54 protein-coding genes (2 of these 54 only partly in view) are annotated in these 57,671 nt (G+C 70.6%); 25 read left to right on the top strand and 29 right to left on the bottom strand.

What is annotated here, in order from left to right:
• From LX88_RS10555 to LX88_RS10545, 3 genes are all read right to left on the bottom strand, one after another.
• Positions 1–574, bottom strand: partial view of a response regulator gene (locus LX88_RS10555; RefSeq protein WP_258947531.1) — the 5' portion only. It extends 98 nt beyond the left edge of the window; 574 of the gene's 672 nt are visible here — the first part of the coding sequence; the start codon lies at positions 572–574; the stop codon falls past the left edge of the window.
• On the bottom strand, positions 571–1,707 hold the full coding sequence (locus tag LX88_RS10550; RefSeq protein ID WP_258947530.1) for a sensor histidine kinase: 1,137 nt from the start codon (positions 1,705–1,707) through the stop codon (positions 571–573). Before LX88_RS10550 ends, LX88_RS10555 begins: the two co-directional genes overlap by 4 nt.
• 132 nt (positions 1,708–1,839) lie before the next feature.
• Positions 1,840–2,202 (bottom strand): cupin domain-containing protein, encoded by a 363-nt coding sequence (locus LX88_RS10545; RefSeq protein ID WP_258947529.1) that lies wholly within the window; start codon positions 2,200–2,202, stop codon positions 1,840–1,842.
• A gap of 123 nt (positions 2,203–2,325) precedes the next feature.
• On the opposite strand from LX88_RS10545, the gene LX88_RS44765 reads away from it, so the two are divergent.
• The gene (locus LX88_RS44765; protein WP_258947528.1) at positions 2,326–3,219 is read left to right on the top strand and encodes an aminoglycoside phosphotransferase family protein; all 894 of its coding nucleotides are present in this window, start codon (positions 2,326–2,328) and stop codon (positions 3,217–3,219) included.
• Positions 3,220–3,231: 12 nt separating this feature from the next.
• Here the strand turns inward: LX88_RS44765 and LX88_RS10535 are convergent, their stop codons facing one another.
• Together LX88_RS10535 and LX88_RS10530 are read right to left on the bottom strand one after the other, a co-directional pair.
• Entirely contained in the window at positions 3,232–3,777 is a 546-nt protein-coding gene (locus LX88_RS10535) for a barstar family protein (protein WP_258947527.1), read from the bottom strand.
• Between the two features lie 33 nt (positions 3,778–3,810).
• Complete coding sequence (locus LX88_RS10530; protein ID WP_258947664.1) at positions 3,811–4,365, bottom strand: TetR/AcrR family transcriptional regulator; 555 nt, start codon at positions 4,363–4,365, stop codon at positions 3,811–3,813.
• A 113-nt stretch (positions 4,366–4,478) separates the two neighbouring features.
• Here LX88_RS10530 and LX88_RS10525 point away from each other — a divergent pair, with 113 nt between their 5' ends.
• Positions 4,479–5,027, top strand: a complete 549-nt coding sequence (locus tag LX88_RS10525; RefSeq protein WP_258947526.1) for a hypothetical protein — start codon at positions 4,479–4,481, stop codon at positions 5,025–5,027.
• Between the two features lie 75 nt (positions 5,028–5,102).
• Here the strand turns inward: LX88_RS10525 and LX88_RS10520 are convergent, their stop codons facing one another.
• The 4 genes from LX88_RS10520 to LX88_RS10505 are packed head-to-tail and all read right to left on the bottom strand — an operon-like array spanning position 5,103 to position 7,896.
• Entirely contained in the window at positions 5,103–5,840 is a 738-nt protein-coding gene (locus LX88_RS10520) for a zinc ribbon domain-containing protein (protein ID WP_258947525.1), read from the bottom strand.
• Positions 5,837–6,661, bottom strand: a complete 825-nt coding sequence (locus LX88_RS10515) for a Nif3-like dinuclear metal center hexameric protein (protein WP_258947524.1) — start codon at positions 6,659–6,661, stop codon at positions 5,837–5,839. The genes LX88_RS10520 and LX88_RS10515 overlap by 4 nt, the downstream gene beginning before the upstream one ends.
• Positions 6,658–7,653, bottom strand: a complete 996-nt coding sequence (cobC, locus tag LX88_RS10510; protein WP_258947523.1) for an Rv2231c family histidinol phosphate aminotransferase CobC — start codon at positions 7,651–7,653, stop codon at positions 6,658–6,660. Before cobC ends, LX88_RS10515 begins: the two co-directional genes overlap by 4 nt.
• Positions 7,654–7,689: 36 nt before the next feature.
• Positions 7,690–7,896, bottom strand: a complete 207-nt coding sequence (locus tag LX88_RS10505) for a hypothetical protein (protein WP_030472678.1) — start codon at positions 7,894–7,896, stop codon at positions 7,690–7,692.
• 247 nt (positions 7,897–8,143) lie between these two features.
• On the opposite strand from LX88_RS10505, the gene LX88_RS10500 reads away from it, so the two are divergent.
• Genes LX88_RS10500 through LX88_RS10470 form a run of 7 tightly spaced genes read left to right on the top strand, consistent with a single transcriptional unit; the run spans position 8,144 to position 11,759 of the window.
• On the top strand, positions 8,144–8,596 hold the full coding sequence (locus LX88_RS10500) for a low molecular weight protein-tyrosine-phosphatase (protein WP_258947522.1): 453 nt from the start codon (positions 8,144–8,146) through the stop codon (positions 8,594–8,596).
• A complete protein-coding gene (locus tag LX88_RS10495; protein ID WP_258947521.1) occupies positions 8,575–9,306 on the top strand; it encodes a fructosamine kinase family protein in 732 nt (243 codons plus the stop codon). Before LX88_RS10500 ends, LX88_RS10495 begins: the two co-directional genes overlap by 22 nt.
• A 4-nt stretch (positions 9,307–9,310) precedes the next feature.
• The gene (locus LX88_RS10490; protein WP_258947520.1) at positions 9,311–9,853 is read left to right on the top strand and encodes a DUF1349 domain-containing protein; all 543 of its coding nucleotides are present in this window, start codon (positions 9,311–9,313) and stop codon (positions 9,851–9,853) included.
• Between the two features lie 54 nt (positions 9,854–9,907).
• Entirely contained in the window at positions 9,908–10,363 is a 456-nt protein-coding gene (locus LX88_RS10485) for a helix-turn-helix domain-containing protein (RefSeq protein ID WP_258947519.1), read from the top strand.
• Positions 10,364–10,519 carry a hypothetical protein gene (locus LX88_RS10480; RefSeq protein ID WP_258947518.1) on the top strand — a complete coding sequence of 52 codons (156 nt, stop codon included), beginning with the start codon at positions 10,364–10,366 and terminating at the stop codon, positions 10,517–10,519.
• 40 nt (positions 10,520–10,559) lie between these two features.
• Positions 10,560–10,919 (top strand): VapC50 family PIN domain-containing toxin, encoded by a 360-nt coding sequence (locus LX88_RS10475; protein WP_258947517.1) that lies wholly within the window; start codon positions 10,560–10,562, stop codon positions 10,917–10,919.
• A gap of 21 nt (positions 10,920–10,940) precedes the next feature.
• A complete protein-coding gene (locus LX88_RS10470) occupies positions 10,941–11,759 on the top strand; it encodes an SURF1 family cytochrome oxidase biogenesis protein (RefSeq protein ID WP_258947516.1) in 819 nt (272 codons plus the stop codon).
• Here LX88_RS10470 and LX88_RS10465 read toward each other — a convergent pair.
• Entirely contained in the window at positions 11,667–12,599 is a 933-nt protein-coding gene (locus LX88_RS10465) for a cobalamin biosynthesis protein (RefSeq protein WP_258947515.1), read from the bottom strand. The two genes, LX88_RS10470 and LX88_RS10465, sit on opposite strands and share 93 nt — an antisense overlap.
• Before the next feature lie 72 nt (positions 12,600–12,671).
• On the opposite strand from LX88_RS10465, the gene LX88_RS10460 reads away from it, so the two are divergent.
• Genes LX88_RS10460 through LX88_RS10450 form a run of 3 tightly spaced genes read left to right on the top strand, consistent with a single transcriptional unit; the run spans position 12,672 to position 19,362 of the window.
• Positions 12,672–14,144 (top strand): DUF2397 domain-containing protein, encoded by a 1,473-nt coding sequence (locus LX88_RS10460; protein WP_258947514.1) that lies wholly within the window; start codon positions 12,672–12,674, stop codon positions 14,142–14,144.
• A complete protein-coding gene (locus tag LX88_RS10455; RefSeq protein ID WP_258947513.1) occupies positions 14,141–15,337 on the top strand; it encodes a TIGR02678 family protein in 1,197 nt (398 codons plus the stop codon). The genes LX88_RS10460 and LX88_RS10455 overlap by 4 nt, the downstream gene beginning before the upstream one ends.
• Positions 15,334–19,362 carry a TIGR02680 family protein gene (locus LX88_RS10450; RefSeq protein WP_258947512.1) on the top strand — a complete coding sequence of 1,343 codons (4,029 nt, stop codon included), beginning with the start codon at positions 15,334–15,336 and terminating at the stop codon, positions 19,360–19,362. The genes LX88_RS10455 and LX88_RS10450 overlap by 4 nt, the downstream gene beginning before the upstream one ends.
• On the opposite strand, the gene LX88_RS10445 is transcribed toward LX88_RS10450, so the two are convergent.
• Positions 19,359–20,099: a maleylpyruvate isomerase family mycothiol-dependent enzyme gene (locus tag LX88_RS10445; RefSeq protein WP_258947511.1), complete on the bottom strand. Its 741-nt coding sequence runs from the start codon at positions 20,097–20,099 to the stop codon at positions 19,359–19,361. The genes LX88_RS10450 and LX88_RS10445 overlap by 4 nt on opposite strands.
• Positions 20,096–20,707 (bottom strand): TetR/AcrR family transcriptional regulator, encoded by a 612-nt coding sequence (locus LX88_RS10440; RefSeq protein ID WP_258947510.1) that lies wholly within the window; start codon positions 20,705–20,707, stop codon positions 20,096–20,098. The genes LX88_RS10445 and LX88_RS10440 overlap by 4 nt, the downstream gene beginning before the upstream one ends.
• 116 nt (positions 20,708–20,823) lie before the next feature.
• Between LX88_RS10440 and LX88_RS10435 the strand changes: the two genes are divergently transcribed.
• Positions 20,824–21,834 carry a DUF2399 domain-containing protein gene (locus LX88_RS10435; RefSeq protein ID WP_258947663.1) on the top strand — a complete coding sequence of 337 codons (1,011 nt, stop codon included), beginning with the start codon at positions 20,824–20,826 and terminating at the stop codon, positions 21,832–21,834.
• Here LX88_RS10435 and LX88_RS10430 read toward each other — a convergent pair.
• On the bottom strand, positions 21,823–22,290 hold the full coding sequence (locus LX88_RS10430; RefSeq protein ID WP_258947509.1) for a MarR family winged helix-turn-helix transcriptional regulator: 468 nt from the start codon (positions 22,288–22,290) through the stop codon (positions 21,823–21,825). The genes LX88_RS10435 and LX88_RS10430 overlap by 12 nt on opposite strands.
• Before the next feature lie 56 nt (positions 22,291–22,346).
• On the opposite strand from LX88_RS10430, the gene LX88_RS10425 reads away from it, so the two are divergent.
• Positions 22,347–23,555 carry an FAD-dependent monooxygenase gene (locus LX88_RS10425; RefSeq protein WP_258947508.1) on the top strand — a complete coding sequence of 403 codons (1,209 nt, stop codon included), beginning with the start codon at positions 22,347–22,349 and terminating at the stop codon, positions 23,553–23,555.
• Between the two features lie 25 nt (positions 23,556–23,580).
• On the opposite strand, the gene nudC is transcribed toward LX88_RS10425, so the two are convergent.
• From nudC to LX88_RS10405, 4 genes are read right to left on the bottom strand one after another with little or no spacing between them, the layout of a single operon-like run.
• A complete protein-coding gene (nudC, locus tag LX88_RS10420) occupies positions 23,581–24,528 on the bottom strand; it encodes an NAD(+) diphosphatase (protein WP_258947507.1) in 948 nt (315 codons plus the stop codon).
• Complete coding sequence (locus LX88_RS10415) at positions 24,525–25,913, bottom strand: M16 family metallopeptidase (RefSeq protein ID WP_258947506.1); 1,389 nt, start codon at positions 25,911–25,913, stop codon at positions 24,525–24,527. The genes nudC and LX88_RS10415 overlap by 4 nt, the downstream gene beginning before the upstream one ends.
• Positions 25,910–27,193 carry a M16 family metallopeptidase gene (locus tag LX88_RS10410; protein ID WP_258947505.1) on the bottom strand — a complete coding sequence of 428 codons (1,284 nt, stop codon included), beginning with the start codon at positions 27,191–27,193 and terminating at the stop codon, positions 25,910–25,912. The genes LX88_RS10415 and LX88_RS10410 overlap by 4 nt, the downstream gene beginning before the upstream one ends.
• Positions 27,194–27,202: 9 nt before the next feature.
• Positions 27,203–28,837, bottom strand: coding sequence for a DUF2207 domain-containing protein (locus LX88_RS10405; RefSeq protein ID WP_258947504.1), 1,635 nt, complete (start codon positions 28,835–28,837; stop codon positions 27,203–27,205).
• Positions 28,838–29,092: 255 nt separating this feature from the next.
• Between LX88_RS10405 and LX88_RS10400 the strand changes: the two genes are divergently transcribed.
• From LX88_RS10400 to LX88_RS10390, 3 genes are all read left to right on the top strand, one after another.
• Complete coding sequence (locus LX88_RS10400; RefSeq protein ID WP_258947503.1) at positions 29,093–30,253, top strand: neutral zinc metallopeptidase; 1,161 nt, start codon at positions 29,093–29,095, stop codon at positions 30,251–30,253.
• A 125-nt stretch (positions 30,254–30,378) separates the two neighbouring features.
• A complete protein-coding gene (locus tag LX88_RS10395; protein ID WP_258947502.1) occupies positions 30,379–31,629 on the top strand; it encodes a neutral zinc metallopeptidase in 1,251 nt (416 codons plus the stop codon).
• Between the two features lie 12 nt (positions 31,630–31,641).
• The gene (locus tag LX88_RS10390; RefSeq protein ID WP_258947501.1) at positions 31,642–32,535 is read left to right on the top strand and encodes a neutral zinc metallopeptidase; all 894 of its coding nucleotides are present in this window, start codon (positions 31,642–31,644) and stop codon (positions 32,533–32,535) included.
• Here LX88_RS10390 and LX88_RS10385 read toward each other — a convergent pair.
• Genes LX88_RS10385 through LX88_RS10375 form a run of 3 tightly spaced genes read right to left on the bottom strand, consistent with a single transcriptional unit; the run spans position 32,532 to position 34,960 of the window.
• Positions 32,532–32,984 carry a hypothetical protein gene (locus LX88_RS10385; RefSeq protein WP_258947500.1) on the bottom strand — a complete coding sequence of 151 codons (453 nt, stop codon included), beginning with the start codon at positions 32,982–32,984 and terminating at the stop codon, positions 32,532–32,534. The two genes, LX88_RS10390 and LX88_RS10385, sit on opposite strands and share 4 nt — an antisense overlap.
• Positions 32,985–33,017: 33 nt before the next feature.
• Complete coding sequence (locus LX88_RS10380) at positions 33,018–34,295, bottom strand: sensor histidine kinase (RefSeq protein WP_258947499.1); 1,278 nt, start codon at positions 34,293–34,295, stop codon at positions 33,018–33,020.
• A complete protein-coding gene (locus tag LX88_RS10375) occupies positions 34,292–34,960 on the bottom strand; it encodes a response regulator transcription factor (protein WP_030480954.1) in 669 nt (222 codons plus the stop codon). Before LX88_RS10375 ends, LX88_RS10380 begins: the two co-directional genes overlap by 4 nt.
• Before the next feature lie 80 nt (positions 34,961–35,040).
• On the opposite strand from LX88_RS10375, the gene LX88_RS10370 reads away from it, so the two are divergent.
• Positions 35,041–35,622, top strand: a complete 582-nt coding sequence (locus tag LX88_RS10370; RefSeq protein WP_258947498.1) for a single stranded DNA-binding domain-containing protein — start codon at positions 35,041–35,043, stop codon at positions 35,620–35,622.
• Positions 35,623–35,665: 43 nt separating this feature from the next.
• Positions 35,666–36,121: a hypothetical protein gene (locus LX88_RS10365; RefSeq protein WP_258947497.1), complete on the top strand. Its 456-nt coding sequence runs from the start codon at positions 35,666–35,668 to the stop codon at positions 36,119–36,121.
• On the opposite strand, the gene LX88_RS10360 is transcribed toward LX88_RS10365, so the two are convergent.
• The 3 genes from LX88_RS10360 to LX88_RS10350 form a co-directional block, all read right to left on the bottom strand.
• Entirely contained in the window at positions 36,090–36,728 is a 639-nt protein-coding gene (locus LX88_RS10360) for a hypothetical protein (RefSeq protein ID WP_258947496.1), read from the bottom strand. The two genes, LX88_RS10365 and LX88_RS10360, sit on opposite strands and share 32 nt — an antisense overlap.
• Positions 36,729–36,810: 82 nt before the next feature.
• On the bottom strand, positions 36,811–37,854 hold the full coding sequence (locus LX88_RS10355; protein WP_090065736.1) for a potassium channel family protein: 1,044 nt from the start codon (positions 37,852–37,854) through the stop codon (positions 36,811–36,813).
• Positions 37,851–39,293, bottom strand: coding sequence for a M20/M25/M40 family metallo-hydrolase (locus tag LX88_RS10350; protein ID WP_258947495.1), 1,443 nt, complete (start codon positions 39,291–39,293; stop codon positions 37,851–37,853). Before LX88_RS10350 ends, LX88_RS10355 begins: the two co-directional genes overlap by 4 nt.
• A gap of 62 nt (positions 39,294–39,355) precedes the next feature.
• Here LX88_RS10350 and LX88_RS10345 point away from each other — a divergent pair, with 62 nt between their 5' ends.
• Both LX88_RS10345 and LX88_RS10340 read left to right on the top strand, forming a co-directional pair.
• A complete protein-coding gene (locus tag LX88_RS10345; protein WP_258947494.1) occupies positions 39,356–39,736 on the top strand; it encodes a DoxX family protein in 381 nt (126 codons plus the stop codon).
• A 76-nt stretch (positions 39,737–39,812) separates the two neighbouring features.
• A complete protein-coding gene (locus LX88_RS10340) occupies positions 39,813–40,346 on the top strand; it encodes a hypothetical protein (RefSeq protein WP_258947493.1) in 534 nt (177 codons plus the stop codon).
• Positions 40,347–40,803: 457 nt separating this feature from the next.
• On the opposite strand, the gene LX88_RS10335 is transcribed toward LX88_RS10340, so the two are convergent.
• Entirely contained in the window at positions 40,804–44,163 is a 3,360-nt protein-coding gene (locus LX88_RS10335; RefSeq protein ID WP_258947492.1) for an ATP-dependent helicase, read from the bottom strand.
• A gap of 97 nt (positions 44,164–44,260) precedes the next feature.
• Positions 44,261–47,398, bottom strand: coding sequence for an ATP-dependent helicase (locus LX88_RS10330; RefSeq protein ID WP_258947491.1), 3,138 nt, complete (start codon positions 47,396–47,398; stop codon positions 44,261–44,263).
• A 196-nt stretch (positions 47,399–47,594) separates the two neighbouring features.
• On the opposite strand from LX88_RS10330, the gene LX88_RS10325 reads away from it, so the two are divergent.
• Complete coding sequence (locus tag LX88_RS10325) at positions 47,595–48,542, top strand: chitinase (RefSeq protein WP_258947490.1); 948 nt, start codon at positions 47,595–47,597, stop codon at positions 48,540–48,542.
• A gap of 42 nt (positions 48,543–48,584) precedes the next feature.
• On the opposite strand, the gene LX88_RS10320 is transcribed toward LX88_RS10325, so the two are convergent.
• A complete protein-coding gene (locus tag LX88_RS10320; protein WP_258947489.1) occupies positions 48,585–50,705 on the bottom strand; it encodes a putative bifunctional diguanylate cyclase/phosphodiesterase in 2,121 nt (706 codons plus the stop codon).
• 105 nt (positions 50,706–50,810) lie between these two features.
• A complete protein-coding gene (locus LX88_RS10315) occupies positions 50,811–51,626 on the bottom strand; it encodes an SAM-dependent methyltransferase (RefSeq protein WP_258947488.1) in 816 nt (271 codons plus the stop codon).
• A 162-nt stretch (positions 51,627–51,788) separates the two neighbouring features.
• Between LX88_RS10315 and LX88_RS10310 the strand changes: the two genes are divergently transcribed.
• The gene (locus LX88_RS10310) at positions 51,789–53,102 is read left to right on the top strand and encodes a cytochrome P450 (RefSeq protein WP_258947487.1); all 1,314 of its coding nucleotides are present in this window, start codon (positions 51,789–51,791) and stop codon (positions 53,100–53,102) included.
• Positions 53,103–53,119: 17 nt separating this feature from the next.
• Positions 53,120–54,118: an alpha/beta hydrolase gene (locus LX88_RS10305; RefSeq protein ID WP_258947486.1), complete on the top strand. Its 999-nt coding sequence runs from the start codon at positions 53,120–53,122 to the stop codon at positions 54,116–54,118.
• On the opposite strand, the gene LX88_RS10300 is transcribed toward LX88_RS10305, so the two are convergent.
• Both LX88_RS10300 and LX88_RS10295 read right to left on the bottom strand, forming a co-directional pair.
• Positions 54,115–56,199, bottom strand: coding sequence for a putative bifunctional diguanylate cyclase/phosphodiesterase (locus LX88_RS10300; protein WP_258947485.1), 2,085 nt, complete (start codon positions 56,197–56,199; stop codon positions 54,115–54,117). The two genes, LX88_RS10305 and LX88_RS10300, sit on opposite strands and share 4 nt — an antisense overlap.
• Positions 56,200–56,301: 102 nt before the next feature.
• On the bottom strand, positions 56,302–57,120 hold the full coding sequence (locus LX88_RS10295) for an SAM-dependent methyltransferase (RefSeq protein WP_258947484.1): 819 nt from the start codon (positions 57,118–57,120) through the stop codon (positions 56,302–56,304).
• 180 nt (positions 57,121–57,300) lie between these two features.
• Between LX88_RS10295 and LX88_RS10290 the strand changes: the two genes are divergently transcribed.
• On the top strand, positions 57,301–57,671 hold the 5' end (the start) of the coding sequence (locus tag LX88_RS10290; protein WP_258947483.1) for a cytochrome P450. 940 nt of this gene lie beyond the right edge of the window; only the first 371 of its 1,311 coding nucleotides appear in the window; its start codon is at positions 57,301–57,303; its stop codon lies beyond the right edge, outside the window.

Below are 57,671 nucleotides of genomic sequence, written 5' to 3'. Positions count from 1 at the left end.
CGACGTGGCTCTTGACGGTGCTGAGCGCGATGTGGAGGTCCTTGGCGACCTCGCTGTTGGTGCGCCCGCCCGCGACTGCGGCGAGGACCTGCTCCTCGCGTTCGGTGAGCGGGTCGATCGGCTGCCCGGCGCGGCCGTCGGGACCGGTGTCCGCGAAAGCCTCGATCAGCCGGGCGGTGACGCTGGGGGCGATCAGGGCGTCGCCGGAGGCCGCGGCGTGGACGGCCTGGGTGAGCAGGGCGGTGCCGGCGTCCTTGAGCAGGAAACCCCTGGCGCCCGCGCGCAGTGCGGCGTAGACGTACTCGTCGAGGTCGAACGTGGTGATCACGACGACGGCGAGCGGGTCGGCGACGCCGGGGCCGGCGAGCAGGCGGGTGGCCTCGATGCCGTCGGTTCCGGGCATGCGGATGTCGAAGAGGCACACGTCCGGCCGCAGCCTTCGGGCCAGTTCCACGGCCTGCGTCCCGTCCGGCGCCTGGCCGACGACCTCGATGTCCGGCTGCGCGTCGAGGATCATCGAGAGTCCTGTGCGGACGATCTCCTGGTCGTCCGCGACGACGACGCGGATGCTCATGCGCGCACCCCGGTGAGCGGCAGCACGGCGGTCACGGTCCAGCCCCGGCCGGCGTTCGGGCCCGCCTCGCAACTGCCGCCGAGCAGGCCGGCGCGTTCCGTCATGCCGATCAGCCCGTGCCCCAGGGCCGCGGTGCCGCGGAGGGTGCCGGTGTCGCCGTCGTCGCTCACCCGGAGGCGGACCGACGAGTCGCCGACGGTGACCCTCACCTCGATGCGGGTGGCGTGCCGGGCGTGCCGCCGCGCGTTGGTGACCGACTCCTGGGTGAGCCGGTAGATCGCGGTCCCCACCGATCTCGGGAGGTCGTCGACGGCCCCGTCGATCCGCACGTCGACCTCGGGTCCGGGCCCGCCTGGGCTCGCGAGGCGTTCGATGTCGGTGACGGTCGGGCTGGGTGCCAGGTCCGCGGGTTCGTTGTGGCGCAGGGCTCGCACCATCGTGCGCATCTCGGCGAGCGCCCGCGACGCCTCCGACTCGATGAGGCTGAGCGCCTCGACCGCCGCCTCCGGCCGCGACGCCACCGTCGCGAGCCCCGCCTGTGCCCGGATCGCCATCGCCGACACGTGGTGCGCCACCGTGTCGTGCAGGTCCCGTGCCAGCCGTTCCCGTTCCAGCAGCTTGACCTGGTCGAGCTCCCGTGCCCGCGCCCGTCCCCGGTAGCGCACCGCGGCACCGAGTGCGCACGCCGCCCCGAGGACGGCGCTGCCGCCCACCGTCTCCCCCAGGCTGACGAAGCCGAGCACCGCCGACAGCCCGACCTTGCCGAGCATGATCGCCAGCCCGACCACCGCCTCACGCCCGGAACCCCACCGGAACAGGGAGAACGGGAAGAGCACCATGAACACCATCACGGTGAGTTCAGGCTCGCCCCCGAACACCAGCGAGGCGACCGCGGCCGCACCGAACGCGACGGCGACCACGAGCAGCGGCCTGCTCCGGCGCAGCAACAACAGCGGCAACAGCCCCGCCGCCAGGACCAGCGAACCGGCCCGCGCGCTCAGGTCCGGCCGCAGCACCACCTCGAGCACCGCAACGGGCAGGAGCACGGCGACGAGCGCCCAGTCCCACCACAGCCGCGCCGCCGCACGCACCGGCCGGGGCTCTTCCCACACCGACCGCAGAAGGGCGAACACGTCCTCATCGTACGAGAGCCGGTACCGGGACAGATCCGTCCGAAGTACTAGAACCCGGCCGCCGGAGCCGGTCGAGCGGGCCGCAACGCCGGAGAGTCCCAGCCCGCTCCCCCGTCACGCCTTCGCCCGGGATCACCGCTTGGCGTAGTCGTCCATGCCCTGCCAGTCGACGATGACGCACGGTTCGTCACCGACCGTCCACGCGTCGTGGCCCGGCGCGGCCATCATGAAGTCACCCGAGCCGATCTCGGCCTCCTCGCCGTCGTCCATGACGATCTTCATCCGGCCGGACACGACGTAGCCCTTGTGGGCCACCTGGCAGCTGTCGGTACCGGCGATGGGCTTCACGTGCTCGGCCCAGTGCCAGCCCGGCTCGAACACCGCGCGGCCGACGGCGCCGGCCTCCGAGTTGATCAGGTCGAGATGACCCGTGCTCTGCTCGAAGGGACGGGTCTCCTCGGGCTTGTCGAAACTCTTGACCAGCAGACCGGACATGACGAACCTCCTGAATAGACCGATCAGCCAGCGGAACACGTCTTCGACGACCGTGCTCGCCGCAGACGACCCGAACCACCGGGCCGAAATACCCGAACTCGGACGGTCAGGTGCCGGGCACGCGTGGTGGTCACCCGCCCGGACGGTCACGAAGTCGTCCGGTTGCAGGTTCCGGACATGATCAAGGCCGCCCCGGACCTGCTGGAGATCGCGTCCGCCCTGCTGCCCGGCACACGCCTGGACGACGCCCTCGTCGCGCCCGACGGCGACATCCACCGCGTGCTGCTGATCCCGGGAGCCGCCGCGGTCAGAGTCAGCAAGCGCCCACTGGCCGCCGCGTCCATGCCCCGCCGCGTGGAGGTGTTGCGACACATGGCTTCCGCGGGTCTGCCGTTCCAGGTGCCGGAACCGCTCACGCCCGTGACCACGTTCGGGGACCAGGCCGCCGTCGCCGTGTCGTGGATCGGCGGCACCGCTCTGCCGCAGGGCGCCGGCGATCCGGCGCAGGTGGCCGAGGTGCTGGAGGCCGTGCGTTCCGTGCCGCTCGATGATGCGCTGTTGGAGGTCCTGGACGACCGGGCGCGGGGTCCGTCGTGGTCGGAGATCATCGCCGGGGAGATCCGTTCCCCGCCTGCCCGCTCGCTGGCAGGCCGAGGGCCAGGCACGCCTGGAGGCCTGCCTGGTCCTGGAGCCGGTGCCGGATGCGCTGGTGCACGGCGATCTCAGCGGTTCGAACGTGCACTGGTCGGCGGACGGGGAGCTGCTCGGCGTCCTCGACTGGACATGGCCATGCCCGCCGACCCCGCCATCGACGCCGCGCTGATGGCCTGGCACGGCTGGGAGAGCGTGCGGCGTGCCGTCTCCGCCTCCACGTACCGCCGTGCCCGCACGTGGGACGCGCTGTTCGGCGTCGAGCATCTGGTCGCCACGATGAACGGACGGCCTATGACCAGTCCGGACGGCTTCGTCTCCGCGATCGTGCCCTGGTTGGAGGCCAACGTTCCGATGAGCCGCTGACGCCCCGCGAGTTCACCTGGGCTGCGAGCAGACGAGCAGGCGCCCGCCGGATTCCCGGACCACCAGGTCCTCCCGCACCGCCAGCAGCTCAGCCACGTCTCCGACACCTCGCCGATTCACGAAGAACACGAAGTGCAGCGGAAACGGCGGACGGTCTCGCGGCAGGTCGTCCGCGTCGAGGGAGAGGTTCGCCCGCTCGGCCGCCTCGCAGAGCATGGAGAGCAGCGTGGGGAAGAAGGTCCGGCCGACCAGGACGTCGGACTCCTCGGTGACGACGACAACAGGCAGCAGACCGTGCCCGCTGCTGTGGAGGTCGTCGAGGCAGTCCACGAGCGCGTACCAGTTGTGGCCGAAGTACGAGGGGAAACCGAGCTTGTCCGCGAACTCGCGGAACAGGCCGGCCTCATCGGTCATCTTCGCGGAGTCCAGCCGCTGGACGACGCCGCCGGACTCGAGCGCCGACACCTGCTCCCGCACCGAGCGGTCGCCGTCGTGCGCCACCACGACCCAGGGTTCGACCGGTGTCGTGAAGTCGACCGGCGTCATGGAGTTGGTCACCGGACTTCCCCCGTTCTCAAGCGATTCCGTGGTTCAGCCGCGTGCCCGGAGAATGCCTTCCACCGCTTCGAGGAGGGTGTCGCCGATCGGATCGGGATCCGAGAGGCAGCCGGCCGCCATCGCGCCATCGCGCAGCATCACGAAATGCCTGCCGTCGCGCTCCGCGGGAGCGTCTCCCACGCGGGCGAGCAGGGCTGTGACGGTGTCGAGGAACCATTGGCGGTGCGCCAGCACCGCCTGGTGCACCGGGTGTCCGGGGTCGGCGTACTCCGCCGCGGCGTTGAGGAAGGCGCAGCCGCGGAACTCCTCCAGGCGGATGTGCGCGGCGATTCCTCTCGCGACGGAACGCACGGCGTCCGCGTCGTCCGCCGCCGCTGCCACGCCCGCTTCGACGTTGCGGCGGGTCGCGTCGTCGGCCTCGGCCAGGTAGGCGAGGACGAGGTCCTCCTTGCCCGCGAAGTGGCGGTACATCGTCGCGCGGGTCACCTTGGCCTCGGCGAGGATGCGGTCGACTCCGACGGAGTGCAGGCCCTCCGCGTAGAACAGCCGGCCGGCTGTTCCCAGCAGGCGGTTCCTGGCGTCGGACACGGTGCGGGTCACCTTTCCGACGGTAGCAGAGAGAACGTTCGGTCTTGACAGGTGCGAGGTCAGCTGACAGCCTCGAAGTAGAAAGAACGTTCTCCCTACTTCAAGGACACCCCGTGAGCATCGACGCAGCGTCACCCGCAGGCCTGGCCCCCGCCCTCCGCACGCTCTACCTCGTTCGCTTCGGGTTCGCGGTCGTGTGGGCGGTGCTGCTGTTCCTCACCGCGACGGAGATCGGGCCGGTCAGCGGCACGTTGCTGGTGCTCTACCCGCTCTTCGACGTGGCCGCGGTCGTCGTCGACAGCCGTGCGGCACGCGCCGGCCGGGCCTCCGCGGCCCTCTACGCCAACATCGCGGTCAGCACGCTCGCGGCGGCGGGCCTGGCGTTCGCGGTGACGTCCGGCATCCCGGCGGTGCTGCAGGTGTGGGGTGTGTGGGCCGTCGTGTCCGGTGTGGCTCAGCTCGCCGCGGGCGTCGTGCGCCGCAGCCTCGGCGGGCAGTGGCCGATGATCATCAGCGGTGCGATCTCGACGCTCGCCGGGACATCGTTCTTCCTGCAGGCGAGCGCTCCGGACGCGACGTTGCGCAACCTCGCGGGCTACGCGGCGATCGGTGGGGTGTTCTTCCTCGTCTCCGCGCTGCGGCTGCGGCGCAGTGGCGAGTGAGAGGCGCTTCGGAGACGAAAAAGGCCCGGTAGGAACAGAGAACTGTTCCTACCGGGCCCGCGTTCGTCCGGCGACTCAGACCTTCGGTTCCGCGATGCGGACCAGGATCGTGCCGCACTCTTCACAGCGCACGATCTCGTCCGCCGCCGCTTCCTTCAGCTTCGACACCGCACCGCTGTCCAGCTCGATCCGGCACGCCCCGCACCGGCGCGACTGGAACGGCGCGGCGCCGATACCGCGCTGCACGCGCTGGCGGTCGTAGAGCTTCAGCAGCTCGTCCGGGAAACCCTTCGCCATCGCCGAGCGGTCGGCGGTGCGACGGGTCTCGGTCGACTCCAGGTCGGCGAGAGCGGCGTCACGGCGGCGCGTGGCGTCCTCCAGCGTCTCGCGGGCCTTGTCGAGCTCCACGCGCGCGAAGGAGGCGTCGGCGTCGACGGCTTCGCGGCGTTCCATCAGTTCCAGCAGGTCGTCTTCGAGGATGCCCTGACGACGCTGGATGGTGGCGAGCTCGTGCTCGAGGTCGGTGAGCTGCTTGGAGCCGACGGAGCCGGACTGCATCAGCTTGCGGTCGCGCTCACCGCGGGCACGGACCTGGTCGATCTCGGTTTCCTGGCGCTTCACGTCGCGGTCGAGGTCGGTGAGCGTCGTCTCGACGGCCACCAGCGCGTCCTGCTTGGCGCGCACCTGCTTCTCGACCTCGTTGATCTCCGTGATCTCCGGCAGCGTGCGGCGGCGGTGGGTGACACGCGCCAGTTCGGCGTCGACCGCGGCCAGGTCGAGCAGCCTGCGCTGCACTGCGGGATCGGCTTTCACGCATGTCCTCCTACTGCTGTGCTCGTCGCACCGACGGTCCACGGGTCGGTCCGGCGGGTGGAGACGAGTACGTCGACCCTACCGCCGAAGGCAGACCGCAGGATCTCCGCCGCCTGCTCGCACCACGGCCACTCGCTGGCCCAGTGCGCCACGTCGACCAACGCGGGCCCGCCGGACTCGACGTGCTCGCTCGCCGGGTGGTGCCGGAGGTCCGCGGTGACGTAGGCGTCGACGCCGGCCCGCTTGACCGCGTCCAGGAAGCCGTCTCCGGCACCACCGCAGACCGCGACCCGCTTGACCATGCGTTCCGGGTCTCCTGCCGCCCGGACGCCCTGGACGGTCACGGGCAGCGCGTCGGCCACGCGCTGGGCGAAGGCCCTGAGCGGCTCGGCCTCGGGGAGCTCGCCGATGCGCCCGATGCCCGTGTCCTCCGTCAGCGCGGCCTCGAGCGGGCCCGTGACCGTCAGCCCGATGGCCTTCGCGAGCGCGTCCGAGACACCCGGCGACGCCGAGTCGGCGTTGGTGTGCGCGCAGTACAGGGCGGCGCCGTTGCGGATCAGCTTGTGCACCAACGCACCCTTGGGGTCGTCGGCCGGAACACCGTTGACGCCCTTGAGGAGCAGCGGGTGGTGCGCGAGCACGAGCTGCGCGCCCCGTTCGACGGCCTCGTCCACAGTGGACGACGTCGGGTCGACGCAGACCAGGACCCTGGCGACCTCCTCTTGGGGATCACCGCAGACCAGGCCGACCGCGTCCCACTTCTCGGCGGTATTCGGCGGATACGCGGACTCCAGGACCGAGATCACGTCGGCGAGCTTCACGCCAGTTCCTCCATCACGACGCGCAACGCGTCCACGAACACAGCGAACTCCTCGGGCGGCCGGATCGCCACGCGCAGGTACGTGTCGTCGAGCCCGGGGAACGTGTCGCAGCGCCGCACCGCGATCCCCTTGTCCCGCAACGCCCGTCGTACACCTCGCGGCGCCCTGATCAGCAGGAACGGCCCCTTCGGCGCAACGACGACGAGGTCTTGGAGCTGCTCCAGCGCATGCGCGGCGTACTGCTCGGCCTCCAGCGCGAACCGCGCGGACTGCTCGAGCGCCTCCGGTTCGCAGCACGCCGTGATCGCCTCCAGCGTGAGACTGCCCACTGGCCAGTGCGGACGGCCGTGCGCGAGCCTCGCCAGAGTCTCCGGGTCGCCGAGGAGGTAGCCGGCGCGCAGCCCCGCGAGACCCCAGGTCTTGGTCAGGCTGCGCAGCACCAGCACACCGGGGTCGTGCGCGAGCGACTCGGGCTCGCCGGGGACGGCGTCCATGAACGCCTCGTCGACGACCACGCGGCCGGGCAACGCCTTGAGCGCGGCGGCCTCGTGCAGCACGGACGTCGGGTTCGTGGGGTTGCCGATGACGGTGAGGTCGGCGTCCGAGGTCACGTCCCGCAGGCGGAAGTCGCCGTCGAGCAGCACGTGGTCGACCGGAATTCTGGCATCGCGAAAGGCCACCTCGGGCTCGGTGAACCCGGGGTGGACGATCGCGGCACGGCGCGGCGCGAGCTTCGGCAGCAGCGCGAAGCCCTCCGCGGCACCGTTGAGCAGCAGAACCTCGTCCGGAGAGCGCCCGTGCCGGCGTGCGACGGCCTCACGAGCACGGTCTTCGGCGAGTTTCGAGGGGTAACGCCCGAGGTCGCCGAGCGCCGCGGCCAGCCGTTCGCGCAGCCAATCGGGCGGGTGCGGCACCCGCACGTTGACGGCGAAGTCTGCGAGGCCTGGTGCGGCGTCGACGTCACCGTGGTGGCGCAGGTCTGGGCTGGTCATCGCCCGAATTCTAGGCGACCGGCTCAGACAGGCGCGTCACTGCATGTAGCGGCGGAGCTCGGTGAGGTGGCTGATCAGCTCGTCCAGCTGGAACGCGTCGAGCTGTGCGGACTCACCGGGCGGGGTGCGGAAGCAGACGCGACCCTTCTCGTTGAGGTACACCTCGAACGCGCGACGGCGCCCGAGGGCGTCGGTGCACCCGATGATCTCCCGTTGCGGGGGCACGTCGGTACCTGTCTGCATGGGCGGCCTCCATGTCGTTTGTCCGTACATCTTGCGACAACGGTTGAGCGTTACCGTGCGGCGGCACCACCTAGGTCGTGTCCCGTGAGTCTCGTCCGCGACAGTCGCGGCCGAGGGCCCCGGAGACGGCACCGCCGCAACACCCGAATACGCCCGGTATGAGGGCGTCGCGGCGGCACCGCCTCCGGGTCTCTCGACCGTGACTCTCATCGAACAGACTTACGGGACACGACCTAGGCTGCGGAACATGCACGTCTCGTTCGTCTGCACCGGCAACATCTGCCGGTCCCCCGTGGCAGCGCTCGTCTTCCGGGAATGGTTGTCCCGGGAAGGATTGTCGTCGGAGGTCCGGGTGTCCAGTGCCGGGACCGGCGGGTGGCACGTCGGCGACCCGGCCGACCCGCGCTCGTTGAAGACGTTGGCGGACAACGGATATCCCGTCGACCACGTGGCCGCGCAGGTCGGCGCCGAGCACTTGGACGCGGATCTGCTGGTGGCTTTGGACTCCGGCCACGCCCGCGCGTTGCGCCGGATGGCCGATCCCGACCGGGTGCGGCTGCTCCGTTCGTTCGATCCGGACGCCGGCGACGTGGACGTGCCGGACCCGTACTACGGCGACGACGCCGGGTTCGCCGAGGTGCTGGTGATGGTCGAGGCGGCGATGCCGGGGCTGGTCACGTGGGTCCGCGAGCGGCTCTGAGGACGAAGCACCAGTCGCCCCGGGCCACCGCCGCCGAGGCGGCGGGCCTGCGGTGGCTGCGCGTCGGCGGCGGCCCGCCGGTCCCCTCGGTGCACAGCGCTTCCGGGGGCACGCTGGTGATCGACGAGATCCCGGCGGGCGAGCCGAATCTTCAGGCGGCCGTGACCTTCGGCCGCCGGCTGGCCGCCCTGCACCTCACGGGAGCCCCGGCGTTCGGCTCCCCGCCTCCCGGCGGCCCGCGAGAAGCCACGATCGGCCTGGCCGAGATGGTCAACGAGCCCGCCCCGGAGTGGCCGGAGTGGTTCGCATCACAGCGAATCGAGCCGTACGCGCGGCAGGCGGGCATCGACGTCGGCGAGGTGTGCTCGCGGATCACCGAACTCTCCGGTCCGCCGGAACCGCCCGCACGGCTGCACGGCGACCTGTGGAGCGGCAACGTGCTATGGGGTGCCGACGGCCAGGTGTGGCTCATCGACCCTGCGGCCCACGGCGGGCACCGGGAAAGCGATCTCGCGATGCTGCAGCTCTTCGGCTGCCCGTTCCTCGACCACGTGCTCGGCGCCTACCAGGAGGTCGCACCGCTGACCGACGGCTGGCAGGCACGGGTGCCGTTGCACCAACTGTTCCCGCTGCTCGTGCACGCCGTGCTGTTCGGCGGCGGATACCGCTCGCAGGCCATGGCCGCGGCACGCGCAGCTTTGCAAGGATGACGTCATGGACCTCACCGGCTGGACGTGGCTCAACGAGCCGCAGAAGTGGTCGCCCACCCCGCTGACCGTGCACGCCGACCCGGGCAGCGACTTCTGGCGCCTCACCGGCAACGGCATCACCCGCGACAACGGCCACCTCTACGCCCTGAGCCTCACCGGCGACTTCACCATCACCGCCACCTTCACCGGCGAGTACGCGGCGCAGTACGACCAGGCCGGCGTCGGGCTGCTGGCCGACGGCGAGACCTGGATCAAGGCCGGGGTCGAGATGTTCGACGGGAAACTGCGGGCCAGCACGGTGGTGACGCGGGGGTTCTCGGACTGGAACCTGGCGCTCGTGGAGCCGTTCGAGCGGTTCACCGTCAGTGCCGAACGCAAGGGTGACGCGGTCTGGGTGCGGTACGGGACCGACGGGCAGGAACCGGCGAACCTGCTGCGTCAGGCGTACTTCCCGCCCGATGTGGAGATCAGGGTGGGGATCATGACGGCGAGCCCCGAGGGCGAGGGGTTCGTGACCCAGTTCCACGAGGTCCAGCTCACCCGATAGCGCGTTGCGCTTGCTTCGAATACTGCGGATACTTCGATCAGGGAGGTGGTGTGGATGAGTGCAGCATTGCAACCGGTACAGCCTGGCAGTGAGGACATCGTCACGGCTGACGCAGCACTGCCCACGGTCAAGGCGTACCTGAACGTCCACCGGGAGAACGATGACCTGGTCCGCGTCCGCGTTGAAGAAGACGGCGAAGTACTGACGCTGCCACGCGCCGCTGTCGAGGTTTTCACGCAGGTGCTCGCCTACATGGCCGCAGGTCATGGGGTGGTCGTGGTCCCCGTTGACGCGGAGCTGACCACCCAACAGGCGGCCGACCTGTTGAACGTCTCCCGGCCGTACCTGATCGGACTGCTCGAAGCCGGTGTGATCGAGTACCGGAAGGTCGGCAAACACCGCCGGATCAAGGCTGTCTCGCTGACGGAGTACCTGCGCAACGACGATCAGCGCAGGCGCCAAGCCGCGGACGAGTTGTCGGCACTCACGCAAGAGATGGGCCTGGCGTAAGTGAGCTTCGTCGTCCTTTACGACGCCAACGTCCTCTACCCGAACACGCTGCGAGATCTGCTCATCCGAATCGCGGCATCTGGTCTCGTCCAGGCGAAGTGGACTGACCAGATCTTGGACGAGGTGTTCAGGAACGTCCGCAAGAAACCGACCTGACCTGGCATGCGACGTGCTCGACCGCACTCGAGTCCTGATGGTGAAGGCCGTCCGAGACTGCCTGGTCAGCGGGTACGAACCGCTGATCCCCATGCTGGATCTGCCGGACCCCGATGACCGTCATGTGCTCGCCGCCGCGATCCGGACCCGCGCTCAGGTGATCGTGACCGACAACCTCAAGGACTTCCCGGAAGAAGCTTTTTACCCCTGGGACATCGAGCCCAAGTCGGCGGACGACTTCGTCAGCGACCAGATCGGGCTCGACGCCAAGGTCGTGTGGAGCTGCGTCCAGCAGATCGCGAACTCGTGGCGCAATCCTCCTGGCACACTCGGGGACGTCCTCGCCTCGCTGGAACGCTGCGGGTTGGTGCGATCAGTGGCCGCACTCAGGGCGCTCTGACCGGTCATCTACCGTGAGGACGTGCGGTTCAAGTTCCTCCTCAAGCCGGGCTGGCTGGCGCTGACCCTGGCCGTCTGGGTGTTCGCGGGTGCCTGCATCTACCTCCTGTCGCCGTGGCAGTTCGGCCGCAACGACGAACGCCAGGAGCAGAACTCCGCCATCACCAAGTCGCTGAAGAGCGATCCCGCCCAGTTCGGCGCGAAGCACGACGAGTGGCAGAAGGTCGAGATCAAGGGCCGCTACCTGCCGGAACTGGAAGCGCTCGCGCGGCTGCGCACGGTTCAGGGTGAGGCGGCGTTCGAGGTCATCACGCCGTTCGAGACCACGACGGGCCACCGGATCCTCGTCGACCGCGGGTACGTGCGGCCGATCAACGGCATCAAGCCGCCGAACTTCGACGCGCCGCCCACCGGCGAGGTCACGCTCATCGGGCTCGCCAGGCCCAACGAGTCGAACGACCAGCCCGCGTTCGAGCAGGACGGCCGCAAGCAGATCTACTCGATCAACAACAACGCGGTCGGGCCGGGCATCGAACCCGGCTACTACCAGCTGATCGAGGACCAGCCGGGTGCGCTGGACACGTTGCCGTTGCCCCGGATCGAGTCCGGGCCGTTCTTCTCCTACGCGCTGCAGTGGATCGCGTTCGGCGTGATGGCGGTCGGCGGCTGGCTGTACTTCACGATCCGTGAGGCGCGGCCGGGTGGCGTGCTCTACGAGGGCAAGAGGAAGAAGAAGTCGATCGCCGAGCTACTTGCGGAAGAGGGCGATGACGGCGCTGACGAAGCCGGCCCCGAAGCCCACCACCCGGGACAGCTCCACGGCACGCGTCACGTGCCCTGAGTCCGGGTTGCGGCCGTGACCGAGGACCGGGCGCTCTTCCACGCCATGCGAGTAGACGGTGCGGCCGCCCAGCCTGATCTCCAGGGCACCCGCGAAGGCCGCCTCCACCTGGCCCGCGTTGGGCGACGGGTGCGCTGACGCGTCACGGCGCCAGGTCTCCAGCGCCTGCGAGGCCGAGCCGCCCACGACCGGTGCGCCGCCGACCGTCAGCAGGGCCGCCAGCCTCGACGGCACCAGGTTCAGCAGGTCGTCGAGGCGGGCCGAGGCCCAGCCGAACCGCAGGTAGCGCGGGGAGCGGTGGCCGACCATGGCGTCCAGGGTGTTGGCCGCGCGGTAGCCCAGCAGACCGGGGACACCGGCGACCGCGCCCCAGAACAGCGGTGCCACTACGGCGTCCGAGGTGTTCTCGGCCACGGACTCCACGGTCGCGCGCGCCAGGCCCGTGGTGTCCAGCCGGGCCGCGTCACGGCCGCACAGGCTCGGCAGCCGCGTCCGGGCCGCGTCCAGGTCTCCGTCGGCCAGTTCCCGGCCCATCGACGTGCCCTCGGTGGCCAGCGAGTTGCCACCGAGCACCGTCCAGGTCGCCAGGGCCGTGGTCGCCGTCTGCAGCAGCCAGTGCCTGCGCGACGCCCGTTCCACCGCCACGCCGAGAGCCACGGTGCCGCCGACGAGAACGGCGGAGTAGACGGTCCCGGCGGCCTGCGAGTCGGCGTACAACCGCTTCTCGAGGGCCGCGGCGGACGAACCGAATGCCGCTACCGGGTGAAATCGGCGCGGATCGCCGAACACCGCGTCCGCGGCCACGCCCAGCAACAACCCCAACGCGCGCCCCGCACCCACGGCATCCTCCCCAGCTCGTCGAAGGCACGGTAGCGCCGCGTCGGGCGAGCGCGCGCATTAGGGTGGCCGGTCGTGGAGCACAAGCGGCTGAAGCTGTACGCCTATCTGGACGCGCGCGATCACCAGCGCACGTACCTGGCGATCATGCGGCTGTTCACCTCCACGCTGCTGGCGGACCTGAGCGCGGGCGAGGTCGCCGGCGCGCTGGCCGGGCAGGAGCGCGAGGGCCGCGTCGAGCAGGGCGAGAGCCGCATCGAGAACGTCATCAACCGCCTCAAGCAGCTCGTCGAGTGGGGCAACCTGGTCCAGGGGCGGCGCGAGGTCGTCGCCGCGAGCATCGCCGAGTTCCAGCACGGCAGCGTCCGCTACCAGGTCTCGAAGCTGGCCGTCCGCGTGCAGCGCGACGTCGACGAGCTGCTCAGGGTCCCCGAGGGCGCCCGCGAGGTCTCCCGCGAACTGCTGCCCGCGATCGAACGCGGCCTCAACGAGCTGGGCGGATCGCTGTCCGTCGCCCTGCTCAACGAGGGCGACCGGACCAGGGAGCTGCTGGCCGAACGCGTCACGACGCTGTTCCTGCAGCACGCCGAGCTCGCCGCGACGGTCCGCGACTTCTACGCCTACCTCGGCCAGGTCGTCACGAGGAACCACCTGGCGCCCGAGGAGATCGCGGGCTTCCGGAACCTGCTGGTCGAGTACATCCAGCGGGTCGTCGAGGACGTCCTGAAGTACACGCCCCCGATCGCGGAGGCCCTCGCCGGTTTCACGAAGGCGCGCACCGAACTCCTGCGGCTCCTCGGCACCGACCTCGGCCACAACGTCGAACGCGCCCGCGGCCGCACGCCGGAGGACTGGCAGGAGCTCACGGACTGGTTCGTCGACCGCCCCGGCCGCCCGAGCCAGGTCACGGCACTGCGCGAAGCGACGGCCCGCGCCATCGGCAGCCTGCTGGCCAGCGTGAAGCGCGCGACGTCCGGCGGCGGCCTGCTCCCAGGACGCCGCGCCGAGCTGCTCAAGCTCGCGAAGTGGTTCGACACCTCGACCAGGGAACAGGCCCACGAGATCTACGCCTCCGCGTTCGGTCTCTACAGCTCCCGGCACCTCTCCCCCGCGCCCGAGCACGACTCGGACAACGAGCGCACGCCGTGGCGCGACGGCCCGGTCTGCGACGTCACCGTGAGCGTCAGGACCCGAGGCGACCGGGGCGGGCGCGGCAGGCCGTCCCGGATCCTCGACGACCCGATGACCGAGCAGTCGCTGCTGGCGGAGGCCCGCGAGGCTGACGAGATCCGCGCGAGGCACGTCGCGGAGCTCACCAAGGCCGCCGGGAACCTGGAGAACACCACGCTCACGCACGGCGCGCTGGAGGTCTTCTGCGAGCTGCTGACGCTCGCGATGGCCCAGCGCGACTCCCCGGACGACAGCGGCTCGGCCAGCGACCCCGTGCGAGGCCTCGAACTGGAGATCGCCCGCGGCACGACGACCCGGATCAGGTCGGCCGCCGGGACGCTCACCCTGCACGACGCGACGGTGGCACTGAAGCGATGAACCACTTGGACAACCTCTCCGACATCGACGCCGCCAACGTGGTGAGGTGCGCGCGAACGTTGCTGCGCAGGCCGTTGCTGCGCAACAACGGCCCGGACGGCGAGCTGCTCAGCCTCGTCTACCGGCACCGCGCGACCCTCCAGGACCTGTTCGCGGGGCTGCTCGGCTACCGGCTGGTCGTGGAACGCCGGTTCGCGCGCCTGTACAAGTCCGGTCCCGGCCACGACGACACGCGCGGTGTGCTCAGCATGTCCCCGCGCGGCTACGCGTACCTGGCGCTGACGCTGGCCGTGCTCACCGGCATCGGCCGGCAGACGCTGCTGTCCCGCCTGGTCGCCGACATCCGTTCCGCCGCGGCGGAAGCGGGCATCGACGCGCCGGACGACGTCACCGAACGGCGTGCGCTCACCGCGGCCCTGCGCCACCTCGTGTCCCTGGGCGTGCTGCAGGAGACCGAGGGTTCGGTCGCCCAGGACGTGCTGCCCCAGGAAGCGCTGATCACGATCGACACCGACCTGCTGGGCCAGCTCGTGACGGGCCCGGTGGGCGAGGCCGAGAGCCCGGCCCACCTCGTCGAACTGGCGGCACGCCCCGGTCCGCGCGGCATCGAGCACGCGGTGCGGCGCAGACTGGTCGAGACGCCGCTGGTGCTCTACGCGGACCTGCCGGCCGAGCAGGCGGACTGGCTGCGCCGCAACCAGCGCAAGGAGACCGCGTTGCTGGAGCAGGCTTTCGGCCTGCACACCGAGTGCCGGGTCGAGGGCGTGCTCGCCGCCGACCCCGAGGACTTCCTGACCGACCTGTCGTTCCCCGGCGTCTCGACGGTCGCGCGGATCACGCTGCTGGCCCTGCCCGAACTGCTCGACGGCGAGGAGGAGGACGCGCCCGCACGGCACGTCGTCACCGCCGAACGGCTCCGCGAGGTCTGCGCAGGTCTGGTCGATGACTACCCCGCGGCGTGGTCGAAGCAGTTCACCGACGACCTCGACCGGCTGGTCGCCGAGGTGACAGAACTGTTGCGCCGCATGGGTCTGGCCGCGCGAGCCGACGACGGCTCGTGGTCGATCAGCGCGGCCGCGCACCGCTGGCTGCCGTCCCCCGACGGCGACCCGGAACGAGAACAACAACCCGAACCCGTTGTGGTGCCCGAAGTACCGAGCTGGTCCCTGTTCGACGAGGAGAACGTTTCATGAGCAGGTGGCGGCTGCACCGCGGCGGCGTGGTCAACATCTGGCAGTACACCGAGCAGACGTTCGACTTCTCCGGTGGCCGCGCGATCTTCCAGGGCACCAACGGGTCCGGCAAGTCCCGGACGCTGGAGCTGCTGCTCCCGCTGTGCCTGGACGGCGACCTGCGCCAGGTCGGCTCGAAGGGCTTCGACACGGTCAGCCTGCGGCGCCTCATGCTGGACGACTACGACGGCGGCCCGAACCGCATCGGGTACACGTGGGTCGAGCTGATCCGCGAGGCCGCCGACCACTCCGGCAACGAGTACCTGACGTGCGGCCTGGGCGTGAAGGCGTCGAAGACCTCGCAGGCCATCACGGACTCGTGGCGCTTCGTCACGCCCCTGCGCGTCGGCACGGAACTGCAGCTCGCGGGCGCCGAGCGCGTTCCGCACGGCCCGGCGCAGCTGCGGGACCTCATCGGCGCGGACTGCATGTTCGAGGAGCCGGCGTTCCGGGCGAAGATCGCCGAGACCGTCTACGGCGTGCCGGCGGCGCGGTACGGCGACCTGCTGCACCTGCAGCGGACGCTGCGCAACCCGGACGTCGGCCTGAAGGTGCTGGAGGGCCAGCTCGAACAGATCCTGAGCGACGCCCTGCCGCCGCTGGACCAGGCGATGGTCGAGCAGCTCGCGACGTCGTTCGACGACCTGGAGTCGATCCGCGAGAACATCGTGCGACTGTCCTCGGCGGACAGTGCGCTCGGCACGTTCCTCAAGACCTACAGCGACTACGCGTTCGGCGGGCTGCGGTCGGCGGCCGAACGGCTGGAGGCCGCTGAGAAGTCGGTGGCCAAGCTACGGCGCGAGCAGTCGAAGCTCACGCAGGAGCTGGACCTCACGCGGATGGAGCGGGCGGCGGCCGAGCAGGCGCTGACCGACATGGAGACCGGCGAGCAGCAGGCCGAGGAGACCATCGCGGCGCTGAAGGAACTGCCGGCGTTCCGCGACCTGCAGGACCTGAAGACGCGCGAGAACCTGGTGGCGGAGAAGCGTTCCTCCGCCGTCGCCGCCCTGGAGACCGCCCACCGCCAGCGCGCCCAGGAGGAGGCGGCCGTCGACAACGTGCTGCGCCTGCTGCGCCGCCTCGCGGAGGACCTCCAGGCCGCCGACGCGCTGAGCGAGCCGTTGCGCGAGAACCTGCGCCTCGCGGGCATGGACCCGGACCTCGCGCCGGACGTGCCGCAGGTCCCGGCCGCCGAGGCGACCGTGACCACGGCTTCGGTGCGGGCCAAGCCAGACCCGGAGGCAGGGCCGCTGCCGATCGAACGCCGCGTGCCCCCGGCCGCCGCGACCGAGGACGTGCTGGCCGCGCTGACGTCGGTGGTCGGCCAGACTTCGGGCATCGCTTCCCTGGCACGCCAACGGGGTGCGCTCGCCCTGGCACTGCACGAGCAGGCACTCGCCCTCGACTCGCAGCAGCGCGAGGTGGAGTCGTTGCGGCAGAAGGCCCGCGACGCGCAGCTCGGCGCGACCGAGTCGACCTCGTTGCGCAACCAGGAGGTGCAGGAGCTGGCCGAGGTCGTGCAGGCCTGGCTGGAGCAGGTCGAGGTGTGGACGTCGAGCGGCCCGTTGCTCGACGAACGCCCCGCCGAGGCCCTGAAGCTGCCGCGGACCGCCGATCCGGCCGCCGCGAGGACGCTGAGCACGACCGCCCGCGAGTGGGCGGCACCGCTCGTGCAGGCGGCTCGCGACGCCGCGCACGCGTTCACGCAGCAGCGCACCGAACTGCGGGCGAGGCTCGACACGCTCGACGGGGAGCTCGTCGGCCTGCGTTCGGGCGACGAGCGCGTGCCGGTGCCCGGCCAGTACACCTCGGCGGACCGCGATCCCGCCGCCGGAGCGCCCTTCTACCGGCTCGTCGACTTCGTGCCGTCGCTGACCGACGACGAACGGGCAGGGCTGGAGGCGGCGTTGCAGGCGAGTGGCCTGCTGGACGCCTGGGTGACCCCGGCCGACGCCGACCTGAGCGACGTCCTGGCCGTTCCGCGGCCCGCCGTCGACGGCCGTTCCCTGGCCGACTACCTCGTGCCGGCCGTCGAGGGCTCGCCGGTGCCGGAGTCCTTCGTCGCCGACCTGCTCAAAGCGGTGTCGCTGGACGACATGACCACCACCGGCGACTGGCGCACGGGCGTGCTGACCGGCCGCTGGACCAAGCCCGAGGCCGAGTTCATCGGCGCGGGCGCGCGGGAGGCCGCCCGTGGCCGCCGCATCGCCGCCCTGGAGGAGGAGCTCGCCGATCTGCGCGACCGGCTCGGCACCGCCGAGGACGAGCTGGCCCGCGCCCACGAGCACGTCGCCACCTGGGAGGCGCACCTCGCGGCGTTCCCCGGCGACGGCGAGCTGATCGCGAAGCACAGCCGCGTCCAGGCCGCCGAGGAGTCGGCCGCACGGGCCCAGCAGCGCACGTTCGAACTGCGGGAAGCCCTGGAGAACGCCCACTCCCGGCTCGAAGCGGCCCGCGGTGAGCTGACCCGGCAGGCGGGCGACGCCGACCTGTCGTCCGGCACCGAGGCGCTGCGCCAGGCCCAGGCCGCGGCCGCGGAGGCCCAGCGAACCGCGGACCTGCTCGGTGACGCGGTGAAGAGGCGTTGCCAGGGCACGATCTCCGACCTCACCGACGCCTCGCACCGCTACCACGAGGCCGTCGCCGACCGGCAGGCCGCGGAGGCCGACGCCGACAGCCGCTGCGTCGACCACGCCGCCCAGGCGGGAACGCTGGCCGAGCTGACCGACGCCGTCGGCGGTGAGGCCAAGGAGATCAGCGAGCAGCTCACGCAGCTCGAGAAGTCGCGCAAGAAGATGCGCACGGACCTCAAGGGCGTGCGCGAGGGCATCACGACCGCGCGCGAGCAGGCCGCGAAGCTGGAAGCGTTGCTGGAGAACAACACCGCGCAGGTCGTCGACGCCTCCGAGGCGCTCGAACGGGCCGCGGGCAACTTCCGCGCGACCGTCCGCGCTCCCGGTCTGCTGGCCGCCGCCTTCCCCGAGGCACCCGAGGAAGCCCTGGTGCGCCAGGCCATCGCCGAGACCCCGGACCGGCGGGGCGGCACCGAGGCGACCGTGATCGCGAAGCTGCAGGCGTTGCAGACCTCACTGGCCGGCAGCCACGACATCGCCGCCGAACAGCACGCCGGTCTGCTCACCGTCACCGTGACCGGCGAGGAGGGCGCGAAGCCCGTCGCCGTCGCCGCCCGCCAGGTCACCACGAAGCTGGCCGAGCAGCGCGGGTTCCTCGACGAGCGGTACCAGGGCATCTTCGCCGACTACCTGATCCGCGACCTGGCCGAGTGGCTGCGCAACCAGATCACCGTCGCCGAGGACCTGACCAAGCGCATGAACGAGGTGCTCGGCCAGGCCCGCTCCAGCCAGGGCGTGCACGTCAAGCTGGCCTGGAAGTCGTCCGGCGCCCTCGACGACGCGACGCGGCAAGCGCTTGCGCTGGTGCGGCTGCCGTTCGGCGAACGCACCCCCGAGCAGGACGCCACGCTGCGCCGCGTCTTCACCGAACGCATCGAGAACGAGCGCGACACGCACTCCGGCGGCTACGCCGAGATCCTGTCGCGCGCCCTCGACTACCGCACGTGGCACCAGTTCACGGTGACCGTCGCCGACACGGGCCCGGACGGCAACCCGCGCGAACGCCGTCTCCGGCAGCTCTCGTCCGGTGAGACCCGCCTGATCTCGTACGTGACGCTGTTCGCGGCCGCCGCGAGCTTCTACGACGCGGTCAGCGACGAGTTCGACCCGCTGCGCCTGGTGCTGCTCGACGAGGCCTTCGAACGCCTCGACGACCCGACCATCGCGCGCATGCTGGGCCTGCTGGTCGACCTCGACATGGACTGGGTGATCACCTGGCCGAGCGGCTGGGGCGTGTCGGACAAGATCCCGCGCATGCACATCTTCGACGTGCTGCGCCCCAAGAACGGCCGGGGCGTCGCGTGCACGCAGACGACGTGGGACGGTGCGGCCCTGGACCGGGTCGATCCCTAGAACGGCACCTCGGTGTCCAGCGGGGCGGTCCCGCGGCCGCAGAGCGCCCGGCAGAACTCGACGGCGTCGAGCTCCAGGACCGGACCGCCCTCGCCCCAGGTGCCGCCGGCGGGCCCGGTCAGCCGCAACCTGACCGGGCTGCCCAGTCGCTCGAGCCACTCCCGCACCACGTCGTCGACCAGCACACCGTCGTGCTCGGCCGTCAGCACCATCGGGGCTCCGGTCGCGAGCGCGATGTCGGACCGGTGCATCCACGGGTCGCGGGTCATGATCACGTCGTTGAGGAAGCCGAGCGTCCACGCCTCGTCGCGGCCGTTGACCCGCTGGCTGCCGGGCATCTTCCGTCCGCGCACGAACCGCGGCACCCGGCGCCGTCCCTTGACCGCGCGCGGTGCCACCTCGGCGAAGCGGGCCACGACGGCGGCGGGTGTCATGGCGGCGCGCTCCTCGACCTGCACCGCCGTCAGGTCGTCGATGAACACACCGCCACGGGCCTGGGCGGCCTTGGCCTGCCGCACGCCCTCGATCATCGACGCCGACATCTCGGCCATGCCGAGCACGTGCGTGGCCATCGCGCGGACGTCCCACGACGGGCAGTCCGTCGGCTTGTCCCAGTCCTGCGGCGCGAGCCCGGCGAGCAGTGCGGTGACGCGGTCGTACTCGGTGGCCGCGAGCCGCATCGCGGTCTCCCGGTCGAGCGCCGGCGGACGGGGTCTGGCGGCAAGGGCAGCGGTCATCTCAAGCTCCTCAGGGACGGTCCGGGCAGGCCGACTTCGTCGGCGAACATGTCGATCACACGGGGCAGCTGCCGCAGCCAGCGGTCGCCACCGGGCTCGTTGGCGAGCTGCCGGTCGAGCAGGCCACCGCACAGCGCCAGGAACAGGTCCACGTCGGCACCATCGGTGACGCCGAGCCCGCGCATGATGTCGTGCAGCAGGCCGATGACCTCGACGGACGGCGCGTAGGCGGCGTCCGACGGCGTGAAGCCGGGGATGGCGTGCTGGTTCAGCAGCTGGTAGCGGGCGGTGTCGGCGAGCGAGAACGCGAAGAAGCGCTCGGCGATCGCCAGCACGGCCTCCCGCGGCGCCGTCGGCAGGCGGTGCTCCCTCATCTCGGCGAGGTAGAGCGTCCAGCCCTGCCCGAACATCGCGTCGTAGATGGCGTTCTTCGAGTCGAAGTGCGAGTACAGCGACGGCGATCGCATGCCGATCATGGCCGCGACCTCGCGCAACGTGACCGCACCCAGCCCGTCGCGTCGCGCGATCTCCCACGCGGCGTCGACGATCTCCCGCCTGGTCGCCTCACGCCGTTCGGCTTGCCTATCACGATTAGGCAGAACGCTCATGGTTAGGAAGAGTCCGCTTCGGGACTCCCGCTGTCAAGGCCCGTCGCGACGGCGTCCGGATGTCGTCGCGGTCGTTCAGGCTCTGCTCACCGGGTTACTAGGGTGGTGCCGTGAACATGGACCAGCCCGAGCTGCGGGAGTTCTGGCGTCTCGCCCGCGAGACGATGGAGGGCGGCGGCCGGTCGGCGTTCAGCTTCCGCGTCGAGGACGCGAGCACCGCCACCGCCCTGGGTGAACTCCTGCGCAAGCCGATCGCCCACCCCGCCCGCCGGCAGATCTCGCTGGCGCGGCTGGACGAACACGTTCGCGCGCACGGGAGTTCGTTGCCCGAGGTGCTGGAATCGGTGCACGGCAAGCCAGTCGGCATGGCGACGGCGCAGGAGGCCTCGACCGCGGACGCCGTGCTGAAGTTCGCGTTGCGGGAGCACGGTCTGCTGTCGCGTCCGTGGGCCGCCGAGTGGATCGAGCACGTCCGCAGGTACGGCAAGATCCCGCAGCCCGCGTTGCCGATGATCGCGAACCAGGCCGCGGCGATCCTCGCGAGGCTCAGTCCCGAACCGCGGCAGTGGACCACGCGGTTCGCCTTGGCGGGCAACGACTTGGACGACGGCCGTCCGTTGGCCCGCATCGTAGGCACGGCCCTGCGGCTCGCCGGCACCGACTGGGAACGCGTGGGCGTGCTGCCCGACGCCTACAGCGGCCCGGTGCTCACCTCACAGGGTTACCTGACGCTCAACGACACCCTCGACACCCTCGAGATCACCGTCGTCCGGTCACCGCGCCTGCTGGAATCCGGTGTGCCCGGACCGTTGATGGTGCTCCCGGACGGCCTGACGCCCCAGGCGAAGCACCACCTCGACGGCAGGACCGTCCGGTGCCACCACGACTTCACGCCCGACGGCATCCGCGTCGCCAACGAGATCCTCGCCTGGACGGGCGGAACCGCGTGGCGGATGTCGGCGGCCGACTACCGCGAGGCCGTCGCCACGCTGATCGCCCGCGGTGTCGAACTGCCGACGCTGAACAGCCGTCCGGAGACCGCGAGCTGGGACCCCGATCTCGCCGAGACCATGGCCACGACCGGCTTGATGGTCACCGAGGAGCACGTGCTGCCGTCACTCCTCTGACGGCGCGAACCGCTTCACGTCCCACCGGCCGTGCCCCTCCATCAGCTTGCGCCCGATCCGTCGCAGGTCGGCGAGGTCGCGTTCGCTCAGCAACCCCGTGAACTCCTCGGTCAGCGATGCCCGGTACACCCGCGCCGTCGTCCCCACGCAGGCCTCCTCGCCCTCGGGCGTGAGCACGGCGATGACCAGCCGCCGGTTGTCCGCGGGCTGCTCCCGGACCACCCAGCCGCGCTGGACCAGCCGTTCGACCAGCCGCGTGACGCCGGACGGGCTGACGTCGAGCAGTTCGACGAGCTCGGACATCTGCAGCCGTCCGCCGTTGTGGTGCAGCTGGTAGAGCGCCACGTGTTCCAGCAGCGAACACCCGGCGCCGGCCTCCATGCGCCGCCCGATCGCGGCCTTCACGGCGTCCACGCCCTGCTGCACGTACAGCCACGAGTAGATCGGCTCAGTCACCACCGCATCCTAAAACAAGTTTGACCACGCGACATTTTCACGATCAAATGTTGAGCATGAAAACCTGTGGAGACGTCACGATCGTCGGTGCGGGCCCGGTGGGCCTCCTGCTGGCAGGCGAGCTCGCCCTCCAAGGCGTCCGCACCACCGTGCTGGAACGCCACACCACTCAGTCCGGCACCATCAAGGCCCACATGATCAGCGGCCGGACTTACGAGATGCTCGCGATGCGCGGCCTCGCCCCTGCCGTCGACGCCGCGAGCGAGGAGGAGGCCGCCCGCCTCGCGTGGCCGGTCCGCCGCTCCACCGGTCACTTCGCCGGACTGTTCAAACTGGACGGTCTGCCACTCGTGATGCTGTCCCAGCAGGCACTGGAGCGCATTCTCGAGGACCGTGCCCGTGATCTGGGCGTGTACATCCGCCGCGGCGTCGAGGTGACCGGCCTGGACCTGGACTCGGAGTACGTGATCGGCTGCGACGGCGGCCGCAGCACCGTCCGCGGGCTCGCCGGCTTCGACTTCCCCGGCACCGGCCCGACCCTGACCGGCTACCAGGCGATCGCCGACGTCGACGGCGACCTCCCGAACGGCTGGCACCGCACCCCGACCGGCGTCCATGCCTTCGGGCCGCTCAAAGGCCGCATCATGCTCATCGAGTACGACGGCCCGCCCGCGACCCGCGAGGTGACCCGCGAACCCCTGGAAGCGGCGCTACGCCGGGTGAGCGGCCTCGACGTCCGGATCACGGCCGTCCACACCGCCACCACCTGGACCGACAACACCCGCCAGGCCACCACCTACCGCCGTGGCAACGTCCTGCTGGCGGGTGACGCCGCCCACGTCCACTCGCCGTTCGGCGGCCAGGGCCTCAACCTGGGCCTCCAGGACGCCTTCAACCTGGGCTGGAAACTGGCCACCGACGACTCGGCCCTCATCGACACCTACACCACCGAACGCCATCCGGTCGGCGAACGGGTCCTGCGCAACACCATGGCCCAGGTGGCGCTGACCCGGCCGGACCCGCGGTCCCGCGAACTCCACGCACTCGTCGGCGACCTGCTCGACCTCCCCGAGGTCAAGACCCGGATCTCCGCGATGGTCCAGGGCACCGACGTCCGCTACGAGACGGGCTGCGACCACCCGCTGGCGGGCACGTTCCTGCCCGGCCTGGACCTGGCCGACGGCAAGGGAACCACCACCGTGCTGGACGGCGCCGAAGCCACCGTCCGCCCGGACGGCCACATCTCCTGGATCGGCCCCCGATGAGGACCACCGTCACCGCGCGACGAACCTAGACCGCTCCCGACCAGCTCTGCAGCATCCGGAACGCGATCGACGCACCACCGGCGAGCCCGAGGCCGGGAACGCTGCCCGGTTCCTCGATCGCCTTGCGGACGTCGGCGCGCGACACCCACATGGCCTCGGCGATCTCACCCTCGGCGAGCCGCAACGGCTCGGCGGGGTCGGCCACGGCCTCGAACCCGATCATCAACGAGCGCGGGAACGGCCAGGGCTGGGACCCGAGGTACCGGATGTCCCGCACCGAGACGCCGACCTCCTCGGCGACCTCCCGCGCCACGCAGGCTTCCAGTGACTCGCCGGCCTCGACGAACCCGGCGAGCACGGAGAAACGGCCCTCCGGCCACTCCGGTCCGCGAGCGACGAGGACCTGGTCGGCGCCGTCGTGCACGAGGCAGATCACCGCCGAGTCGGTGCGCGGGTACTCCTCCCGGCCGCAGCCGGAACAGACCGACGCCCAGCCGGACTTCTCCAGCACCGTCCTGGCCCCGCACTTGGCGCAGTACTTGCCGAGCCGGTGCCACTGGAACAACGCGGCGGCCGTCGTGAACAGCCCGGCCGACATGTCGTCGAGCGTCGCACCGGCCTGCCGCAGGTCGAGCCACTGCGGCTCGTCCGTGAGCTCCGGCGGACCCCAGGCACGGCTGGCCGGCACCACCTCGCCGTCCTCGGCGGGCATCAGCACGGCGAACCAGGCCACGCCGTCCTGCTCACCGAGCAGGACGGCGTTCACGGGCGGCAGGTCACCGAACTCCAGGGCCGGCCGGTCGGCCAGCCTCGTGCCGCGATCGGCGACCAGCGTGCGGCCGCGCGTGTCCACGACGATCATCCGGGCCTTGGGCCAGAGCGCGGCGAGCTTCTCGTCGTCGCCGCGCAACAGCTCGCACCGGTCGACCGCGAAGCGCGACAGCGCGGGCAGACCGACTAGTTCGAAACTCACTGGAGCGAGACCCCGCCCAACGCGGCCAGCTTCGGCTTGAGCGTCTCGGCGTCACCGACGAGCACGCCGGTGAAGTTGCCGGGGGCGAAGAACTCCAGCGCGGCCGCGGCCACCTGCTCCGGCGTGACGGCCGCGAGGCGCTGCGGGTGCGCCACCAGCCAGTCGAGGCCGAGGCCGAGCGCGACGAGGTTCACCAGGAACGACGCCAGGCCGCCCTGCGAGGACGTGCTGGTGAGCAGCGTGCCCACGGCGTAGCTGCGCGCGGTGTCCACTTCGGACTCCGACGGCGGCACGAGGCCGAGGCGCGCCAGTTCGTAGCGGGTCTCCAGCAGCGCCGCCGCCGTCACGTCCGAGGCCGTGTCGGCGTCGATCAGCAACGTCGCGCCGTGCACGGTGAACTCGGGGTGCGACCGGGCGCTGTAGGTGTAGCCCTTGTCCTCGCGGATGTTCTCGACCAGGCGCGAGGAGAAGAACCCGCCGTAGACCAGGTTCGCGAGCTGCAGCGCCGGGTAGCGCTCGTCGGTGCGCGGGATCGCCTGCGCCGCAAGGCGGATCTGCGACTGCACGGCACCGGCGCGGTGCACGAGCACCAGGTCACCGCCGGACACCTTCGGCAGCGGCGGCAGCTGGACGGCCTCGCCGTCGCCCTGCCACGCGCCCAGCGCGTCGCCGATCTGGGCCACGGCGTCGGCCGGCTCGACGTCGCCGACGACGACGATGACCGAGCCGCGCGGCAGCAGGGCCTTGTGGTGCAACGCCACCACGGCGTCGCGGGTGACGGCGGCGACCTCGTCGGCCTCCGGCATCTCCTTCGCGTACGGGTGGTCGCCGTACAGGACCCTCTGCAACGCCTCACGCGCGATGACGCTCGGCTGCGAGCGGGCGATCGTGATGCGCTCGACCAGGCGGGCGCCCTCGCGCTCCAGCTCCTCGGCCGGGTAGGAGGCGCCCGTCAGGACGTCGGCCAGCACCTCCAGCACCGTGCCGAGGCCCGAGGCCAGTGCGTTGCCGGTGAAGCTCAGCCGCTCCGGGTCGACCATGGCGTCGAGCTCGCCGCCGACCAGCGCCAGTTCGGTGTCGATCTGCACGCGCGAACGCTTCTCGGTGCCGGTCAGCACGGTGTTCGCGAGGATCTCGGCCACCGCGGCGTGGTGGGAGCCGACGCTGCTGCCGGCCGGGTCCGCGAACGGGACGCGCAACCGCAGCTCGACCATCGGCACCGTGGCGCGGCGCACCGCGATGACGCGCAGGCCGTTGGGCAGCGTGGTGTCCACAGTAGACAGCTCGGCGGCCACCTTCTGCGATCCCAGCTCCGGCAGCGGACGGGGACCGGCCTCGGTACGGCCGATCTCGTCTGCCGGGCGATGGGTCTTGGCGGCGGTCACTGAGCTCCTCCGGTGGGCTTGACGAACAGAAGGGCGCGGGAGTCGGGACGCAGCGCCTTGGCCGCGGCCGACACCTCGTCGACGGTCACAGACGCGATCCGACGGGGGAGTTCGTAGATCAGCTCGGCGCGGCCGAACAGCAGTTCCGCGGAGCCGAGGCCCAGCGTGCGGTTCGTGAGCCGGTCGTGCTCCTTGTGCATGGTCGACGCCCAGCGGGCGGTGACCTTCGCGAGCTCCTCGGCCGACGGCGGCTCCTGCGCGAGCTTCTGCAGTTCCTCGTCGATGGCCGCGACGACCTGGTCGGCGGAGACCTCGGCGGCGTGGATCGCGGTGATGCTGAACGTGTCCGGGTCGCGGGCCTCGAGCGGGCCGAACAGGCCGCAGCCGGCGTTCAGGTCGATCACGATGCCCTCTTGGTGCACCAGGCGCTGCTGCAGGCGCGAGCCGTCGCCGTCCGCCAGCACGCCGGCGAGGACGAGGTAGGAGAGGTAGCCGTCGATGTCGGTGACCGGGTCGGGCACGCGGTAACCGATCGCGATCGCGGGCAGCGGGGCCAGCGCGTCGCCGTGCTCGTGCCGCACCTCGCCCTGCGGGGCGGGCTCGGCGAACGAGGGGCGCTCCGGGCGCGGCCGCGCGGGCACGTCGCCGAAGTGCTTCTCCACCAACGTCTTCGTGGTCTCGACGTCGAGGTCGCCCGCCACCGTCAGCACCGCGTTCGCCGGGCTGTAGTAGGTGTCGAAGAACTCCGCGCAGTTGTCGACCGTCGCGCTCTCCAGGTCGACGAAGTCGCCGTAGCCGTTGTGCGCGTTGGCGAACGTCTTGAACAGCACCGCGGGCAGGAGGATCCAGGGGAACCCGCCGTACGGGCGGTTCAGCACGTTGAGCCGGATCTCCTCCTTCACCACGTCGATCTGGTTGCGGAGGTTCTCCTCGGTGAGCTTCGGCGCGCGCATGCGGTCCGCCTCGAGGAACAGCGCCCGCTCCAGGGCCGCGGACGGCAGCACCTGGTAGTAGTCGGTGTAGTCGGGGTGCGTGGACCCGTTGAACGTGCCGCCCGACGACTGCACGTGCCGGAAGTGGGCGAGCTTCTCCAGGCTTTCGCTGCCCTGGAACATCAGGTGCTCGAACAGGTGCGCGAACCCGGTGCGCCCCTCCGGCTCGGAACGGAAGCCGACGTCGTAGTGCACGCTGACGCCGACGACCGGTGCGGAGGCGTCGGGGGCGAGCACCACCCGCAGGCCGTTGGGCAACGTGAACCTGTGCAGTTCGGGTGAGGCCATGGAGCAAGACTACGGGTTCGGCGTCCGGAGCGATCGCAGGTGGCCCGCCTGGGCGAGCACGCCGTCGAGAGCCCCGAGGAACGCCGGAAAGCTGCGCCGGAAGTCCGACCCGGTTCCCGAGTTGCCGTACCAGTAGAGGTCCTGCTGGCCGAACGTGCCGATCCACCGCTCGGTCTCGCCGAGCACCACCGCGTACGGCAGGGACCGGGAGAACACGAGCTCGCGGTCGGCCTCGGGAACGTCGTCCGGCGTCACCCCGGCGAGGTAGCCGCGCAGGCCGCGGACGTGCTCCAGCAACTCGCTGCCGCGCTTGGTGCGGGCCGGCATCGACCGGGCGCCGAACGCCAGCGCGACACCGCCGACGGCCACGACGAGTCCGAACAGGGCGTTGCCGACCGTGAGCGCGAGCACGACCGTGGCGGCCACGCCGAGCACCGCGATCACGATTCCAGCCCACCAGAACAGGTTCCGCTCGGCGTCCGGGCGGCGCACGAACCAGCGCTTCTCCACGACGTCGGAGTAGAGGCGGTCGCGCACGAGCGCGAGGTCGATCTGCCGGCCGCGCAGCTCGGACACGCTCACCGCGTCCGCGCCCTGGGGCAGCAGCGCCTCGCAGACCGCCTTCTCGTAGCCGGACAGCGAGTCGTCCACCGGGTTGCGGCGCACGATCTGCCAGTCGTGGTTCTCCGTCTCCGTGATCCACAGGTAGTTGCGCACGGCGAGGTCGATCACCGTGGCGGTCACGTCGACGACGTCCACGTGCTCGTCGACCACGGTGCCGACCTGACCGGGCAGCACGCCGTCCGGGGAGGCGAAGGCGACCCTGTTGTCCTGGTCGCGGACCAGCACGGAGACCGCGCCGACCTCGCTCGCGAGCGCCGCCGCGTCCCGGCCGCGCAGGTACCAGAGCAGCGCGACACCGCCGAGCAGCAGCACCAGCAGCCCGCCGAGCGCGGCACCGCTGGCCGGCGTGAGCGCGAACGCGGCCGCGAGACCGGACTGCTCGACCACGACGGCGTTCGGGGGCACGACCCCGGCGGACAGTCCGATCGCGACGTCCACGCGTTCGCCGGCGCCGAGCTTGATCTCCTGCGCGCGCACGCCCTTGCCGTCCGCGAGGTCCGCGCTCGTGCACGGCTGCGACGAACCGACCGGGCCCGCGAGGCAGTTGACCGACGTCGGGGAGTCGGGTGCGGAGAAGGAGACGGCGACCTTGTCCAGTTCGGTGTCCCAGCCGCCCGCGACCTGCCAGCGGACCTCCAGCGCGTCACCGACGGGGGCGACGGCGCCGGCGACCGTGTAGGTCAGCGTGGACTGGCCGCCCTCGAGCGTGACGGAGAAACTGTCGTCGTCGGTGGAGGTGCTGCCCTTGCCCTCGACCTTCGCGTCGGTGACCCGGTACTGGCGCTCCAGGTCGTCGCCCGCCGCGAGTCGCAAGGGGACGGTGCGCTTGACGGTCTTGCCTTCGGGCACCTGGACGGTCTCGGTGACGGAGAGCCGGGCGTCGCGCTCCAGCTTCATCCGCACCTCGGTGCTGACGGTGCCGGGAAGCGGCTGCGCGAGCGCGCCGGCCGCCGTCCCGAAAGACGTGACGGACGTCAGCGCTACGGCGACGAAGATCGCCGCACCCCAGTTCTTCGACACGGCTGCGGACAATAGCGGAGTCCTCATATGCTCCGGCGGACTTTCGAACAGACGCCATCTGGGGGATTTCCGGCGATGACACAACCACCGCCGCCAGGCAACCGGCCACCGCCGCGCCCGGTGGGTCCGCCGCCCGTGCCCGCCGCACCGCCGTACGGGCCGCCGATGCCTCCCCGTCCCGTTCAGGGACCTCCGCCCGGCGCACGCCCGCCGATGGGACCGCCTCCGGGACACCGGCCACCGTACGGCCCGCCCATGGGCTCGCCTCCTCCCTACGGCCCTCCACCGGCCGTCGGCGCACCTCCTCCGTACGGCCCGCCGCCCGGTCGCATGCCGCTGCCGCCACCGCGCCCGATGATGCCGCCGCCGCGTCCGGTGATGCCTCCGCCGCACCCGGCGTGGGGCCACCCGCACCCCGGCGCGTTCGCACCGCCGCCCTACCCGACGGCACCGCCGCGCAGAAGCGGCAGCGGCCCGGTCCTGGCGCTCGTCCTCGGCGGCGTCGTCGTCCTCGGCCTGGGCGCGATCGGCATCTTCGCGGCGGCGCTGAACAACAAGGTGAAGGACACGGGCTACTCGAACTACACGACCTACAGCCCGACCTACACCTCCACGCGGACGACGACAACGACCACCACGACGGCGTCCACGCGCACGTCGTCGACCCGCACGCCGAGCACGCAGCAGACGCCGGTGGGCCCGAAGGCGATCTACAAGCTCGCCGACCACCCGATCTTCAGCACCGACATCGGCGCGAACGACTTCGACTCGTGCCCGTTGCCGCGGATGGAATACAGCCCGGCGGGCGAGAAGCGGTTCCTCGAGGCCGCGCTGCCGTGCATCGAGAAGGCGTGGCAGCCGGCGCTCAAGGCCGCCAACCTGCCGTACCAGCCGGCCGAGCTGCAGGTGTTCACCGGCACCACGCAGACGCCGTGCGGTTCGCGGCAGAACAACACGACGGCGATGTTCTGCCGCGGCGTCATCTACTGGCCCGGCAACTTCTACGCGAACGAGGGCGGCTCGACGGTCCGGCACCCCGGCGTCTACCTCGGTCAGCTCAGCCACGAGTACGGCCACCACATCCAGTGGCTCACCGGCATGCTCCGCGCCGCGGACCAGGCCCAGTACGACGTCGGCGGCTTCGACACCCCGAAGGGCCTGGAGCTCAACCGCAGGCTGGAGCTGCAGGCCACCTGCCTGGGCGGCATGACGCTGGCGCCGTTCTCGCACCGCAACGTCGTGCCGATCGAGGTCGTGAACACCGGGCTGAGCGACTCGGGCAAACGCGGTGACTACAACCGCAGGCCTGATCACGGCAGTGCGCCGAACAACGACCGCTGGGTCATGCACGGCCACAGGCAGAACAAGATCAACGCGTGCAACACGTGGGCGGCGACCTCCGCGGACGTCTCGTGAACCGATCCCCCGGCCCATGCGTCTCAAGGGGAGAACGGGACGCGTTAGCCCGGTCGGGGGACGCGTGATCCCGGTCCGCCTATGCTCGTACCCGACCCAGGATGACCATTGGGGGACCTCAGGCGATGACGCAACCACCGCCACCGGGCAACTGGCCGCCGCCGCGCCCGGTAGGCCCGCCACCGATGCCCGCACCGCTCGGGCAGCGTCCGCCTCAGGGCCCACCGCCCCAAGGTCCACCGCCGCAGGGCCCACCACTCCAGGGCCCGCCGCCCCCGTACGGCATGCCGCCGCAGGGCCCGCCGCCCGGCTACTACGGCCCGCCGCATCCCGGCCAGGTCATGCCGCCGCCGCAGCCGTCGTGGGGCCCGCCGCCCGGCTACGGCCCGTACCCGCCGATGCCACCGCGCCGCAGGAACAACGGCCCGATGATCGCCCTGATCCTGGGCGGCGTCGTGGTCCTCGGCCTCGGCGCGGTCGGCGTCTTCGCGGCGACCCTGAACAAGAAGGTGGAGGACGCGGGCTACTCGAACTACACGACGTACAGCCCGACGTTCACCCTCCCGACCACGACGGACGCCCCGGCGACGACGAGCGGCGCACCGCGCGCCTCGACGCCGCGCACCCCGTCCGCACCGGCGACCCCGGCGGGCCCGAAGGCCGTCTACGCGCTGGCGGACCACCCGTTCCTCAAGCCGGGGTTCGGCGCGAACACGGTCGCCGGCTGCGCGCTGCCGCCGATGGACTACTCCCCGGCGGGCCAGGACCGCTTCCTGCGCGCCGCGCTGCCGTGCATCGAGAGCATGTGGAAGCCGGCGCTGAACGCCGCGAACCTGCCGTACCAGCCGGTCGAGCTGCACGTCATCACCGAGACCGCGCAGTACCCGTGCGGCACGGTCCGCCCGGACCAGACGGCGCGGTACTGCCAGGGCGGCATCTACTGGACGGCGAACGCCTACGCCGCCGAACGCAACCCGAACAACCCGAACCACCCCGGCAAGTACCTGGGCCAGCTCGCCCACGAGTACGGCCACCACCTCCAGTGGCTCACCGGGATGCTCAAAGCATCGGACCGCGCGCAGTACGACGCGGGCGGGTGGGATACTCCGAAGGGCCTCGACCTGAACCGCCGGATGGAGCTGCAGGCGACGTGCTTCGGAGGCATGTCGCTGGCCCCGTTGTCGCACGGAGCGATTCCGATCGAGGTGATCCGGGTCGCCCTGACCGACGCGGGCAACCGGGGTGACTACGACATCTACCCGACGAAGGACCACGGCACCCCGCAGAACAACGCGACGTGGGTCGACCGCGGTTACAAGTCGAACAAGGCGTCCGACTGCAACACCTGGGCAGCCGATCCAGGCTCCGTCTCCTAGGAAGGGGAGAACGTGACCCAACCAGCCAAGAACAACCCGGTCCTGCTCGCGGGAGTGTTCGTGCTGGTGGTCGCGTTCGTCCTCGGGATCGGTCAACTGAGCCGGCCCAGAGTGGTCGCCGGCCACGCCATGGCCGGTTCGCGCCCGGCCACGACTCCCCCGGCCGAGCCGTCGACGCCGATCCGGCCGCGGGCCGTCTTCCGCCTGGCCGACCACCCGTTGCTGGTGAAGCCGGTCTCGCTGACCCAGGTGACCTGCTCGTTGCCGCAGTTCGGCACCTCGGACGGCCAGCTGGCCGCCTACTACGCGGCCGGCGTCGAGTGCCTGGACACGGCCTGGGGCCCGCTGCTGAAGGCGGCGAACCTGCCGTTCGACAAGCCTGAGCTGGACGCCTCGCCGGTCCTGAAGGACGGCCCGTGCGGCGAGGCCCCGGAGTCAGACCACGCGGTGGCCTACTACTGCGGCCGCAACCGCACGATCTACATGCCGACGGCCCGCCTGCGCGACAACGGCGGCGGCGACGCCCCGGCGACGCACCTGGCCACGCTGTCGCACGAGTACGGCCACCACGTCCAGGCGCTGACGGGCCTGCTGCGGGCGGCGGACCTGAAGATCACCGACGCGGGCGAGAAGACCCCGGCGGGCCTGGAGATGTCGCGGCGGATCGAACTGCAGGCGAACTGCTTCGCGGGCATGTTCCTGAGCTCGGCGGCCGGGCGCGGCTCGCTGACGGCGGGCCTCGCGCGGCAGGCGCAGGAGGACTTCCAGTTCGCGATCGAGGAGAAGCCCGAGAACAACGCGCACGGGTCCGCCGAGAACCAGGCGCGGTGGGCGGCCGCGGGCTTCAAGGCGAACTCCACGGACGCCTGCAACACCTTCACGGCGGCCGCCGCCCAGGTCGGTTAACTCAGGTAGGTCTGCTCGTCCACGTGGCGCGTGGGCGTTCCCAGGAACACCTTCGCGTCACGTGGTGATCCGTAGGCGAGGTTCAGCGTGGTCAGCTCGTAGCTCCACTCGCCGCAGCAACCGCCTGACCACCGGTGGTTGAGCTGCCAGCGGACCCACTCCCCCCGCGCCAGCCGGACCGGGGAAGGCCTGTACCACCGCCGTGGCGCCGCGCGCAGGGTGTCCTGCAGCTGCACGGACAGCACGTCGTCGTCCTCGCGGAGGGTGAGCGCGATCCGGTCGATCTCGCTGTTCTCCTTCGACCACCTGGGCGCGAAGTCGTACCGCTCCTCGAGCCGCACCTCGTGCACCGCGGGCATCAGGTGTGGCAACGCGAACCCGACCGGCACCGCGTTGCGCCGGGTCGCCCCCGGCTCACCGCGGGACTGCTTGGTCCACTCGGTCCTCACCCACTGCACCACCACGTCCACACGCCGATGGAATCAAACGCGGCTCGGCTCGGCGACCGGATTTACCGCGGGCAGCACCACCCGGAACACCGCGCCCTGGTCGGAGGGCTCACAGGTCAGGTCTCCGCCGTGCGCCCGGATCACGCCCCGCGCGATGGCCAGGCCCAGCCCGGATCCACCGGAGCGCCGGTCGCGGGCGTCGTCGAGCCGCACCAGCCGGTCGAAGATCCGCTCACGTTCGGCCTCGGGCACGCCAGGACCGTTGTCGGACACGGTGAACCCGGTCAGGTCGACCCGGATCCGGACGGTCCCCTGTGGACCGGTCGCCTGCCGCGCGTTGTCGACCAGGTTCGCGAGCACCTGCGCGAGCCGTTGCCCGTCCCCGACCACGGCGACCGGAACACCCTCGGCCGTGATGTCGAAGTCGGGCGCCACGAACCGGGTCCTGGCGACCTCGGCCTCGGCGAGGCCCAGCAGGTCGACCGACTCGCGCTGCATCTCGTACCCGGCGTCGAGCTGGGCGAGGGCGAGCAGGTCGTCGACCAGCCGTCCGGCTCTTCTGGCTTCCCTGACCAGCAGGAACGACATCTGGTCGCGGTCGGGCGAGTCGACGGGGGCCTGCACGAGCGCCTCGGCCACGGCCTGCACACCGGTGATCGGCGTCCTCAGCTCGTGCGCGGCGTCGGCGACGAACCGCCGCGTCCGCTGTTCGGAGCCCTCCAGCGAGTCGAGCATGCCGTCGAACGCGGCCGCGGTCCGTCCCAGCTCGGTGTCGGTCCTGGACGGGTTGAGCCGCCCGCCCCGGTGCCCGGCGGCGATGGCCTGGGCCAGCGAGGTCATGGCGTCCAGCGGTGCCAGCGCCCTGCGCACCACCACGACGATCAAAGCGCCGGTGATGCCGATCGCCGCGAGCCCCAGGATCAGCAGCAGTTTCCGCAGCCTGTGCTGGGCCTGCGAGATCGCCTCGGTGTCGGCGTAGAGGGTGACCTTGTTGCGCTGGACGTTGCGGACCTGGCGTTCGAACTGCCCTTCCTCGGGCGCGCTGCCGACGGTCGTGCCGTTGGGCAGGTCGATGGTGACGTGGATGTTCCGCTTCGTCAGCACTCCGACGACCTCGGCCGGGCGCCTGCCGTTCTTCAGCATCTCCACCGCACGCGCCCCGGCGTTGTTCAGCACGCCGTCGACGTCCTTGGAGGACTGCCCGGCGAACGTCCGGTCGACCGAGATCACCAGCGTCACGAGCACCAGGAACAGCACCAGCAGCACGGACACCGCGACCCGCCGGCGCAACGAGACCGTGCGGAGGTTCATTCCTCGGCCCGCAGCACGTACCCAAGGCCGCGAACGGTGTGGACGAGCCTCGTGCCGTGTTCCTCGATCTTGCGGCGCACGGCGCTGACGTGGACCTCGACCAGGTTCGGGTCGTAGTCCTCGTAGCCCCACACGGCCGTGAGGATCTGCGTCTTGGACACCACGCGCCCGCGCTGGGCCGCCAGGTACACCAGCAGCCGCAGTTCGGTCGCGGTCAGTTCGATCGGCCGGTCGGCGCGCATGACGACACCGGCGTCGGCGTCCACGACCAGGTCGCCGACCTGCACGGTCGACGGCGTGCGGCCGAGGCGGCGCAGCACCGCCGAGACCCGTGCCACGAGCTCTGCCAGCACGAACGGTTTGCCCACGTAGTCGTCGGCGCCTCCGGAGAGGCCTCGCAGCCGGTCCGGCACGCCGTCGCGCGCGGTCAGCATGACCACGCCGGCGCCGGACGAGCGGCGGATGACCTCGAGCAACTGGAAGCCGTCGCGGCCGGGCAGCATGACGTCGAGCACGACCAGGTCGGGGCGGAAGCGACCGAGGTCGGCCTCCAGCTGGCGCCCGTCCAGGCGGTGCTGCACGTCGTACCCGGACTCACGCAGCGCGGAAGACACCGCGGCACCGATCGCCTCGGCGTCCTCGATCACCAACACCCTGGCGGACACCTCACCATTCTGCTGATCATCGGCACTTCGGGCGACTCGCCTTCAGCTTGCGCTCAGCATGCACCCGCACGCTGGTGCGCATGTCGAAGAAATCTGCGTGGGCCGGCGCCATCGTCGCGGCCGTCGGCCTCACGGTCGGCGGCATCGCGGTCGCGACGGCGGCCGAGGGCCCCGACCGCCCACCGAACGCGGCGTTCGCGGAGCGCCACCTCGGCGCACCCGGCGGCCCCGGCAAGCCCGGCCGTCCGGACAAGGCCAAGCTCAAGGACAGCACTCTCGTGGTCGGGCGGGTCAAGTCGGTCGAGACCGGCAAGCTCACGATCACCAAGGACGACGGCAGCGAGGTGTCGTTGACCACTGACAACTCCACGAAGCTGCGCGGGGGCGATCTCGCCGGGCTGAAGGCCGACCAGCGCGTGACCGTGCGCGTGAAGGACGGCAAGGCGCTGAACGTGGCGCTGGCGAAGGCCCAGGCACGCGGCACCGTCAAGGACGTCAACGGCAACACTGCCACGTTGATCCAGGTCGACGGCCTGCAGACGTCGCTGGACCTGTCCTCGGTGACCGAGAAGCCGAAGAACGGTGACCTCGTCACCGTGAGCGGTTCGGTGACCGACGGCAAGACCATCAAGGTCGACCAGCTGCGCCGGCTGGCGAAATAAACCTGGGCTCCACGCGGGCCGCCGCGTCTGCGAACATCGCAGTGTGGCGGTTCCGCGAAGCCCGGACAGATGGGTGTTCATCCTGCTGGTCGTCGGACTGGTCGGGATCGGGGTCGCGCTCGCGCTCTTCTTGCCCGCCAAGGTGTTGGGCGCCGAGGAACCCCCTAGACCCGTGACCGCGACAGTCGTCGAGAGCGGCTCGTGCGGCCAGGGCATGGACACGGTCGAGTGGGATGCCGACGGCCAGAAGAAGCAGGCCAAGCTCGACGGCTGCGGTCACACCAAGGGCGAGACAGTCGAGATCGTGAACACCGGCGGCGAGATGGTGTCGTCCGCCGCCTCATTGCCCGTCGGACTCCCGGTCGGGCGCCGCCTCACCGCGCTGCTGCTGTGCATGGCAGCGCTGGCGGGCGGCTTCTACGCGTTCCTCTTCCGCTACGCGCCTCTGCGCGCACCGGCCGTGATGCCTACTCCTCGGCGGACGGAGCCGGCTCCTTAGCCTTCGCGAGGATCTCCACGACGTCGCACGCCATGGCGACCAGATCCTCTGCCTGCTCGGCGAGGCCCAGGTCGGTGAAGGTGAAGCACGCGACGCCGCCGGCGACGTCCACGGCAGGTGGCTGGTACGACTTGAGCTGGGCGACGACCCTGCGCTCGATGTCCGGCGCCAGGTCGCCCGAGATCTCGTAGCCCGCGCCGGGCCGAGGCGGGTTCATCCTCAGGTCTCCGGTCAGTTCCGGTGCGTCCAGCACCACCACGAGTGCCGGGAAGGTTCGCTCGGTGTGGGAGTAGCCGGTGGTGCCGAGCCCGCCGGACGTCGTCGTCGAGGAGAAGACGGCGACCCGAACGGCACGCCGCTCGTGCACTCCTGCCACGGTGCCGCGCCGTCCCAGCCCGGGCAGGGCGCTCATCCGCCCCGCCGGCATGTCCTCCTCGTCGGAGACCCGCGTCCAGCCGGGCTTGCGCGCCAAGCTCTCGAGGGAACGAGCGGCCACTGAGGCGGAACGAAGTCTCCCGCTCTCGTCCCCTGAGTACACGATCGAGAGCACCACGACCACGACCAGCATGACGAGGCCGATCACGGTCAGGACCAGCGGCAGATCCATGCGTCCTCCGAGGAGCGTTCGCCCGGCACGGCTCCCCGGCGGTGGGGACCACCCCGCATCGGACCACACGGAGGGCGCGCGCTCACTCCTCTCCGGGTGGAGTCACCTTCTTGACGTAGAGCAGCCGGTCTCCCGGCTCGATCGCGTCGGCCTCCGGAGCGTCCACCCGGAACAGCGTCCCGCCCCGCACCACGCCGAGCACGATGTCGGGCAGGTGCCGCGGCGATCCGCCGATCTCGCTCTTCTCGACGTCCCGCTCGGCGATCGCCAGCCCGGCGTCGGGCGTGAGCAGGTCCTCCACCATCGCCACGACGGACGGCGTCGCGGTGGCCATGCCGAGCAGGCGACCGGCCGTCTCGGACGACACGACCACCGAGTCCGCGCCGGACTGCTTGAGCAGGTGCTCGTTCTCCCGTTCCCGCACCGACGCCACGATCTGCGCCTTGGGCGCGAGTTCGCGGGCCGTCAACGTCACCAGCACCGCCGTGTCGTCCCGGTTCGGCGCGACGACGATCGCGCGCGCACGGGCCGCACCGGCGACCCTCAGCACGTCGTTGCGCGTACCGGAGCCGTGCACGACCACCAGCCCCTTGGCGGACGCCGCGTCGAGCGACTCCTGCACGGTGTCGACGACGACGATGGAACCGGGGTCGACACCGTCACCGAGCAGCGCCGCGACAGCCGAACGCCCCTTCGTGCCGTAGCCGACGACCACCACGTGGTCCCGCACAACCCGCCTCCACTTTTGAATGCGCAACGCCTGACGTGAGCGCTCCGTGAGAACTTCGAGTGTCGTGCCGACCAGCACGATCAGGAACAGGACCCGCAACGGCGTGATGACCAGGACGTTGACCAGCCGCGCCGACGACGACGCGGGCGTGATGTCGCCGTAGCCGGTCGTCGAGAGGGACACCGTCGCGTAGTAGAACGCGTCGAGCAGCGAGACGCCGTCCTCGTTGACGTCGCGGTAGCCGTCGCGGTCCAGGTAGACGATCATCACCGCGAGCAGCAACGCCGCCATCGCGCCGATCACGCGCTTCAGGATCGCGCGGACAGGGCTCTCGACCTTGTCCGGCATCCTGATCACGCCGACGAGCGAGTGCGACGCTTCATCAGACAGGCTCATCGGGACAACCTCTTCGCGATCTCCGCTTGGGCAAGCATCCGCCACAGGTGAGCGGCCGCCTCCGCGCCTTTGAGGAGCAACGGCACCACTACGCGCTCGTTCGGCGCGTGGACGCGATCATCCGGCAAGGTCGCGCCGAGGTACACCAGGGGCACCCCGAGTCGTTGCTGGAGCACCGCCGCGGGCCCGGACCCGCCGGCCCGCGCGAACCGGACGGGCTGGTCGAACGCGAGTTCCAGGGCCTGTTTGACCGCGGCGTTGGCCGGGTCGTCGGGGCTGATCGCGTACGGCGGCACCCCTTCGCCCCTGAGAGCGACCCGCGCCGTGATGCCCGGCGGCGTGTGCTCGGCGACGAACCGGCTGAGCTGCTGCGCGACCTTCTCCGGGTGCTGGTCGGGCACGAGCCGGAAGCTGATCTTCGCGGTCGCCGTCGCGGGGATGATCGTCTTCAGGCCGGGCCCGGTGTATCCGCTGCTGATGCCGTTGACCTCGGCGGTGGGCCGCACCCAGATCCGTTCGAGCGTGCTGTAGCCGGTCTCGCCGTGGGTCGCCTGGGCGCCGCCACCGTTGTGCTGGAGCCACTTCCGCTCGTCGAACGGCAGCGCGGCGTAGTCCTCGCGCTCCTTTGTGGACGGTTCCAGGACGTCGTCGTAGAAGCCTTCGAGCCGGATCCTGTTGTCGTCGTCGTGCAGCGCGGCGACCAGTTTCGCGAGAGCCGTGGCCGGGTTCGGAATGGCACCGCCCGCACGCCCGGAATGCACATCGTCCGCGCCGCCTTCGAACGTGATTTCAGCCCCGAGAACACCCCTTTGCCCGGTGTTGACCGTCGGCGCGTCACGGTCGTGCAATGCCGTGTCGGTGAACACCACAAGATCACAGCCGAGTTCGGCTTCGTGATCTTCGAGCAGCTTTCGCAGATGCGGTGATCCAGATTCCTCCTCGCCTTCGACGAAGAGTTTCAGCGTGACGCCCGGCGCATTCCGCCCGGTGGCCGCGAGATGCGCTTTGACCGCGAGCAGGTGCATCGCGACCTGCCCCTTGTCGTCACTCGCACCGCGCCCCTTGATCTCGTCGCCGCTGATCACGGGCTCGAACGGCGGATGCTCCCAGCGTTGCACCGGATCGACTGGCTGGACGTCGTGATGCCCGTAGACGAGCACGGTGGGCGCGTCCGGATCGCTCGCCGGCCAGCAGGCGAACACGGCGGGAAGCGCCGGCCCGTCACCCCAGATCGCGACCTCCGGCCAGCCGTCCTCCCGCAGCGCGTCCGCCAGCCACTCGGCGGATCTCCGTACGTCAGCGTGATGCGCGGGGTCGACCCCGATGCTCGGAATCCTGATCCACTCGCAGAGCCCGGCCACGAACGAATCGGCCAGCGCGGCGACAGCGGCGCGTTCGGTGCGTTCTGTGCCTTCGGAATGACGAGAATCACCTGCCACGGCCGTGGAGGATAGGCCAGCCCCGTCTCGCCTACGCGGCGTAGGCATGACAGGGTGACGCCATGGAACCAACCCGTTCCCGAGCGCGGTCGGCGATGGCGCTCGCCACACTGCTGGGCCTGGCCGGAGCAACCCACTTCACCAGGCCGAAGTACTACGACGCGATCGTCCCCCGCTCGCTGCCCGGCACCCCGAGGCAGTGGACGTACGTCTCAGGCGCCGCCGAACTGGCCGTGGCCGCGGCGGTGGCCACCCCCCGAACCCGCCGCCTGGGCGCTTTCGCGGCAACCGCACTGTTCGTGGCGGTGTTCCCGGCAAACGTGAAAATGGCTCTTGATTTCCGGGGCAAGTCCCCCAAAGCCCGAGCCATCGCCTACGGCCGCCTGCCGCTGCAGATCCCACTCGTCGCATGGGCGTGGAAAGTGGCGAAAGCCTCCCCATGACCACCCTGGGTAATCCTTAACCAAGTATCCCGCAAACGCTGTCATTTTCTGCGCGAGGAACCTTAGGATGCGCCCTGTGCAAACGCTCCTTCAGCGCGCCGCGACCGCACTCGGCTGGGACGGAGTCGTCGTTCCCGACGTCGCCGTCCTGGGCCAGCAGGTGTCCGCGGTAGTGCGTTTGCTGCCCGACGTGCACGAATGGAGAACCTCGAACGGCTGGCCCCCACGAGCCGACCCGTCCTGGTTCCGCTCGTGGTTCGAGCCGGAGGCACACGACCGCCTCCCCGTGGCCGCCGTCGAACTGGTCGGCGTGCTGGTGAGCGAGTCCACTACGGACCGCGCCCTCCAGTCCTGCGGCACCCTCCTGACTCTGGCTCCGTGCGCGGTGATGCTCCCCCGCACCGACGAGTCGCAGGCCTGGTCGTACATCGAGCTCGACTACTACGGGATCGGTGTCGTGGTGGGCGACGACAGCGTGGCCGAGTTGATGGTGCCGCCGGAGGACCGGTCGCCTGAGTTCGGGCCCTCGTTGTTCGGGCGGTGGTTGCTCGAGGTTTTGTACGAGCGCGTTTTGAAGGCTTCTCACGCGCCGGCGGGCAGCAGCTCGTAGGGCTGAGCTGGTCGCGGACTGAGCTGGTCGCAGGGCTAAGCCGTCCGCAGTGCCGTCCCGCAGGGCGGAACAGGGCCAGCCGTCCCGCACGCCACGCCTGTCTCGCACGCCAAGCCCGTCCAGCGGAGCCAAGCCGGTCTCGCAGGGCCGAGCCGTCCGAAGGGCCGAGCCATGCGGCCCAACCGACATCACCAGCCCGCAAGCCCGAGACGCCGCATCCAGGCGGACAGCCGCCGCAGCCCCCGCGCGCGATCCAGACGTCGCAGCCCTCGCACACCGTCTTGATGACGACTCGGACCTGACCGAGAGGCTGGCCTGCTGCTGATCTGCTGCTGCCCCCGCGCGCTTCCTTGTCACGCAACGAGTGAAACGCAACTTCGGTTCCCGGCTATCCACAGGCTAACCGAGCAACAAATAACCGCAGGTCAGAACTCGGCAGCCTGTGGACAACTCGCGATCAAGACTCGACAGACCGGATCAGGTCCTTCAGGCCCTGCTCCTCCAGCAGGTCCGCCGGCCGCACCGTGTGGTCGTGCCGCACGTAGTGGAACGCGGCCCGCACCTGTTCCAGCGGCGCGCCGATCAGGGCCGACCACGCCAGCCGGTACGCCGCCAGCTGTACGGACAGGGCCGGCAGGGCTTCGGCGTCCGGGACTGCGCCTGTTTTCCAGTCGACGACGGTCCAGCCGTCGGGGTCTCGGTACACGGCGTCCATGCGGCCGCGGACTGAGATGCCGTCGAACTCCGCTTCGAACGGCACTTCGACGTCGTGTGGGGTGCGGTCTGCCCAGGCGCTGGCCAGGAACGACTCCTTGAGGCGTTCGAGGTCTGAGTCTGGGGCCGCGTCTGCGTCGCCTGCGCCTGGGAGGTCGTCTATGTCGAGCAGGCGGGTGGCGCCGAAGCGGTTTTCCAGCCACGTGTGGAAGGCCGTGCCTCTGCGGGCCAGTGGGTTCGGGGGGAACGGGAGTGGGCGGCGCAGGCGGCGGGCCAGGAGGTCTGGGTCCTTTGCCAGTTCCACCAGCTGTGAGACCGACAGGTGGTCTGGCAGGGCCACCTGTTCGCGGCGGTTCTGGGACGCCGCTCGTTCTGCCAGCAGGACGTCCACGTCCTTTGCCCAGCCTTCTGGGTCCTCGTCGAGGGGGAGTTCCGGGTCGTCTGGGACGACGTCGTCGGGGAGTGGTTCTGGTTCTGGCGGGAAGTCGTCGTCCGGGGGCTCGTCGGTGGGGGGCGGGTAGTCCTCGTCCAGGAGTTCGGGCGCGGGGTCTTCGAAGATCAGCGGTAGTGGTGCCGGTGGGGCGTTGCGCAGGGTGTCGAGGGCGGCCAGGACCATCTCGGCGCCTTCGACTACTGCGTCGCGGCGTTTGCCTAGCGGGTCTGACGGCCAGATCGAGGACTTCACGTCCTCGGCCAGCGGGTTCGGGGTGTCCGCGTCCGGTTCGGGGGCCCAGCAGGAGACGTCGCCGGGTGCGGTGTCGCGTTGCAGGACCTCGTGCATTTCCTGCAGGAAGACCGACGGGCCCTTGGGCTTGTCGCCTGCCTCCGCCCACCAGTGGCCCGACATCAGCAGGCTGTGTTCGGCTCGGGTGACGCCCACGTAGAAGAGGCGGCGTTCCTCGACGAGGCGGCGTTCCTCGAACTCCTCGGCGTGGATGGTGAGCGCCTCGTCGACCTCTTTGCGGTTGTAGCCGGCGGACAGCTTCAGCGTGGGGAGGTCGGCCGAGTCGCCGCGCAGGGGGGCTGGCAGTTCGGTCACGGACTTGAGCCAGCACGAGGACTTCTTGCGGCCCGGGAAGACGTCTCTGACCAGGTGCGGCAGCGCGACGATGTGCCACTCCAGGCCCTTCGCGGAGTGGACGGTGAGGATCTGCACGCGGTCTTCGGAGACCTCGACCTCGCCGGGTTCCAGGCCGTCTTCGGCGTGCTCCGCCGTGTAGAGGTAGTCGAGCAGCGACGGGAGTGTGGCGGACGGGGAGGCGGCGGCGAAGTCCGTCACGACGTCGGAGAAGGCGTCGAGGTGGGCGCGGCCGACCATGCCGGGGCGTGACATCGACTCGATGTCCAGCAGCAGGGTGCGTTCCACGTCGGCCACGAGTTCCGGTAGCGGCTGGTCGAGCCTGCGCCGCAACGCCGCGAGCTCGCCGCCGAGCCGCCGGATCCGCCGGTAGCCGTCGGTGGAGTATGCGTCCGGGTCGCCCGGGTCGTCCAGGGCGTCGGCCAGGCCTGCCTGTTCGGCGTGTTCGCCGGGCAACGCGTCCGCCAGCACCATCAGCGGATCATCCACAACGGACTGTCGCGGTGCGACGCCCGCCAGGTCGCGGGCCCTCGACCACAGTGCGGCCAGGTCGACGGCCGCCAGGCGCCAGCGCGAGCCGGTCAGGAGGCGGGCGGCGGCGGTGCCCGCCAAGGGGTCGACCAGCACCCTCAGGGCCGACACCAGGTCGCGCACCTCGGGTTCGTCCAGCAGGCCGCCGAGGCCGACGACCTCGACCGGCAGACCGCGTTCGCGCAGGGCCGCGGCGATGGCTGCCATGTCCGAACGGCGGCGCACCAGCACGGCCGCGGTCGGCGGCACGCCTTCGGTGTCGAGGTGCGCTTCCCATTGCGCCGCAACGTTGTCCGCCATCCAGTCGAGCTCCTGGCGGATGTCGGCGTGCAACGCCAACCGCACGTCGCCCGGTCCGGCGCCGGGCCTCGCGCGCAGCTCGTCGACGTCCAGCCCGGCTTCGCGCAACGGCAACGAGACGGCGTTGGCGAGTTCGAGCACCTCGGGCGGGTTGCGGAAACTGGTCAGCAGACCGAACTTCCTCGTCGGCGGGAAGTCGTCGGCGAAGCGCGGCAGGTTCGCCGCCGACGCCCCGCGCCAGCCGTAGATGGCCTGCGCCGGGTCCCCCACGGACGTCACCGGCATCGGCTTGCCCTCGCCGAACAACGACCGCAGCAACACGCGCTGCGCGTGCCCGGTGTCCTGGTACTCGTCCAGCAGGACGGCGCCGTACCGCTCGCGTTCCCCGGTGGACACCTCGTCGAACCCGGCCAGCTGCGCTGCCAGCGACATCTGGTCCGCGAAGTCCAGCGCGGCTTCCTTGCGCTTGCGCTGCTGGTACGCGTCCAGCAACGGCAGCATCGCGATCCGCAACCGTTGCGCCGCAACGATCTCGCGCAGCTTCTCCGGCAACGCGTCCCGCTGGCGGGGAGCACGCGGCGCGTTCTCGACCAGCGCGCAGAACTCGAGGGCGTGCGCTTCCAACGCCTCGGGCGTCACCAGGTGCTCGCCCAGCTCGCCGGCCAGCGACAGCAGGTACCCGGTGATCGTCGCCGGCACCTTGTCCGTGTCGAGGTCGCGGGCCCACGTCGACACCACCCGGTGCGCGAGCTGCCACGACGCCGTCTGCGTCAGCAGCCGCACGCCGGGTTCCACGGGCAGCCGGAGCCCGTGCTCGGTCACCAGGCGCCCCGCGTAGGCGTGGTACGTCAGCACCACGGGCTCACCGGTCAGCACGGCCATCTTGCGCTCGCCGCTGGGATCGAGATCGTCCAGCAGGGACGATCCGGCCAGCCTGCGCAGCCGGGCGCGCACGCGGTCCGCGAGCTGGCGCGCGGCCTTGCGCGTGAACGTCAGGCCGAGCACGCGATCGGGCAGCACGAGCCCGTTCGCGACCAGCCACACCACGCGCGCGGCCATGGTCTCGGTCTTGCCCGCTCCGGCGCCGGCGATGACCAGCGCGGGTTGCGCGGGTGCGGCGATGACCTCGGCCTGCTCGGGTGTCGGCTTGTTCAGCCCGAGCGCCTCAGCGATCTCGAACGGGCTGACGGTCACCAGTACATCTTCCTACCCGGGCCGGACGCGGCCGCACCACCCCGGACGGTGTGTTCGCCGACAGTTCGAGAGCATGAAACACGCAGGTCAACAGCACTTACTCGCTGACCTGCCGGCCGGACGGGTGGACCGGGCACGTGGTGCGGACCGGGCAACGGTCGCAGTCCGCGTTCTCCCGCGCCGTGTAGTTCGGCCCGAGCACGGACTCCGCGGCCCCCTGCACGACCTCCAGCCACGCCTGCACGCCCTGCTCGTCCAGCGGCGCCTGGGTGCGTTCGACGGCTCCTGTCTTCTTGTCCTCCTTCGCCACGTAGAGCAGGCGGGCCCCGCCTGGCTCGGTTCCGAGTCCGATGTGGGTGAAGCCGCCCAGCGACGACGCCAGCTGGTAGACGGCCAGCTGCGGGTGTTCCTGGGACGCCTCGCGCGACACCGGGCTCTTGCCGGTCTTGAGGTCGATCACCACCGGGCGGCCGTCCTCGTCCTTTTCCAGACGGTCGACCCGGCCCCTGACCTGCAGCCACGGCCCGCCGTCGCGCTTGGGGACGTCGACGACCATCTCCTCCTCGACCGCGACCTGCGTGAGCTGGCTGCGGCTCATGGCCAGCCACGCGAGGAACGTGTCGAGCATCTTCTCCACCCGCATGCGTTCGCGGCGGGAGAACCACGGGGCGCCGGCGTCCACCGCGGCCCACGCCTCGTCGAGCTTCACCCTGAGCTGCTGCGCGTCCGCACCGGACGACGCCGCCTGCGCCAGCGCGTGGACGAGCGTGCCCGTCACGGAGGCGAGCTCCGCCGGGTCCTGCCCGCCGTGGCGCTCGACGACCCAGCGCAACGGGCACTTCGTGATCACCTCGATCGTCGACGGCGTCACGCTGACCTTCTGCTCCTCAGTCCACAGTGGAGCGTCGATGGACACTTCCGCCAGGCCGTACCAGGACTCCGGGTGCGCACCGGGCACCCCCGCCTCGGCCAGCCGGGCCAGCTGTTCCGCGGCACGCGAGCGCCGATCGGGGGCCTCGGAGTCCGAGCACACGACCCGGCGCAGCTCGCCGACCAGCTCACCCAGCACCAGGCCGCGCTGGGGCCGGTGCAGCTTCCGTTCGTCCTCAGCGGACGACTCGATCTCGTCGAGGAACCGCGACGGTTGCTCGTCCTCCCCACGCACGGCGCTGATCAGCAGCTTCGACCGCGCGCGGGATGCGGCGACGAGCAGCAGCCGGCGTTCCTCGGCCAGGATCGGCGCCACCGCCGACACCGAGGGCTCCATCCCGGCCAGCACGTCCACCATGCGTTCGACGCCCAGCACGGTGCCACGCAGCCGCAGGTCGGGCCAGCTGCCCTCCTGGACGCCGGGCACCGCGACGACCTCCCACTCGCGCCCGGCGGCCGAGTGGGCCGTCAGCACGGACACCGCCTCACCGGCCGGGGCCGAGGCGGCCAGCGTGTCGCCGACGATCCGTTGCGACTCCAGGTAGTCCGCGAACCCGGCGACCCCGGAACCCGGCAACCGGTCGACGTACTTCGCGGCCGCCTCGAACAACGCCACGATCGCGTCTAGATCGCGGTCCGCCTGCATGCCGAGCAGTCCGCGCCGGGCCGACTGCGCCACCCAGCGCTCCTGCAGGCCCGTCGCCGTCCACAGGTCCCACAGCACGACCTCGACGGACTTCCCCGCCTCGATCGCCTTGCGCGCCAACGCCAGCAGGTGCCCGATCCGCCGCGCGGGCAACGACTCCGCGTCCTCCAGCGCGGCCAGCCTGTCCCCGCTCTCCACGACCTCGACCAGCAGGTCGCCGCTCGGCCTGTCCCCGCCCGCGGCCATCTCCAGGCGCCGCAGACCGCGCCGCAACCGCCGCAGCGCCAACGGATCCGCGCCACCGTACGAAGAGGACAGCAGCATCGCCGCCGCGTCCTCGTCCAACGATCCTGGCGAGGCGGCGGCACGGACGAGAGCGAGCAGCGGACGCACGGAAGGCTGCTGCGCCAACGGCAGCTCGTCCGACGCGACGGACACCGGCACGCCGGCGGCGAGCAGGGCCCGTTGCAGCACCGGCAGGGACAACGTCGCCGACCGCACCACCACGGCCATCTGCGACCACGGCACCTCGTCGGCCAGGTGCGAACGCCGCAGCTGGTCCGCCACCCACGTCGCCTCCTGCGCGGACGACGCGAGCAACCGCACCTGCACGGAGCCCTCGCCGTCGACCGGGTCGACCGAGCGAGCAGGGGAAGCACCGGGCAGCCGCGCCGCCAGCCGGGCCACCGCGTCCCGGACCTCGGGCATCATCCGGTGCGACTGCCGCAGCACGACCGTCTCGCCGGCGGCGTCCCGCAGGATCTCCGGGTCGGCACCGCGGAACGTGAAGATCGCCTGGTCCGGATCACCGGCCAGCACGAACCGCGCCGCCCCCGACCCGAGCGAGCGGATCAGCGAGTACTGCATCGGGTCGAGGTGCTGCGTGTCGTCGACCAGCAGGTACCGCACGCGCCGCCGTTCGCCGAACAGCAGGTCCTCGTCGTTCACGAACGCCGCGTAGGCCGACGACACCAGCTCGGCCGCGTCGTAGGCGGGGGCGTACGCCGTCGCGGAGTCCATCCCGGACAGCAGGTTCACCGCCTCGTACTGCGCCCCGAACCGCCCGGCCGCCACCCACTCGTCGCGCCCGTGCCGCTCACCGAGCTCGATCAGGTCTTCCGGCCCCAGCCCTCGTTCCGCCGCGCGCAGCAGCAGATCCCGCAGCTCGTGCGCGAACCCCGGCAGCTCCAGCGCCGGCCGCAACCGCTCCGGCCACTTCAACGCGCCCAGCTCCACGTCACCGGCGAGCAGTTCGCGCACCATCGCGTCCTGGTCCGGCCCGGACAGCAACCGCGGCGGCGGCTCGCCCTGCAGCACCGCCTGGTTGCGCAGCACCGCGAACGCGTAGGAGTGCACGGTCCGGACCAACGGTTCGCGGATCGCCGACAACCGTCCCGTCAGCAACTGCGTGATCTGCGCGCGCAACGCCACCGACGCGCGCCTGTTCGCCGTCAGCACGAGCACGTTCTCCGGATCCGCCCCGTGTTCCAGCACGACGTGCGCGGCCAGTTCGGCGAGCAGCGTCGTCTTGCCGGTGCCGGGGCCGCCGAGCACCCGGACGAAGCCCTCGCGGGAGAAGACCCGCTGGGCAGCGGCGTCCCACCGGGGACGCGGACGCGTCTCCGGCCTTCGGCGGACCAGCTGGGGTGGAAGTGCCACGGGTCGATTGCACCACGCGGCACCGACAAGATCGTCAAAGGCCGCCCGACCAGGGGCGAACGGCACAGGACGAACCACCGGCCGATTTCGTCTACCTTCTTGACAGATAGTGGTGGTCTAGTCCACTTTTGAAGACGTTGTGAGCCCCCTCACTGCCAGCTCCGCCGCCCTGGACCGAGCAGTCTTTGGAGGACTGATGAAGCGGTTCCTCGTCGGCGCTGTCGCTGCCACGTGCGCGGCGATCATGCTGCCCACGACCGCACAGGCGGCCGTCAACCCCGTGCTCGCGGCGCCCTACCTCTACCAGTGGGGCGGTCAGCCCGACCCCGCCACCGTGATGCAGCAGACGGGCATCAAGTCGTTCACCCTCGCTTTCATCCTCAGCGACGGCACCTGCAACCCGAAGTGGGACGGCAGCCGCTCGCTGACCGGGTCCGACAAGACCCTGATCAACTCGATCCGCGCGGCCGGCGGTGACGCGGTGCCGTCGATCGGCGGCTGGTCCGGCAACAAGCTCGGCCAGTTCTGCGGTTCACCGGCCGCGCTCGCCGGCGCCTACCAGAAGGTGATCGACGCCTACGCGCTCAAGGCGATCGACATCGACATCGAGGCGGCCGAGTTCGAGAACAACGCCACGCAGGACCGCGTGCTCGGCGCGTTGAAGATCGTCAAGCAGAACAACCCCGGCGTGAAGACGGTCATCACCATGCCGACCGACCGCACCGGCCCGAACTCCTGGGGCAAGCGCCTGATCACGCGGGCCAAGGAGCTCGGCGCGCCGATCGACACGTGGGCCGTCATGCCGTTCGACTGGGGCAGCAGCGGTGACATGCTCGCGCTCACCAAGAGCGCCGTCGACGGCCTGAAGAACCACGTCAAGTCGACCTACGGCCTCACCGACGACGCGGCGTACCGGCGCAGCGGCCTGTCGTCGATGAACGGCAAGACCGACACCGGCGAGACCGTCACCCCGCAGAACTTCCGCGACATCGTCACCTGGGCGAACTCCAAGCACCTGGCCCGCGTCTCGTTCTGGGCCGTGAACCGGGACCGCGGCAACTGCGGGGCGATGAGCTCCTCGTGCAGCGGCATCGACCAGCAGACCTTCGAGTTCACCAAGGCGCTGGCGAAGTTCACCGGCTAGAGGATTTCTCCGGTGGCCGGACGTGACCCCGACCCCGTCCGGTCACCGGAGTCCCAAGGTCTCCAGGAACTCGCCCGGCTCCCGCGCCACCCCGAAGTGGTCGCCGGTCGCGAAGCCGGCTCCGGCGGCACGCCACCACTCGGCCAGCTCGGCGCTGTCGATGCCCTCCACGGCGACCGCCACGTCGCGCTCGCGCAACAACGGCAGCAGCGCCGCCACGTACGGGGACCGGCTCTTCACCAGACCTGGCGCGACCCGCACGGCCCGCACCGGCAGGTCGGACGCGAGCAGCCCGAAGTCCAGCGGTCCCATGCCGAAGTCGTCGATCGCCGTCAGCACGCCCATGCGGGCCAGCACCGCGAGGTTGTCCGCCGCGTCGGCCACGGAGAGCACGCCGCAGGGCATGCTGATCATCAGCTTCCCGGCGGGCACCCCGATCTGGTCGAGCACCTCCACGACCCGTGAGACCAGGTCCGCGTCGGACGACTGGTGCGCGGTGAGCCGCACGGCCAGCGCCATGTCCAGCTGCCCGCGCTGCCGCCACCACGCCGACTGACCGCCGGCGACCTTCAGCAGCCACCCGCCGAGCGGCAGGATCAGGCCGGTCTGCTCGGCCAGTTCCGCGCACCGGTCGTGGCCCAGCACGCCGGCTTCCGGGCTGTCCCAGTGGAACTCCGCCTCGACACCGCTGACCTCGCCGTCTTCGAGGCGCACGGCCGGCCGGTACCGCACGGTGATCTCGCCGTTCTCCCACGCGGCGGGCATCTCCACGGCCAGCGCGTCGTCCCGGCGCTCCTCGGCGTCCTGGCCGGCGTGGAACAGCTCCCACTGCCCGCGCCTGCCCTTCTTGGCGCGGCGCAACGACCTCTCCGCCGCGCGCAGCACGTCGAGCGGTTCCTCGCCGGTGCCGGGCCGGTGCACGACGCCCGCGCTCATCGACGCCGACACGCCATGACCGTCCACGAAGGTCGGTTCGGACACCAGGTCGTCGTTGATGCTCTTCATGATCGCGTCGATGCTCGGCGTCGTCGCCCTGTTCTCCAGCAGGAGGCCGAACTCGTCGCCGCCGAACCGGGCGATCATGACCTTCTCGCCCGCCAGCAACGTCTTCAGCCGGCCGGTCACGTGCTGCAGGTACCGCTCGACGACCCGGCCGCCGAAGCTGTCGCGCAGCATGCCGAACGCGTCGAGGTCGAGGTGGAAGACGGTGATGCCGTGCTCTTGATCGGCCTTGCGCAGCGCGGTCTCCAGCTGCGTGGTGAAGAACTGGCGGTTCGGCAGCCCGGTCAGCGGGTCGTGCAGCGACTGCCGCTTGAGCTCGTTCTGCAGCAGCGCCAGTTCGGTGCCGTCCTCGACCACGACGACGAAGTGCATCGGCTGCTCGTCGGCACCGCGCAGCAGCGACGCGGCCAGCGTCACCGGCGCGGACTCGCCGTCCTCGCGCAGCAGCCGTTGCGACTGACGGAAGCGCTCGATGGCACCGGACGCGAGGTCGGTCATCGCCTCGCGCAGCACCTCGGTGAAGTCGGGGTCGATCAGGTCCAGCAGCGGCATGCCGGTGAGCTCGTCGGAGGTGCGCCCGAGGATCTGGCCGGTGGCCGCGTTCACCTGGAGCAGCCTGCCCTCGAGGTCGACGATCAGCACGCCGTTGGTGGACGACGTGACGACCTCGTTGAAGCGCGCCTGGCTCTCCCTGAGGTTCCAGTTCGCGTCGCGGACCGCCTTGAGCAACGACCGCTGCATGCTCTCCTGCTGCGCGAGCACGGACTCCGCGTTCGCCGCGGTGAAACCGGCGCCGAGCGCGCCCATCGCGAGCGCGATGCGTTCCGCGTACCGCTCGACCGGCTGGAACTCCGGGAGCGCGAGCAGGCCCTTGCCGAGGACCTCGGTGGTGCACCGCAGCCCGAACCGGCCGAGGTGGCCCAGCCCCGCCAGTTCGGCGCCCGCCGCCTCGACCGGGGCGGTCGTGAACGGCTCCTCGTGCAGCACTGAGCACAGCGCGTCCAGCCGGATGCGCAGTTCCTCGTCGAGATCATCTCGGCCCAGGGGAATCGCGACTGCTCCGAGCAGGCGGTACGACCATTTCCGGGCGAGCGTCGTCCGCGCCCTCGCATTGTCCTGAGGCGAAGGCGTTGCGTCTGGTATTCGACTCGGCTTCGACATTCGGTGGGCCGCCTCGCAATGGCTCTGAGGTCCGGCAGTTTACCCACGCAGAGTCGACCACGCCTCAACCGGTCGCGTGAATCGACATCACACCATCGATAAACGTTATGGCTTCCTGCCGACACCGGCGAACGCGATCCTGTTCACCGCTGGATCATCCGAGACGTCACCGGGACCGGAAGGTCGCCATTCGGCGAATTTGACGAGTCCGGGCTCCACGAGTTCGAAATCCCCGAAGAACGACTCGACCTCGGCGCGGTCGCGATAGGTGACGTCACCACCGCCCGCCTTGGCCATCCTGTCGGTGACCGACCGGGCGTCGTCGTTGACGTGGTCGCCCGCCATGTGCGAGATCGCGAGGTAGCTCCCGCTGGGCAGCGCCTCGCGGTACCGCTTGAGCAGGCTCTGCGGGTCGGCCTCGTCCGGCACCCAGTGGACCATGAACAGCATCAGCAGCCCGATCGGCTGGCCGAAGTCGAGCAGCCGGTTCACCTCGCCGCTGTTGAGGATGCTGTCCGGGTCGCGCATGTCGGCCTGCAGCACGCCGACGCGGTCGTTGCCCGCGATGATCAGCTCACCGTGCGCGACGGCGACGGGATCGCGGTCCACGTACATGACGCGGCACGACGGGTGCTCCTCCTGCGCGACCTCGTGCACGTTGGCCACGGTCGGGATGCCCGAGCCGATGTCCAGGAACTGGCGCACGCCCTGCTCGGTCATGAAGCGCACCGCGCGGCGCAGGAAGGCCCGGTTGAGCCTGGCCGCGTTGCGCGAGTTCGGCATCATCTGCTCGGCCTTGTCGCCCATCAGGCGGTCGACCGCGAAGTTGTGCGCGCCCCCGAGCAGGTAGTCGTAGACGCGTGCCGCGCTCGGCACGGAGACGTCGACGCTCTGCGGAACCCAGTTCTGCACGTCGGACACGACTACTCACCTCTTCAGGTTGCGGACGCACTAGCTTAGTCATGCACAAAGCGCGAGCGACTAGGCCGCAAGTGTGAACGCACTCCACCCGATCGGGCACTGTCACGGTCGCCCGAACGACTCATAGGGTGACTCGACTCTTTCCCCTCGCGAGGAGCGTTGATGTCCGTCCCGGTGGCGCCCGGCAGGCTGCCATTTCTCGGGCATTCGTTGCCTATGCTCAGGAAAAGATTCGCATTCACCGGGAATTTACGGGCTCAAGGTGATCTCGTAGAAGTACATCTCGGGCCGATGCGCACCTATTTCGTCGCCAGCCCGCAGTTGACCCACCAGGTGCTGGTCACCGACGCACCGAAGTTCCACAAAGGCCGGATGTACGACAAGTTCCGGCCGTTCGTCGGCAACGGGCTCGCCGTCTCGAACGGGGCCTTCCACCTGCGCCAGCGCCGCATGATGCAGCCGGCGTTCCACCGCGACCGGATCGCCGGGTACGCGAACACCATGCTCCGCGCGACGCTCGACCTGCTGGACGGCTGGCGTCCCGGCGACGTCAGACAGCTCGAAGCGGACATGCAGGGCCTCGCCGTCACGATCGTCGGTGAGGCCCTCTTCTCCACCGAGATCGGCAAGAAGGCGATCGCCGAGGCCCGCCGGTCCGTGTTCGTGATCATCCGCAACGGCATCCTGCGCGCCCTCTCGCCGGGGTTCGTCGAGAAGCTGCCCATCCCGGCCAACCGCGAGTTCGACGAGGCCATCGCCCGGATGCGTGCGATCGTGCACGAGGTCATCGAGAGCCGTCGTGGCGACGACACCGACCACGGCGACCTGCTCTCGACGTTGCTGATGGCCAGGGACGCCGAGACCGGCGAACCGATGACCGGCGAGCAGGTCTTCGACGAGGTCATCACGCTGCTGACGGCGGGGATCGAGACCACCGCGCTGGCACTGGCGTGGATCTTCCACGAGATCGCCGCCGACCCCGAGGTCGAACGGCGGGTCGTGGCGGAGGTCGACGAGGTGCTGGCCGGGCGTCCCGTGACCATCGACGACGTGCCGAAGCTGACGTACGTCGGCCAGGTGGCGACCGAGGTCCTGCGGAAGTACCCGCTCTGGCTCGTCATGCGCCGCACGGCCGTGGAGGTCGAGCTCGGCGGCGCCGTCCTGCCTCCGGGCACCGAGGTGATCCTCAGCCCGCACACGATGCACCACGACCCCGCGAACTTCCCGGACCCGGAGCGCTTCGACCCGGACCGCTGGACGCCCGAACGCGCCAGGCGGCTGCCGAAGGGCGCGTTCGTGCCGTTCGGCGGCGGCATCCACCAATGCATCGGAAACCACTTCGCACTGACCGAGATCGCCATCGTGGTGGCGACGGTCTGCGCGCGCTACCGGCTGGTCCCCGACCGGCCCGTGCGCACCAAGTTCACGAACGCGGCCTACCCCCACGACCTGATGATGAAGGTCGTCCCCCGCTAGCTGGAGGTTGTTCCCCCATGCGTTTCCGTCGGCTCTGTGCCGCCGTGCTGCTCGCTGCCCTCCTGCCGGTTCCCGCCCCGGCCAGTGCCGCGGCGACGACCTGCGAGGACGTGTTCACGCCCGTTCAGTTCGGGCTCATCAGGCAGACGATGTACGGCAGGCTGTGCGTCCCGCAGGGAGCCAGGACCGTCCAGGTGCTCGTCCCCGGCGGCACCTACACCAGCGGCTACTGGGACATCCCGGTGGAAGGCGAGACCCGTTCGGTCACACGCGCGATGAACAGCGCGGGCATCGCCACCATGGCCGTGGACCGGATCGGTTCCGGCAGGAGCACCAAGCCGCTGAGCATCCTCGTCGACGTGCCCAACCAGGCCGAGGCGGTGCACCAGGTCATCCAGAACCTGCGGCCCCGGTTCACCAAGGTGCTCGTCGGCGGGCATTCGATCGGCTCGGCCATCGCGATGGCCGAGGCGGGCAGGTACCGCGACGTCGACGGCGTCCTGGTCACCGGCATGACGCACCAGTGGGACTACGTCAGGGCCGTGCCCGCGCTGACGAACCTGATCCCCGCGCTGCTCGACCCGAAGCTGAGCCTGCGCGGCCTCGACGTCGGCTACCTGACGACGGCACCGGGCTCGCGCTACGGCATGTTCCACGCGCCCGGCCCGAGCGTCGCCGCCGTGAACACCCTCGACGAGGCCACGAAGGACGTCGTCTCGGCGAGCGAGTTCGTCACCACCGCGCTGATGTCGAACCTCGTGCTGCCGGTGAGCGCCCTCATCGACGTGCCGGTGATGACCGTCCAGACCTCGGCCGACTACTTCTGCGGCACCCCGCCGCTCGGCGCCGACTGCTCCTCGGCCCAGGCGCTGGTCAGGTCAGAGAAGCCGTTCTACCCCAAGGCACCGCGGGTCGACGGCTTCGTCGTCAACGGGTACGGGCACGTCTTCAACTTCGACACCAAGGCGGCCGGCAGCTACCACTCGGCCGTCGTCGCGTGGCAACGCGGTCTCTAGCTGAACTTCCGGAGGAACTCGCCCGCGTCACGCGGGGAGCCGTAGTGGGCGCCGATCGCGAGGTCGGCACCCGCTTCACGCCACCACTTCTCCTGCTCGGCGGTCTGGACGCCGTCCACGCAGACGTTCACGCCCTGCTCGTGCACGGCCGGGACCAGTGCGGCGCAACGGGGATCCTGCCTGTGCACCAGGTCCTCCGGCACCAGCACGGACACCACCGGCAGCGCCGTGAGCCAGGCCAGGTCGCGCGGCCCGAGCCCGAAGTCGTCGAGCGCGATCCGGACGCCCATGTCCGCGAGCGTGCTCAGGTTGTCCGCCGCGACGGCCACGCCCAGCACGCCGACCGGCATGCTCAGCGTCAGCCCGGCGCCCGGCATCCCGGTCTCCTCCAGCACCTTCGCGACGCGGGACACCAGGTCCGCGTCGGTCGACTGGTGGTGGGTGAGCCGCACGCCGAACTGCTGGTCGAGTTCGCCGCGCTGGCGCCACCACTGCGCCTGGCCGGTGGCGATCCTGATCAGCCACTCGCCCATCGGCAGGATGAGCCCGCTCTCGTCGGCGAGTGCGGCGCAGCGGTCGGTGAGGTCCCAGTGCAGCAGGGCCTCGACGCCGGCCAGGGCGCCGGTCGCCAGCTCGCGGACGGGCCGGTAGACGACGCCGATGTCACCCTGCTCCCACGCTCCCGGCATCACCACGGCGAGCGCCGCGTCACGGCGTCCGGCGGCGTCCTCGTTGGTGTGGAACAACTCCCACTGGCCGCGGCGGTCGCGTTTGGCCTGCCGCAACGCCAGGTCGGCCGTGCGCAGCAGCTCGATCGGGTCGACGTCGGGCGACGGCCTGTGCACCACGCCCGCGCTCACCGACACGGCGAGACCGTGATCGTCCACATAGGTCGGTTCGGCCAGGTCGGCGTTGATGGTCGCCATCGTGGCCGCGACGTCCGGCGTGAGCGCCGTGTTCTCCACGAGGATGCCGAACTCGTCGCCGTCGAACCGCGCGACCATGGCCTTCTCGTGCGACATCAGGGTTCGCAGCCTGCGTGCGACGTGCTGGAGCAGGTGTTCGCCGACCCGCGCGCCGAGGCTGTTGCACACCAGTCCGAACGCGTCGAGGTCGAGGTGGAAGATCGTCACGCCGAACTCGGGATCGGCCCTGCGCAGCACGGTCTCGAGGTGCGTGGTGAAGAACTGCCTGTTCGGCAGCCCGGTCAGCACGTCGTGCAACGACTGCCGGCGCAGTTCTCCTTGCAACAAAGCAAGTTCCGTGTCGTCGTCCGCCATCACGAGGACGTGGCTGGCCTTGCCGTCGTCGTCGCGCAGCAGCGACGCCGTGAGCGTCACCTTGGCGAACTCGCCGTCACCGCGCACGAGCTGCATCGGTTCCCGCTCGAACTCGCCGCGCTCGGACAGCACCCGTTCCATCATCTCGCGGAACACGACGATCGAGTCCGGCGCGATGAGCTCGACGAGACGCGTGCCCGGCTCCAGCGGACGTCCGACGATCACACCGATCGACTCGTTGCCCCAGGCGAGGCGGCCGTCGAGACCGACGATGAGGACGCCGTTCGTGGACGAGGACGCGATGCCCTCGAACTTCGCCTCGCTCTGGCGCTGATCCCGTTGCGCGTCATGGGCGGCCTTGAGCAACGAGCGCTGCATGCTCTCCTGCTGGTCCAGGATCGCGTGCGCCCGTGCCGCGGTGAAGCCGCACGTCAGCGCGCCGATCCCGCCGACGACGCGGACCGTGTGCTGGTCGCTCGAACGGAACTCCTCCAGCGTCAGCAGGCCTTTGCCGAGCACGTCGACCGTGCGCCTGAGCCCGGGCTCGTTGACGTAGCCGAGAGCGACGAGCCGTTCGCCCGCCTCCTCGAACGGAGCAGGGTCGAACGGTTCGCTGTGCAGTGCCGCGCACAACGCGTCGAGCCGCGCGCCCAGTTCGGCGTCCAGCTCGTCTCTGCTCAGCGCGACCACGACGACGCTGCTGAGCAGGTAGCTCCACTTGCGCGACAAGGCTTCTCGCGCACGGACCGCGGCGGTGTCCTCGGGTGGAGCGGCATCGGGTCTTCGGCTTGGTTCCGTCATTCCCGTTGCCCTGCATGGGGTGGAGAGTGTTCGGCAGTTTACCTACCGGCAGTCGGCGCCCGTTGCGCCAACCGTGTGATCCTCCGACACTACAGCGTGGTTTCAGTCCTTACGACCGACCCCAGCGTACAAGAACATGTTCATGGACGCCTCGTCGGCGAAGTCCCCCGGTCCGTCCGGACGCCACTCCCCGCACCCTACGAGACCGGGCTCCACCAGGGAGAAACCCTCGAACAAGGCGCTGACCTGCGCGTGGTTGCGCATGTGCATCTGGTCGGCACTCTTGCTGCGGTTCACGACCGCGGCGGCCTGGTCGACGGTGTCGTCGATCTGGTCCTTGGCCACGTGCGTCATCACCATGAAGCTGCCGGCGGGCAGCGCGTCGCGGTAGTGGGCGACCAGCTTCTCCGGGCTGTCCTCGTCGGGCACCCAGTGCATCATGAGCAGCATCAGCAGCCCGACCGGTTCGTCGGGGCGCAGCAGCCTCTTCACCTCGGGACTCGACAGCACGACCTCCGGTTCGCGCATGTCGGCCTGCACGACGGCGGCGTTCTTGTTGTCGGACAGCATCAATTGGCTGTGCGCGACGGCGACCGGGTCCTTGTCGACGTAGACGACGCGCGCGGCCGGGTCGCGTTCCTGGGCGACCTCGTGCACGTTCGCGACGGTCGGGATGCCGGAACCGATGTCGAGGAACTGGCGAATCCCCTGGTCCATCAGGAAGTTCACCGCGCGACCGAGGAACCGGCGGTTGAGTCTGGCGACGCTGGGCAGGCCTGGCACCAGCTTCTCGATCTGCGATCCGACCTGGCGGTCTGCGGCGAAGTTGTGGGCGCCGCCGAGGATGTAGTCGTAGACGCGGGCCATGCTCGGCACGTTCGTGTCGATGCCGAGCGGAACCCAGTTCTGGTTCTGTGCCACGGGGAACACCTCTTCGGTTCGTGGCTGTCCGGGGGAAGACGCACGAGCTTAGTCACCCGAGCGCCACCCGCACTGCCCCATCAGAGTGACGCCGAACCACCCGTTCAGGCACTGTCGTCTTCGCCCAAACGGCTCCTAGGGTGGTCCATTCCCATTCGGCCCAACTCCTCAGGAGTCCGAATGCCCGTCCCGGTGGCTCCCCACCGCTGGCCGTTGCTCGGGCACACGCCGTCGATGCTCACGCAACGCGCCAAGTTCACCGACGCGCTGCACGAACACGGCGACGTCGTGCGTCTCGACCTCGGCCCGCTGCACGCGCACTTCGTCACGAGTCCTTCGCTGACTCACGAAGTGCTTGTGTCGCAGGGATCGAAGTTCCGCAAGGGCGCCATGTTCGACAAGTTCCAGCCGTACCTCGGTACCGGCCTGCTGCTGTCGAACGGCGAGTACCACCTGCGCCAGCGCCGGATGATGCAGCCGGCATTCCATCGGGAACGGATTGAAGCGTATGCCTCGACGATGGCTCGTGCTGCTGCTTCGCTGGCTGCGCG

The sequence above is a fragment of the Lentzea californiensis genome, assembly GCF_024648825.1.
Lineage (GTDB): Bacteria > Actinomycetota > Actinomycetes > Mycobacteriales > Pseudonocardiaceae > Lentzea > Lentzea californiensis.
This window is presented reverse-complemented; position numbering and strand designations above follow the sequence as displayed.

Bases quoted from the DNA above. Each gene is read 5' to 3' on its own strand.
- LX88_RS10505 (WP_030472678.1), bottom strand. From the start codon at position 7,896: ATGCAGACAGGTACCGACGTGCCCCCGCAACGGGAGATCATCGGGTGC.
- LX88_RS10320 (WP_258947489.1), bottom strand. From the start codon at position 50,705: ATGTCGAAGCCGAGTCGAATACCAGACGCAACGCCTTCGCCTCAGGAC.
- LX88_RS10485 (WP_258947519.1), top strand. From the start codon at position 9,908: ATGAGTGCAGCATTGCAACCGGTACAGCCTGGCAGTGAGGACATCGTC.
- LX88_RS10450 (WP_258947512.1), top strand. From the start codon at position 15,334: ATGAGCAGGTGGCGGCTGCACCGCGGCGGCGTGGTCAACATCTGGCAG.
- LX88_RS10355 (WP_090065736.1), bottom strand. From the start codon at position 37,854: ATGAGCCTGTCTGATGAAGCGTCGCACTCGCTCGTCGGCGTGATCAGG.
- LX88_RS10360 (WP_258947496.1), bottom strand. From the start codon at position 36,728: ATGGATCTGCCGCTGGTCCTGACCGTGATCGGCCTCGTCATGCTGGTC.
- LX88_RS10445 (WP_258947511.1), bottom strand. From the start codon at position 20,099: ATGACCGCTGCCCTTGCCGCCAGACCCCGTCCGCCGGCGCTCGACCGG.
- LX88_RS10305 (WP_258947486.1), top strand. From the start codon at position 53,120: ATGCGTTTCCGTCGGCTCTGTGCCGCCGTGCTGCTCGCTGCCCTCCTG.
- LX88_RS10325 (WP_258947490.1), top strand. From the start codon at position 47,595: ATGAAGCGGTTCCTCGTCGGCGCTGTCGCTGCCACGTGCGCGGCGATC.
- LX88_RS10410 (WP_258947505.1), bottom strand. From the start codon at position 27,193: ATGGCCTCACCCGAACTGCACAGGTTCACGTTGCCCAACGGCCTGCGG.
- LX88_RS10380 (WP_258947499.1), bottom strand. From the start codon at position 34,295: ATGAACCTCCGCACGGTCTCGTTGCGCCGGCGGGTCGCGGTGTCCGTG.
- LX88_RS10500 (WP_258947522.1), top strand. From the start codon at position 8,144: ATGCACGTCTCGTTCGTCTGCACCGGCAACATCTGCCGGTCCCCCGTG.
- LX88_RS10455 (WP_258947513.1), top strand. From the start codon at position 14,141: ATGAACCACTTGGACAACCTCTCCGACATCGACGCCGCCAACGTGGTG.
- LX88_RS10370 (WP_258947498.1), top strand. From the start codon at position 35,041: ATGTCGAAGAAATCTGCGTGGGCCGGCGCCATCGTCGCGGCCGTCGGC.
- LX88_RS10440 (WP_258947510.1), bottom strand. From the start codon at position 20,707: ATGAGCGTTCTGCCTAATCGTGATAGGCAAGCCGAACGGCGTGAGGCG.
- LX88_RS10345 (WP_258947494.1), top strand. From the start codon at position 39,356: ATGGAACCAACCCGTTCCCGAGCGCGGTCGGCGATGGCGCTCGCCACA.
- LX88_RS10310 (WP_258947487.1), top strand. From the start codon at position 51,789: ATGTCCGTCCCGGTGGCGCCCGGCAGGCTGCCATTTCTCGGGCATTCG.
- LX88_RS10490 (WP_258947520.1), top strand. From the start codon at position 9,311: ATGGACCTCACCGGCTGGACGTGGCTCAACGAGCCGCAGAAGTGGTCG.
- LX88_RS10300 (WP_258947485.1), bottom strand. From the start codon at position 56,199: ATGACGGAACCAAGCCGAAGACCCGATGCCGCTCCACCCGAGGACACC.
- LX88_RS10435 (WP_258947663.1), top strand. From the start codon at position 20,824: ATGGACCAGCCCGAGCTGCGGGAGTTCTGGCGTCTCGCCCGCGAGACG.
- LX88_RS10545 (WP_258947529.1), bottom strand. From the start codon at position 2,202: ATGTCCGGTCTGCTGGTCAAGAGTTTCGACAAGCCCGAGGAGACCCGT.
- cobC (WP_258947523.1), bottom strand. From the start codon at position 7,653: ATGACCAGCCCAGACCTGCGCCACCACGGTGACGTCGACGCCGCACCA.
- LX88_RS10395 (WP_258947502.1), top strand. From the start codon at position 30,379: ATGACGCAACCACCGCCACCGGGCAACTGGCCGCCGCCGCGCCCGGTA.
- LX88_RS10400 (WP_258947503.1), top strand. From the start codon at position 29,093: ATGGGCTCGCCTCCTCCCTACGGCCCTCCACCGGCCGTCGGCGCACCT.
- LX88_RS10425 (WP_258947508.1), top strand. From the start codon at position 22,347: ATGAAAACCTGTGGAGACGTCACGATCGTCGGTGCGGGCCCGGTGGGC.